At 58.0% G+C, this 57,671-nt stretch carries 45 protein-coding genes (1 of these 45 running past the window's edge); 5 read left to right on the top strand and 40 right to left on the bottom strand.

The window, feature by feature from the left end:
- The 6 genes from ACFO3S_RS18005 to ACFO3S_RS17980 form a co-directional block, all read right to left on the bottom strand.
- Positions 1–64, bottom strand: the start of a protein-coding gene (locus tag ACFO3S_RS18005) for an amino acid deaminase/aldolase (protein ID WP_378099128.1). 1,085 nt of this gene lie to the left of the window's left edge; 64 of the gene's 1,149 nt are visible here — the first part of the coding sequence; the start codon lies at positions 62–64; its stop codon lies beyond the left edge, outside the window.
- Between the two features lie 69 nt (positions 65–133).
- On the bottom strand, positions 134–1,510 hold the full coding sequence (locus ACFO3S_RS18000) for an aldehyde dehydrogenase (RefSeq protein WP_378099127.1): 1,377 nt from the start codon (positions 1,508–1,510) through the stop codon (positions 134–136).
- A gap of 493 nt (positions 1,511–2,003) precedes the next feature.
- On the bottom strand, positions 2,004–3,056 hold the full coding sequence (locus tag ACFO3S_RS17995) for a glycoside hydrolase family 88/105 protein (protein WP_378098986.1): 1,053 nt from the start codon (positions 3,054–3,056) through the stop codon (positions 2,004–2,006).
- A gap of 12 nt (positions 3,057–3,068) precedes the next feature.
- Positions 3,069–3,929 (bottom strand): carbohydrate ABC transporter permease, encoded by an 861-nt coding sequence (locus ACFO3S_RS17990; RefSeq protein ID WP_378098984.1) that lies wholly within the window; start codon positions 3,927–3,929, stop codon positions 3,069–3,071.
- Positions 3,929–4,822, bottom strand: a complete 894-nt coding sequence (locus ACFO3S_RS17985) for a carbohydrate ABC transporter permease (RefSeq protein WP_378098982.1) — start codon at positions 4,820–4,822, stop codon at positions 3,929–3,931. Before ACFO3S_RS17985 ends, ACFO3S_RS17990 begins: the two co-directional genes overlap by 1 nt.
- Before the next feature lie 130 nt (positions 4,823–4,952).
- A complete protein-coding gene (locus ACFO3S_RS17980) occupies positions 4,953–6,314 on the bottom strand; it encodes an ABC transporter substrate-binding protein (protein ID WP_378098980.1) in 1,362 nt (453 codons plus the stop codon).
- A gap of 286 nt (positions 6,315–6,600) precedes the next feature.
- On the opposite strand from ACFO3S_RS17980, the gene ACFO3S_RS17975 reads away from it, so the two are divergent.
- Both ACFO3S_RS17975 and ACFO3S_RS17970 read left to right on the top strand, forming a co-directional pair.
- Positions 6,601–7,377 (top strand): response regulator transcription factor, encoded by a 777-nt coding sequence (locus ACFO3S_RS17975; protein WP_378098978.1) that lies wholly within the window; start codon positions 6,601–6,603, stop codon positions 7,375–7,377.
- Complete coding sequence (locus ACFO3S_RS17970; protein ID WP_378098976.1) at positions 7,298–9,160, top strand: cache domain-containing sensor histidine kinase; 1,863 nt, start codon at positions 7,298–7,300, stop codon at positions 9,158–9,160. The genes ACFO3S_RS17975 and ACFO3S_RS17970 overlap by 80 nt, the downstream gene beginning before the upstream one ends.
- A 52-nt stretch (positions 9,161–9,212) precedes the next feature.
- Here ACFO3S_RS17970 and ACFO3S_RS17965 read toward each other — a convergent pair whose 3' ends face one another.
- The 12 genes from ACFO3S_RS17965 to ACFO3S_RS17910 form a co-directional block, all read right to left on the bottom strand.
- Positions 9,213–10,013, bottom strand: a complete 801-nt coding sequence (locus ACFO3S_RS17965) for an ABC transporter permease (protein WP_378098974.1) — start codon at positions 10,011–10,013, stop codon at positions 9,213–9,215.
- Positions 9,994–10,773: an ABC transporter ATP-binding protein gene (locus ACFO3S_RS17960; RefSeq protein ID WP_378099126.1), complete on the bottom strand. Its 780-nt coding sequence runs from the start codon at positions 10,771–10,773 to the stop codon at positions 9,994–9,996. Before ACFO3S_RS17960 ends, ACFO3S_RS17965 begins: the two co-directional genes overlap by 20 nt.
- 7 nt (positions 10,774–10,780) lie before the next feature.
- Positions 10,781–11,800 (bottom strand): ABC transporter substrate-binding protein, encoded by a 1,020-nt coding sequence (locus tag ACFO3S_RS17955; protein ID WP_378098972.1) that lies wholly within the window; start codon positions 11,798–11,800, stop codon positions 10,781–10,783.
- Between the two features lie 78 nt (positions 11,801–11,878).
- Positions 11,879–12,544 (bottom strand): pentapeptide repeat-containing protein, encoded by a 666-nt coding sequence (locus ACFO3S_RS17950; protein WP_378098970.1) that lies wholly within the window; start codon positions 12,542–12,544, stop codon positions 11,879–11,881.
- Positions 12,544–13,098, bottom strand: a complete 555-nt coding sequence (locus ACFO3S_RS17945) for an RNA polymerase sigma factor (RefSeq protein ID WP_378098968.1) — start codon at positions 13,096–13,098, stop codon at positions 12,544–12,546. The genes ACFO3S_RS17950 and ACFO3S_RS17945 overlap by 1 nt, the downstream gene beginning before the upstream one ends.
- The gene (locus tag ACFO3S_RS17940; protein WP_378098966.1) at positions 13,079–14,014 is read right to left on the bottom strand and encodes an ABC transporter ATP-binding protein; all 936 of its coding nucleotides are present in this window, start codon (positions 14,012–14,014) and stop codon (positions 13,079–13,081) included. The genes ACFO3S_RS17945 and ACFO3S_RS17940 overlap by 20 nt, the downstream gene beginning before the upstream one ends.
- A 25-nt stretch (positions 14,015–14,039) precedes the next feature.
- On the bottom strand, positions 14,040–16,817 hold the full coding sequence (locus ACFO3S_RS17935; protein WP_378098964.1) for an ABC transporter permease: 2,778 nt from the start codon (positions 16,815–16,817) through the stop codon (positions 14,040–14,042).
- Positions 16,817–17,887: an efflux RND transporter periplasmic adaptor subunit gene (locus tag ACFO3S_RS17930; RefSeq protein ID WP_378098963.1), complete on the bottom strand. Its 1,071-nt coding sequence runs from the start codon at positions 17,885–17,887 to the stop codon at positions 16,817–16,819. The genes ACFO3S_RS17935 and ACFO3S_RS17930 overlap by 1 nt, the downstream gene beginning before the upstream one ends.
- The gene (locus ACFO3S_RS17925) at positions 17,844–18,530 is read right to left on the bottom strand and encodes an ABC transporter ATP-binding protein (protein WP_378098961.1); all 687 of its coding nucleotides are present in this window, start codon (positions 18,528–18,530) and stop codon (positions 17,844–17,846) included. The genes ACFO3S_RS17930 and ACFO3S_RS17925 overlap by 44 nt, the downstream gene beginning before the upstream one ends.
- Positions 18,530–20,008: an extracellular solute-binding protein gene (locus ACFO3S_RS17920; protein ID WP_378098959.1), complete on the bottom strand. Its 1,479-nt coding sequence runs from the start codon at positions 20,006–20,008 to the stop codon at positions 18,530–18,532. The genes ACFO3S_RS17925 and ACFO3S_RS17920 overlap by 1 nt, the downstream gene beginning before the upstream one ends.
- Positions 20,009–20,100: 92 nt before the next feature.
- On the bottom strand, positions 20,101–21,390 hold the full coding sequence (locus ACFO3S_RS17915) for a sensor histidine kinase (RefSeq protein ID WP_378098957.1): 1,290 nt from the start codon (positions 21,388–21,390) through the stop codon (positions 20,101–20,103).
- Positions 21,390–22,067 (bottom strand): response regulator transcription factor, encoded by a 678-nt coding sequence (locus tag ACFO3S_RS17910; protein ID WP_378098955.1) that lies wholly within the window; start codon positions 22,065–22,067, stop codon positions 21,390–21,392. The genes ACFO3S_RS17915 and ACFO3S_RS17910 overlap by 1 nt, the downstream gene beginning before the upstream one ends.
- Between ACFO3S_RS17910 and ACFO3S_RS17905 the strand changes: the two genes are divergently transcribed.
- The gene (locus tag ACFO3S_RS17905; protein WP_378098953.1) at positions 21,990–22,574 is read left to right on the top strand and encodes a LuxR C-terminal-related transcriptional regulator; all 585 of its coding nucleotides are present in this window, start codon (positions 21,990–21,992) and stop codon (positions 22,572–22,574) included. The two genes, ACFO3S_RS17910 and ACFO3S_RS17905, sit on opposite strands and share 78 nt — an antisense overlap.
- Here ACFO3S_RS17905 and ACFO3S_RS17900 read toward each other — a convergent pair.
- From ACFO3S_RS17900 to ACFO3S_RS17845, 12 genes are all read right to left on the bottom strand, one after another.
- Positions 22,525–23,682 carry an N-acetylglucosamine-6-phosphate deacetylase gene (locus tag ACFO3S_RS17900; RefSeq protein WP_378098951.1) on the bottom strand — a complete coding sequence of 386 codons (1,158 nt, stop codon included), beginning with the start codon at positions 23,680–23,682 and terminating at the stop codon, positions 22,525–22,527. The two genes, ACFO3S_RS17905 and ACFO3S_RS17900, sit on opposite strands and share 50 nt — an antisense overlap.
- Before the next feature lie 24 nt (positions 23,683–23,706).
- Positions 23,707–24,444, bottom strand: a complete 738-nt coding sequence (locus ACFO3S_RS17895; RefSeq protein ID WP_378098949.1) for a glucosamine-6-phosphate deaminase — start codon at positions 24,442–24,444, stop codon at positions 23,707–23,709.
- A complete protein-coding gene (locus tag ACFO3S_RS17890) occupies positions 24,445–25,716 on the bottom strand; it encodes a Gfo/Idh/MocA family protein (protein WP_378098947.1) in 1,272 nt (423 codons plus the stop codon). It abuts the gene before it with no gap.
- A gap of 16 nt (positions 25,717–25,732) precedes the next feature.
- Positions 25,733–27,712, bottom strand: coding sequence for an alpha/beta hydrolase family protein (locus tag ACFO3S_RS17885; RefSeq protein ID WP_378098946.1), 1,980 nt, complete (start codon positions 27,710–27,712; stop codon positions 25,733–25,735).
- On the bottom strand, positions 27,709–28,932 hold the full coding sequence (locus ACFO3S_RS17880) for a Gfo/Idh/MocA family protein (protein ID WP_378098944.1): 1,224 nt from the start codon (positions 28,930–28,932) through the stop codon (positions 27,709–27,711). Before ACFO3S_RS17880 ends, ACFO3S_RS17885 begins: the two co-directional genes overlap by 4 nt.
- A 12-nt stretch (positions 28,933–28,944) precedes the next feature.
- On the bottom strand, positions 28,945–29,781 hold the full coding sequence (locus ACFO3S_RS17875) for a carbohydrate ABC transporter permease (RefSeq protein ID WP_378098942.1): 837 nt from the start codon (positions 29,779–29,781) through the stop codon (positions 28,945–28,947).
- Positions 29,774–30,655 carry a carbohydrate ABC transporter permease gene (locus ACFO3S_RS17870; RefSeq protein WP_378098940.1) on the bottom strand — a complete coding sequence of 294 codons (882 nt, stop codon included), beginning with the start codon at positions 30,653–30,655 and terminating at the stop codon, positions 29,774–29,776. Before ACFO3S_RS17870 ends, ACFO3S_RS17875 begins: the two co-directional genes overlap by 8 nt.
- Before the next feature lie 79 nt (positions 30,656–30,734).
- The gene (locus tag ACFO3S_RS17865) at positions 30,735–32,093 is read right to left on the bottom strand and encodes an ABC transporter substrate-binding protein (protein ID WP_378098938.1); all 1,359 of its coding nucleotides are present in this window, start codon (positions 32,091–32,093) and stop codon (positions 30,735–30,737) included.
- 210 nt (positions 32,094–32,303) lie between these two features.
- A complete protein-coding gene (locus ACFO3S_RS17860) occupies positions 32,304–33,329 on the bottom strand; it encodes a LacI family DNA-binding transcriptional regulator (protein ID WP_378098936.1) in 1,026 nt (341 codons plus the stop codon).
- Between the two features lie 43 nt (positions 33,330–33,372).
- On the bottom strand, positions 33,373–34,449 hold the full coding sequence (locus tag ACFO3S_RS17855) for a GNAT family N-acetyltransferase (RefSeq protein ID WP_378098934.1): 1,077 nt from the start codon (positions 34,447–34,449) through the stop codon (positions 33,373–33,375).
- 115 nt (positions 34,450–34,564) lie between these two features.
- Complete coding sequence (gene trhA, locus ACFO3S_RS17850; protein ID WP_378098932.1) at positions 34,565–35,203, bottom strand: PAQR family membrane homeostasis protein TrhA; 639 nt, start codon at positions 35,201–35,203, stop codon at positions 34,565–34,567.
- A gap of 17 nt (positions 35,204–35,220) precedes the next feature.
- Positions 35,221–36,807 (bottom strand): bifunctional metallophosphatase/5'-nucleotidase, encoded by a 1,587-nt coding sequence (locus ACFO3S_RS17845; protein WP_378098930.1) that lies wholly within the window; start codon positions 36,805–36,807, stop codon positions 35,221–35,223.
- A gap of 147 nt (positions 36,808–36,954) precedes the next feature.
- Here ACFO3S_RS17845 and ACFO3S_RS17840 point away from each other — a divergent pair, with 147 nt between their 5' ends.
- Positions 36,955–37,965 carry a phosphate/phosphite/phosphonate ABC transporter substrate-binding protein gene (locus ACFO3S_RS17840; RefSeq protein ID WP_378098928.1) on the top strand — a complete coding sequence of 337 codons (1,011 nt, stop codon included), beginning with the start codon at positions 36,955–36,957 and terminating at the stop codon, positions 37,963–37,965.
- A 234-nt stretch (positions 37,966–38,199) separates the two neighbouring features.
- Here ACFO3S_RS17840 and phnE (ACFO3S_RS17835) read toward each other — a convergent pair whose 3' ends face one another.
- From phnE (ACFO3S_RS17835) to ACFO3S_RS17805, 7 genes are all read right to left on the bottom strand, one after another.
- On the bottom strand, positions 38,200–39,027 hold the full coding sequence (gene phnE / locus ACFO3S_RS17835) for a phosphonate ABC transporter, permease protein PhnE (RefSeq protein WP_378098926.1): 828 nt from the start codon (positions 39,025–39,027) through the stop codon (positions 38,200–38,202).
- The gene (phnE, locus tag ACFO3S_RS17830) at positions 39,024–39,821 is read right to left on the bottom strand and encodes a phosphonate ABC transporter, permease protein PhnE (protein ID WP_378098924.1); all 798 of its coding nucleotides are present in this window, start codon (positions 39,819–39,821) and stop codon (positions 39,024–39,026) included. The genes phnE (ACFO3S_RS17835) and phnE (ACFO3S_RS17830) overlap by 4 nt, the downstream gene beginning before the upstream one ends.
- Complete coding sequence (gene phnC, locus ACFO3S_RS17825) at positions 39,808–40,590, bottom strand: phosphonate ABC transporter ATP-binding protein (RefSeq protein WP_378098923.1); 783 nt, start codon at positions 40,588–40,590, stop codon at positions 39,808–39,810. The genes phnE (ACFO3S_RS17830) and phnC overlap by 14 nt, the downstream gene beginning before the upstream one ends.
- Positions 40,591–42,619: 2,029 nt before the next feature.
- Positions 42,620–44,026, bottom strand: a complete 1,407-nt coding sequence (locus tag ACFO3S_RS17820; RefSeq protein ID WP_378098921.1) for a sialate O-acetylesterase — start codon at positions 44,024–44,026, stop codon at positions 42,620–42,622.
- A 2-nt stretch (positions 44,027–44,028) separates the two neighbouring features.
- Positions 44,029–45,186 carry an MFS transporter gene (locus ACFO3S_RS17815; RefSeq protein WP_378098919.1) on the bottom strand — a complete coding sequence of 386 codons (1,158 nt, stop codon included), beginning with the start codon at positions 45,184–45,186 and terminating at the stop codon, positions 44,029–44,031.
- Between the two features lie 2 nt (positions 45,187–45,188).
- Positions 45,189–46,175 carry a Gfo/Idh/MocA family protein gene (locus ACFO3S_RS17810; RefSeq protein WP_378098917.1) on the bottom strand — a complete coding sequence of 329 codons (987 nt, stop codon included), beginning with the start codon at positions 46,173–46,175 and terminating at the stop codon, positions 45,189–45,191.
- 22 nt (positions 46,176–46,197) lie between these two features.
- Complete coding sequence (locus ACFO3S_RS17805; RefSeq protein ID WP_378098915.1) at positions 46,198–47,061, bottom strand: DUF72 domain-containing protein; 864 nt, start codon at positions 47,059–47,061, stop codon at positions 46,198–46,200.
- A 313-nt stretch (positions 47,062–47,374) separates the two neighbouring features.
- Between ACFO3S_RS17805 and ACFO3S_RS17800 the strand changes: the two genes are divergently transcribed.
- On the top strand, positions 47,375–48,301 hold the full coding sequence (locus ACFO3S_RS17800) for a S66 peptidase family protein (protein WP_378098913.1): 927 nt from the start codon (positions 47,375–47,377) through the stop codon (positions 48,299–48,301).
- Between the two features lie 61 nt (positions 48,302–48,362).
- On the opposite strand, the gene ACFO3S_RS17795 is transcribed toward ACFO3S_RS17800, so the two are convergent.
- From ACFO3S_RS17795 to ltrA, 3 genes are all read right to left on the bottom strand, one after another.
- On the bottom strand, positions 48,363–50,174 hold the full coding sequence (locus tag ACFO3S_RS17795; protein WP_378098911.1) for an RHS repeat domain-containing protein: 1,812 nt from the start codon (positions 50,172–50,174) through the stop codon (positions 48,363–48,365).
- Positions 50,171–56,107 carry an S-layer homology domain-containing protein gene (locus ACFO3S_RS17790; RefSeq protein WP_378098909.1) on the bottom strand — a complete coding sequence of 1,979 codons (5,937 nt, stop codon included), beginning with the start codon at positions 56,105–56,107 and terminating at the stop codon, positions 50,171–50,173. The genes ACFO3S_RS17795 and ACFO3S_RS17790 overlap by 4 nt, the downstream gene beginning before the upstream one ends.
- 256 nt (positions 56,108–56,363) lie before the next feature.
- Positions 56,364–57,602: a group II intron reverse transcriptase/maturase gene (gene ltrA, locus ACFO3S_RS17785; protein WP_378098907.1), complete on the bottom strand. Its 1,239-nt coding sequence runs from the start codon at positions 57,600–57,602 to the stop codon at positions 56,364–56,366.
- Positions 57,603–57,671 lie beyond the last annotated feature (69 nt).

Here is a 57,671-nt window from a genome sequence, read left to right as displayed (position 1 = left end):
CCGTCTCCGCGATCAGACGGATATTGAGATCCAGCAGGTCCCGGTCCACATAAGCGAACGGCATCGGAACATTCGCGAACGCTTGCTTGTACAAGGCATAATCGGGCTTCAGAAGGATGCTCCTCTCGTCGTATTATCGAAGCAGCTTCCGAATGACGTTTAATCCGTTCTTCGCTTTGGGATAGCGGAAAGGAATATCGAAGCGGCTCGTCTGCTTCAGCACGCTCTTGTAATGGGAGAACGCCCGGAAACCGTGCTCTCCGTGATAGCTGCCGATTCCGCTCGCGCCCACTCCGCCGAACGGCAAATACGGAGTGCCCAGATGCATGATCGTATCGTTGACGCACCCTCCGCCGAACGGCACCTGCCGGATGATCTCTTCCTGGAACGACGCGCTTTCCGAAAATACGTACAGCGCCAGCGGCTTCGGGTGAGCGCGCACGATGGCGAGCAGCTCCTCCGTCGATTCGTAGATGAGAACGGGCAGAATCGGTCCGAAAATCTCGTCGCGCATGACCGGCGAATCCGCCGGAACGTCCTCCAGCAGCGTCGGGGCGATTCTCAGGCCGGCGTCGTCGGTCTGTCCGCCGTACGCGACGCGGCCGTCCTGCAAATAACCGACCAGCCGGCGGTAATGCCGCTCGTTCACGATTCGGCCGTATTCCGGATCGCGGATCGGATCGCTGCCGTAGAAGGCTTCGACGGCGCCCGCCATTTCCTTCAGCAGCTCCTCCTTCGCTTCCTTGTGCACGAGCAAGTAGTCGGGCGCGACGCACGTCTGCCCGGCGTTCGTCAGCTTGCCGAATACGATCCGTCTGGCCGCCAGCGCAAGGCGGGCGTCCCGATGGACGATGCACGGACTTTTGCCGCCAAGCTCCAGCGTTACGGGAATCAACTGCTTGGCGGCGGCCTCCATCACGATGCGGCCGACCGAAGAGCTCCCGGTAAAAAACAGATGATCGAACGGGCGCTTCAGCAGCTCCGTGCTGACCGAAGCCTCTCCTTCGATCAAGGCGATGTATTCGGGAGGGAACGTCTCGCTGATGAGCGCCGCCAGCGCCCGCGAGGTTGCCGGAGCCATCTCCGAGGGCTTCAGGACGATCGTATTGCCCGCGGCAATCGCGGCAACCGCCGGCACGAGCATCAGGTTCACCGGATAATTCCATGGTCCTATAATCAGCGTAGTCCCATAGGGCTCCGGGATGATTCGGCTGCTCGCTCCGAAGTGGGTCATCGGAGTGCGGACCTTGTTCGGCTTCGACCAGCGGCGAACATGCCGCAAAGCGGTCCGAAGCTCGGCCAGCACCATTCCGATCTCGGTCGTGTACGCCTCCTGCTCGGACTTGTTCAAGTCCTCCTTCAACGCGGCGAGCAGCTCGGGCTCATGCCTTCGCACGGCCTCCCGAAGCTTGGCCAGCTGCTTCTTGCGGAAGGCGACCGATCTCGTCTCTCCCGTCAAGTAATACCGCTTCTGCCGCTGAACGACGTCATCTATTTCATTCGGTTCGATCGGATTCAATGCCTTCTCTCCTTCGTCGGCTCTGCGCCGATCCGGTCTTCAATATGATTATCTAGGTAAATAGACCCTGATGTAAAGAGTTTTCTGACAACTCCTGCCGTATGAAGCCTTCGAGCTTGCTCTATAGTACCGTGTGGCGTGCTTATTCTCCTCTCCCTCCTTCGTGCTCGCTCGATAGAACCGTGTGGCGTGCTTGCCTAGTTGCGGCAGGGGTTTCCGATCCGTTATGATCGTACTATGAACCAACAGGAGGAATGAATCCATGAGCAGGTCGCAGATCAAGAAGCGCAGGCGCGAAGCCGGGCAGGCCGGGCGGATCGATCCCGAGCTTAACCGCATCCGCTGGCACAGAAAGCCTCAAACGCAAGTCGTCATGAACAAGAAAGCAGAACAGCGCCGCACGCAGTGCCGCCGTAAGGGCAGCCGCGAGGGCGCTGATTTTTTTTCCTATCCGATCGGGAGCGGGAGAGCGACCGACGAAGGGTCAATCAGGAGCCGGCTCTTGCGATTCCCGCGGCCTAGCGGTCTTCAGCAGATCCGAAAAAAACACCAGAGCAAGCCCTTGCCCCCAGCCCTGAACCCGTTTGCGCGCCGTTGCCTTGTAGCCGGAAACGTCGTTCATGACCGCGGTGCCGGCAGAGACGTTCATGACGGAACCGTCGGCCAACACTTGCTTTAACAGCTCCGGGATCGCGCGATTAAGCTGTTTATTGTAGAGATCTCCTTTGGACAACAGAGCCGCAGCGATTCCCGCCGAACCCGACGTCTCCACATAAGTATCCGGATCGTCCAGCACCGTATGCCACAAGCCTTCATCCGATTGCAGACGAACCAGAGCGCTCAGCTGGTCTCGCAACGAATCTTCTATCATCATATATGACGGTTCCGAGACATCGACATGCTCCAGCGCCCGGGCCATCGTCAGCGCCGCCCACGCGTTGCCTCTCGCCCAGTAGACAGCGGACATATGATTCTGTCCGATGTCGTCCCAGCCATGGTAATACAGGTGGGTGATGGGATCTTGCAGCAATCGTTCATGGCCGTGAAACTGTCTGAGACCGTCCGCCAGCCAGTCGTCCCGGCCCAGCAGCCTGCCTATTCGCAACAAATACAGGCCGGCCATCATCAACGTATCGACCCAGGCTTGCTTGGGAAATACGTTGGCGGTATCGTGCACCGTATGCTGAAAAATTCCGTCGGCGAAGCGAACCGCTTCATGTTGCAAATACTCCGCAAGCACGATCGCCGTATCCGCATAACGTTGTTCCCCTGTCGCTTCGTACAAGCCGAGCAAACTGTGCCCCAGCGATACTCCGTTTACAGACAAGCGGGGCAGGCCGTCCGCCAGCCGATCGTCCATCCATTGTTGCAGCCATTGCAGATACAAGGGCTCGGCTGTCGCTTCGTAGGCGCAGGATACGCCATAGAAAGCGACTCCAGCCGGCCAATCCCAGGGAAAGTCCATGCGAAAGGTTCTCCGCACGATCCGATCTATCGCATCGCGCACCTGATCCTCGTCAAACCGCAATTGCGGCATTGCTCCTCCTCCTTATCCTTTGATTCCCGTAGTCGCTATACCTTCAACGAAATAGCGCTGTGCCAGGAAGAACACGACAACCATCGGCACAATCGACAGAATCGCCATCGCCAGCAACTGGTTCCACTCCATGCTTCCTCCCGTCGAATCGATCGCCATTCTCAGCGCAAGAGAGATCGGATATTTGCTCACGCTGTTAATGAAGACAAGTTGATTAAAGAAATCGTTCCATGTCCATATGAATTGGAAGAGGGTCGCCGACACGATGGCCGGAACGCAAAGCGGAAGCAAGATCCGAAAGAGAATGACCGGCGGACTGCAACCGTCCATTACCGCGGACTCATCCAATTCTCGGGGAAGCCCTCTCATAAACTGCACCATCATAAAGATGAAGAACGGAAAACAGCCGAAAATCGCCGGAACGATAAAGGGCAAGTAACTGTCGATCCAATCCAGATTGCGAAAAATCAAATACCGCGGGATCAGAATGACCGTCTGCGGCAGCATCAACGTCGAGATCATCAACGCGAACAGCAGCTTCTTCAGCGGAAAATTAAACCTCGCGAAGCCGTAACCGACGGCCACGCTCGACACGACGGTAAACAAAACCGTAGGCAAGACGAGCAGGAAGGTATTGGCGAAAAACGTGGCATACGTGTATTGGCCGGTACTGTGCCACCCTCTGGAATACGAATCCCAGACAAACCGCTCCGGCCACAGGCCGACAGAGCCGAACAAATCGGGATTCGTCTTGAATGTGGCGAGCAGCAGCCAGATTAGCGGATAAACCATGAATAGACCGATTGCGATCAAACCCGCATGGCGAACAACGTTTTGCACGTTCTTCTTCAACGCTATTCCTTGGCCGTTCATCAGGCTTTTCCCCCATCCTCATAGTGCACCCAAGAGCGGGCGGAACGAAACAACAGCAACGTAACGAACATGATGCACGCGAACAGAATCCAGGACAGCGCCGATGCATAGCCGAGCCGCATCTCCTGGAAGGCCTCGTCGTATATTTTCAATCCGATCAAGTAAGTGGCTTTCATGGGTCCGCCGTTCGTAATGATGAACGCGGCGGTGAACTCCTGAAGCGCTCCGATCATCTGCATGACCAGGTTGAAAAAAATAATCGGCGTCAATAGCGGCAGCGTAATCACTCCCAGCATCCGCAGTTTGCCGGCTCCATCCACGGATGCCGCATCGTACAACTCGGCGGGAATCTGCTTCAACCCGGCCAGGAACAGGACCATCGACGTCCCGAATTGCCAGACCACCAGCAAGCTGATTGTATACAGCGCCACGTCCGGATCGCCCAGCCAATTGACCCGGGGAAGACGAACGGCTGCAAGCAGCTGGTTAACGACCCCTTCGCCCATGAACAGAAAGCGCCACAAGATCGAGATCGCGACACTTGCTCCCAGAATGGAAGGCAAGTAATAAATCGTCCTGTATACGTTCATGATCCGGCTGTTCTTGTTCAGAATCAACGCCACCAGCAGGGCAACAGCGAGCTTGGCCGGCACAGCCATAATCGTGTATAGCAGCGTGACTTTCATCGAAGGCCAGAAATCGCGATCGTTCGCAAAAATTTTAATATAGTTATCCAACCCCACAAAGTTGCCTGCCCTCACGAGGCTGGATTGCGTCAAAGAGTAATAGAACGACAACGCCAGCGGATACAGTTGAAAAGCGATAAATCCGATAATCCAAGGCGCGATAAAGACCAAACCCCACATCTCATGCCGCCATCGGTAATGCTTCAAGGGCGCAGTCTCCTTTCCGGGCAATGTCTTCATGATGAACGTTCCGGCGCCGAGCCTCCGGGTTTGCCGCGAATGAAAGAACGGCGCCCTGCACGTGGGCGCCGCCCTCTTGCCGTTCAACGGAAGCGGATTATTGCGCTTCCGCTTTCATTTCGGCCAGCTTCTCGGCCATATTGCGGATAGCCTCGGCGGACGCCTCCTGCGGAGTGGAACGGCCGTAGATCACCTTCTGCACCGATTCCGCGTGAACGACCCGTACATTAGGACTGTCGCTAAGGGGGGTAAGCGGCAGCGATTCGTGTTGGGTCGCCAATTCGATCCCCAGCTTCACTTGCGGGTTCAGCACGCCCGCCTCCGTAATGGCCTGCAAGGCGGACGACGAAGCCGGCGTCCCGCGATGCGTGCCGAGAATGACCGCGGCTTCCGGATCGTTCACCAGCCAATTGATCAGCTTGGCGGCCTCTTCCTTATACTCCGAATCCTTATTGACGGCAAAGCCGTTGGATGTAACGAGCGGATTGGCCGACTGGACCGCATCGGCATGCATCGGGAACGGACCCACGGCAATCGTCGCTTCCGATATGGCGGCCGCATACTTTTCGTAAGCGGCAACATAATCGAACAGCATGCCGATCTCCCCTTTGACCCACTTCGGATTTTGCTCCATCTTGCCGACGAACGCCGTGCTGTCTCCGAACGGTTCGAGTACGCCTCGTTCGTACAATTCCATCAAATAGGTATAAGCTTCCGTCAATTGTTCTTCCGTAACGTTCATCGTATAGTCGTCGTTAACCCACAGCTCGCCCGATTTCTGCGTAATGTAAGGAACCAGAATGAGCTTGTCGATCACGTCGGAATCCGCCGTAATCAAATACGCGCCGGAATTCTGTTCATGCACCTTCGCGCCGATCTCCAGCAGATTGTCCCACGTCCAGACCGTGTCGTGCGGGATGCCGTACTTGTCGAAGAAATCGGCATTGTAGATCGTCGCCGCGGCGATAATCCCGGCGGGAATCAACGTCATCTTATCGCGCCACATCGCCGAATCGCGAATTGTCGATTCCGGGAAGGTCGACAGATCGATCAAATTGCGCACTTCCTGCAAATCGTATACGAAATCTCCCAACTGATCGCTGAAGGCGTTGCCGTACTGGAACACGTCGGGAGCCGCCCTGCCCGCGAACTGTGTCGCCAGCTTCTTCACGTATCCGTCAAAGCCCATATATTCGGCTTCGATCTTCACATGCGGATGCAGTTCCATATATTTGCCCAGAGCCTCCAGAGTCGCTTGATGGCGCGGATCGTTGCCCCACCAAGCGAAGCGCAGCTTCACTTCCGCCGGCGATTCTTCGCTCTGGACGACCGACGAGCCGTTCGACGCCGGTGCGGCCGAAGAGCCGCTGTCCCTTTGGGAAGCGCCGCTGCATGCCGAAGCGATCAAGGCCATCGTTACGAACAGCGTAAGCATCATAACCCAATTCCGTCTGTTCATTCGTTATCCCCCTACGTTTATCAGTCTGTCTTGCTTGGCGCCAACCTCATCGTAACACAACCGTTTCCGTCGGAAGTAGATGCTCCGTTCAGGTATTCGCAGGCATTATTTAAGCGCTTCCAAACAAAAAACGTCGATGTCTTCCGTTTATTCCCTCTATCTTCGGCTGTTTACGCATTCATTCCATTTCGTGCAGAAAAACACTCTTTATTTCAGGTGTGAATGCGTTTTCCCTCTACCGCGACCGGATAAACTTCGGGTAAAATAGGACTACGAGGTGAGCGCCATGTACAAATTGCTAGTCGTTGACGATCATATCGACACGCGCGATACGTTAAGCAGTTGCTTCCCATGGGATCAAGTCTCCTTCGAGATTGTCCATCAATCGGACAACGGATTGGAAGCGCTTCAGTACCTGATGCAGCATCCTGTCGATGTCGTGCTCTGCGATATCAAGATGCCGAAAATGAACGGTATCGAGCTGGCCCGCGAAGTGCATGACCGGCAGATTCCGGCGCGAATGATTCTGTTGAGCGCCTATAGAGACTTCGAATACGCTCGACATGCGATCGCTTACGGCGTTCGCCAATATTTGATCAAGCCGGCCAAATATCACGAGATTATGGATGTATTCAATGAGATGAAAGCGGAATTGGACAAGGGGAAAGGAGATCCGCAGCCGGATAACTCCGCAGCCTTCGGATCCGAAACTGCGGGCGCCGCAGCCATGCTGGAAGGTCAGGACGATCCGATTATCCGGAAGATCGTCGGCTATGTCCGGAAGCACTACCCCTCGGCCAAGCTGGAGCAAGCGGCGCGTCTCGTCCACATGAATCCGACCTATGTCAGTTCCTATTTCAAGAAGCTTACCGGAGTCAACTTCTCCGAATTCGTCTTGACTTGCAAGATGGAGCGGGCGGCCGAGCTATTGACGGAACAGAAATGGAAAACATTTCAGGTCAGCGAAATGGTAGGATACTCCAATGTCAAAAATTTCATCCGGACTTTCAAAGACTACTTCGGGCAAACCCCTGGCCAATATCGACGACAGCAGTCGAATTAAGCAATTTTTCCATCCGCGGCTCAAAAGGCGTTTTTTTCTGGATCACTTTTTCCGGTTTCTCGGCCCGTGCTTAATTCCGATCATTCTGTTGGGCACCTTGTCGATCGTCATTACGAACCGGTACATCGGCAACGTCATGGAATCGAACAACGAGCGGGTGCTGAATCAGCACAAGGAATTCCTGCAACTGATCGTCTCCGAGATGGATTCGCTCAGCTTGACATTCGGAACGGACGCGAAAGTGCGGGTCACGCTGAAACACGTGCTGACTCGCGGCAGCTACGCCTACGAGGACGTTCAAGCCCTGATGTATATCAAAAGCGTTATCGACGTGCCCGCTTATTCCAAACCTTTTATCCATTCCATCTATGTTTACCTGGAGAACGATTACAAGAGATTTCTTTCGTCCAGGGAGAACTTGTCCTACATGGATGCCTTTCACGATCAAATGTGGCTCGAACTGTACCGCCGGCATCCGGACAAACAGTTGAACGAAATCATTACCGTCAAGCGGAGCATCCAAGAGTTCGGCGTGGGAGGCTTCTCCAACGAGATCGTCAGCGTCTACAAACCGTTCGCCCATGACCGGGGATTGATCGTGTTCAACATTCAACCCGAATACTTCGAATCTGCATTCGACAAGATGCAGGAATCGCGAGGTCAGACGACCTTCATCGCCAATGCCAACGGCGAACGGCTCATGCACGCTGGCAAGTCCGCGCTGGTTGACGTGCTCCCTGCCGAGAAAATCGCCGAATCGATTGCGCTGGAACAATCGCAGACTTTCAAGCTGTCCGGGAACCTCGTAAGCGTCAAGCATATTCCAGGACTGAACTGGCTGCTGGTGACGGTGAATCCGATGAAGGATCTGTACGGCACCGAGGGGATATTGACGACCTTAACCATCGCTCTGGCCCTCTGTTCCGTCATGGCAAGCATCGCGCTCGCGTATTGGCTGACCCGCAAAAACTATCGGCAAGTGTATCGAATTATCGACACCCTGAATTCTGCCGATCGCCATGCGGCGCGAGCGTCGGGCAAAGCCGACGATCTGTACGAGGTCATTATCCAGCACATTCTCGAGTCCTTCCTGCAGCAGAAGTATTTGAAAGTGCAGCTGTCGGAGCGGAAATACAAAGAGCAGGCGCTTGAACTCAAATCCTTGCAATTGCAGATCAACCCGCATTTTCTGAACAATACTCTGCATTCGATTTATTGGAAAAGCATTGAATTGACCCGGGCTCCCAACGCCGTGACGCAGATGGTCGCGCACTTGTCCGATCTGCTGGATTACGCCGTCCGCTCCGCGGAAGAACTGGTGATGCTGGAGGAGGAACTTATCTACCTCCGCAGCTATGTTCATATCCAGCAGATGCGTTATCCGAATCGGCTTGATGTCCAATGGGATCCGATCGAAGGGTGGGAAGCATGTCGGGTGTTAAAGCTGGGACTTCAACCACTGATCGAAAACAGCATCCTGCATGGCCTGGAACATCAAGACCGCTTGCGAATCAAGATTAGATTCAGAAAGGACGACCAGAGCCTGAAGGTGACGATTATCGATAACGGCGCGGGCATCTCCCGCGAGCGAATGAGGGAGATCGAGACGAGGTTGGCTTCCGAGGAGGAACAAACCGATCATGTTGGGTTGTTTAACACGTTCAAACGGCTGGGGCTGAAATACGAAAACCGCTCCGCAATCCGCATACTTAGCCGCCCCGGCCAGGGGACGGCTGTTACGGTATGGTTTCCGCAGACGACGGATGCTGAGCCGAATGCATAGACGGGTTGCTGAATTCGGCGGGCAGACCGACTAGGGGAGACAGCCTCGTCAGCTAGCCCTCATGATGGTACCTGCGGCGGGCCAGCCGTTCCAGTAGATTCACCGCGCCGTACAGAAGCGCCGAGAGCAGCGCCAGCATCGCGATGCTGACCATGACGAGAGTCATCTGGAACACCTGTCCGCCATAGATGATCAGATAGCCGAGCCCTGCCTTCGAGGACAGAAATTCGCCCATGACGACGCCGACGAGCGTCAGACCGACGTTGACCTTAAGCGTGGCGATGAAATACGGAATGCTGGCCGGAAGCAGCACCATCCGCAGCATCTGCCCCCGCGTCGCCCCGAACGATTCCATCAGCTTCAGCTTCGTCTTGCTGATCTCCTTAAAACCGCTCTCCACCATAATGATCGTCACGATGATCGAGATCGCCACCGCCATGCCGTAGATCGAATAGCGATCGCCCAGCCAGATGTAGAAAATCGGGCCGAGCGCCACCTTGGGCAGCGCGTTCAGCACGACGACGTAAGGCTCCAGCACCTTGGAGGCGAACGTCGACCACCAGAACCCGACGGCGATGCCCGTTCCGAGCAGCATCGAGACGACGATGCCGACAATCGTTTCCCAGCCGGTGATCCAAGTATGCCTGAGCAGATTGCCCTCGAAAGCCAGCTCGCGAAACGCGGAGGCAAGCAGCGTGGGACGGCTCGTCAGCATCGGATCGATCCAGCCCCAGCGGGCCGCGAATTCCCAGACGCCCAGGAACGCGGCGAGCACCGTCAGGCGGGACAAAAGAATGAGACGCTGTCGGCGCTTCTGGAGCCGCAGATATCGTTCATACAACGGGGACGACATGCTCCTCCAGCTCCTTCCAGATCGCATTAAACATGCCGTTGTACCCGCTCGCCTGCCTCTTCTGCCAAGGCGACAGCCCTTCTCCTTCCTCGAAGCGAATCTCGTGCACCGTCGAGATCGTGCTCGGCCGCTTCGACATGACCATCACCCGGTCGGCCATGCTGATCGCCTCGGACAGATCGTGCGTGACGAGCACCGCCGTCTTGCCCTGCTCTTTAATAATGCGATACACCTCGTCGGACAGCTTCAGCCGGGTCTGATAATCGAGAGCGGAGAACGGCTCGTCAAGCAGCAGAATGTCCGGCTCGGCCACGAGCGTGCGGATGAGCGCCACCCTTTGCCGCATTCCTCCGGACAGCTGGGACGGCCCGTGATCCGCGAACTCGCCCAAGCCGTAACGCTCCAGCAGCTCCAGCGCCCTGCGCTTCGCCCGTTCCCGGTCCATTCGCCGGATTTCCGCGCCGACGAGCAGATTGTTCAGCACGTTCCGCCATTCGAACAGATGGTCGTGCTGAAGCATGTACCCGACCTTGCGCGAAGGTCCGGATACCGGCTCCCCGTCGATGCGGACGCTGCCCTTCGTCGGAGCCAGCATCCCGGAGACGAGAGAGAGCAGCGTGCTCTTGCCGCAGCCGCTCGGCCCAACGACGCTGATAAACTCTCCCCGGTCGATCGACAGGCTCACGTTGCGCAGCGCCTCGGTCTCCTGCTTCGGCGTAAAATAACTCAGCCCGACATCGTTCAGCTCGATGTGCGCCATCGCCACATCATTCCGTTTTCCCGAGATTTTGCACGAAGCTCATATCGACGACGTCGTCCATATTCGCGATTCGCTCCGTTTCCTTCAGCACGCCGTTCTCGACCAGCACGTCCTGCAGCGTGTCGAACTGTTCCTGCGTCAGCTCCGGATGCGTCGGCCACGTCCCTTGATCCTTGTACCGGTTCACCGATTGAATTATCAGCTCGTCGGAGGTTCCTTCGAAGAACGGCGCCAGCGCCTTGGCGATGTCGTCGTCGGAAGCGGCGTTCAGCCATTCCGCGCCTTTGGCGACCGCGTTGACGAAGCTTTGGATGACGTCCGGATGGCTCTGGATATAGTCCGAGGTCGCGACATAGGACGTCTCCGGGAACTCGCCGAACGCTTCTCCGAGCGAAGCGACGTAGTGGGCCTTCCCTTCCTGAACGAGCGTAGAGGCGACCGGCTCGAACAGCTGGATAAAATCGCCCTGTCCGCTCGTGAACGCCCCCGCCAGCGCCGGAGAAGCGATATTGGTGACGACGTCGGCGCCCTCCGCCCCTTCCCTGATCAGCAGGGAGTTCATGACCATCTGAGGCGCGCTGCCCGGTCTCCAGCCCAGAATCGTTTTCCCGCTCAGATCGGTCCATTGGAAGCCGTCCAGCTTCTCCCGAGAGAGCAGGAACGAGCCGTCCTTCGCCGTCAGCTGGTGGAACGCCTTCAGCGTCTTCTCGCCCTTCTGGTTGAAAATGTAGATCGTCGTCTCCGGCCCGACCAGAGAGATGTCCGCGGTGCCCGCGATCAGCGCGGCAGCCCCCTTATCCGAACCCTGCGCCGTATTCATGTCGACGTTAAGCCCTTCGTCCTCGAAGAACCCTTGGGACATGGCCACGTAATGCGGCGCGTAGAATATGGAGCGAATCACCTCGGAAAACTTGACCGTCTTCAGCTCCTCCGATCTGCCGCCGTCCTTGCCGCACGCCGAGACGGTCAGCGCGGCGACCGCGAACGCCAGCAGCAGCGCGGCGATTTTGCCCTTGTTCTTCATCATCGTTCTCTCCCTCGCAAAAAAAAGCTTTGAATAGGTAATATCCTATTCAAAGCCGAGGCCAGGCGTTCATCCGCCGGGTTATTCGTCCTTGAGCACGATGCCCAGCAAATGGGCCACTCCGGGAAGCTGATCCGTTCTCATCGCACAGCCCTGCAAATCCTCCAGCGTCGATCCGAGCGTCCGAAACTCGCAGCTGCTGAGGTCGATGCCCTTCAGCTTCGCCCCGACGAACTGCGCCTGATCGAGCTCGCACCGAGCAAATTCGACCTGATCCAACTTCGCCTCGTAGAAATCCCCTTTGTCGAAATGGCTGTCGCGGAAGGCGACGTGCTTCATGTCCGCGAAACGGAACAACGCATATTGGCCCGCGCACTCCTCGAACTTCACGCTGCGCATCGTCGATGTCGACAGATCCAGGCCGAGCATTTTGCATTGGCGGAATTCGACCCGATGCAGCACCGCATCGCGGAAAACGACGTTGGACAGATCGCAGCGATCGAACACGACGTCGACCAGCTCGGCCCGCTCCAGCGTCACGTTGTCGAACGTCACCCGATCGAACGCGACGCCGTCGAACAACACCTTGTCCGCCGACTGGTTGGCGATCGTCCCCGGGACGAAGCGGCACGACTCGAACGGCGTTCTATCCTCGATCTCATCGTCCGACACCGCCGTGTCGACAAGCGCGGACGGATCGGGCAGCCGCGGCTCCTCCGGTCCTCCCCTGCTCTTTTTCCCCGCCATCAGTCTCTTCCTTTCTTCCGAATCTTGATCTCCCCATTATGGACGAGATCGCCCGGAATGGAAAGGGCCGGATCGGACAGCCATTGGGACAGCTGCCTCTTCCCGCGCCGGATGTCCGACTTGACGGTGTTCTCGGAGCAGCCGAGAACGCGGGCGATTTCCCTGCAGCTGTACTGCTTGTACAAGCGCAGGGTCAGGACGCTGCGCCGGCGAGACTGGAAGCGCGGCAGAAGAAGCCGCATCGCTTCCGCGAGCTCCTGGTCCAGATACGCCTGCTCGGGACTGTGCGGACTGCGCAGCTCCAGGCGGTCCAGAGGCTGCCAGCGGATCCTCCGGCTGCGGCGCCACCGGTCGACGAACAGACGATAGCCGGTCGACGCCATCCATTCCTTGGCCCGCTCCGGCAGACGCTCCTGCTGGCACAGCCTCAGGAAGACCTCCTGCACGAGATCGGCGGCCTCCTCCCGATTGCGCGTCAGATAGAGCATGTACCGGTTCAGATCGCTCCGGTACGCCGCATACAGCTCGCCGACTTCAGCCGTCGTCCGCTTCATCGCGCGCGCCTCCTCCCTGCTCCTCCGCATCGGGCGCGGCATCCGGAGGAGCGATCGTGACCTTCTTTCCGTCGAACTGCAGAATCGCCCGGTCCGCGACGTTCATCGCCTCGAGATAGGCTTTCGGAATTTGCAGCCGGCCGACGCGGTCGAGCACGACGAATTCCTCGTGACGCTCTCCGAACCGGGCGCCTGCGCCCGCTTCTGCTCCTTCCGCGTGCCCGGAGACTCCCGCCTCCTGCCGCTTCAGCCATTCCGTGCTCGTCATGCCGTCGCGGATGGCGACGACGCGGTCGACCTTGTCCGCGACGGAGAGATCGTGAGTGACGATGACGATCGTCACCCCCATCTCCCGGTTCAGCCGGCGGAAAATCGCGAGAATCCGCTCTCCGGTCGCGGTATCCACCGAGCCGGTCGGCTCGTCGGCGAGCACGAGCTGAGGGCGATTGGCCAGCGCGATCGCGATCGCCACTCTCTGCTGCTCGCCCCCGCTCAGCTGCGTCAGCCGGCTGCCCATCCGATGCTCGAGTCCGACGGCGGCCAGCAGCCTCTTGGCGTAAGCCCGGTCCGCCTTGCCCCCGATCCGCATCGGCAGCTCGACATTCTGAAGCGCGGTTAAGTAGGGAACGAGGTTTCTCGCGTTGTTCTGCCAGATGAATCCGACCGTTTTCCGCTTATATTCGATGAGCTGCTCCTTCGTCATTTTCAGCAGGTTCCACGGTCCGACGACGGCCCGTCCCGCAGAGGGCCGGTCCAGCCCGCCCAGAATGTTGAGCAGCGTCGACTTGCCGCTGCCGCTGCTGCCGATAATCGCCAACATCTCGCCCTGCTCGACCGTCAAGTTCAGTCCCTGCAGCGCGACGACTTCTACGTCGTCGGTTTTGAATATTTTGACCAAATCCTCGCAACGGATCATCGATCGCTGCCCTCCTTGCCCGAAGTCAACGCTCTTCGCCCAGCTTGACGGCCTGGGCGATGCGCAGCCTTCTCAATTGGAGAATGAACAGGCAGGCGCCGGCCGCGAGCATCATCCCGACTGCGGCGGCCAGCTTGGCCGTGTCCCCGGACTCGAATACGATTCTCAGCGGAGGAACCTCCCGGGCTCCCGCCGCCGCCCCGCCTTGCAGAAACGGCAGGAACAATCGGCCCGCCAGCATGCCGAGACCTCCTCCGGCCAGAACGGACAGCCCTGTCGTCAGCAGCTGCTCCAGAAGAAGCATGCGGGCCAGCTGTCCGCGCGACAGCCCCATCGCTCGAAGAACCCCGAGCTGAACGACGCGGCGAGACAGCGTAAAAAACCAAAAAATGACGAATCCCAGAAAAGACACGAGCAGCGAGATCAGAAAGCCGAGACTCAGAATGCCGAAGACGCCGCCCTGCGCCGGATGTTGGCGCCGCTCCGCCAGCTCTCCCCGAACGTCCTCCGCCCTAACGAGCGCGATGTCCCGCTGCGTCAACGTCTCCAGCACCGGCGCGAGCTTGGCCCCGCTCTCCATCTTCAGCCATACCTCGTACGGAATTTTATCGACTTGCATATAGACGTATTCCAGATTGGCCACGATGAAGGGCGATTCGTCCGGATACAGGCTGGGCCAATACGGCACGATCCCGACGACGACCAGATCGACGGGCTCGCTGCCGTACCCGACCGATACCGTCAGCGGATCGCCTTCCTTCACGCCGTAGCGTTCGGCGAAGCCGGCGGACACGAGGGCCGCCTGCTCGGCCTGGCCGAGCGCGTCCAGGTAATGATAGGGGTGGATCGGATACAGATCCTCGCGAAAGCGGGCCGTCTCGGCAAAGTCGGCGTTGTCGATGCCGACGAGCTGAGCCGTTCCGGCCGCTTTCCCGCCGATCGACGCTTTGCCGGTCGTGCGCATGACCCGAGCGTAAGCCTCTACGCCGTCCAGATTCAGGTAGGCTTCGTACGACGGTTCGTTGTAATAGATTCTGTTCGCGTCGTTCTCGTCCTGGACGCCTTCCCAGGCTGCCGTCAGCACCACGTCGCTTCCGTATTGATAGTGCGCGCGATCCGTCGCGTTAACGTCCATCGTGCGGGCGGCCGAAGCGTTGTAGACGCCGAGGCCGATCGTTAAAATCAGCAGAATCATGATCGGATGAAACCCTTCCGCGGATCTCGACAGCTGCGTCATCGTCAGATGAATCGTAACCGGCATCCGGCGTCCGGTCAGCGTATTCCAGAGCCGCAGCAGGAGCGGAAACAGCCGCAATATCAGCAGTCCCGATGCGAATAGAAACAGAGTCGGCAGAACGAAAATCGCCGGTTCGATCCCTTCCCCGTCCGCGCCTCCGGTCGATATTCGCCCGGACGCCATCAAGTACCAGCCCGCCGCGGCCGCGGCCAGCAGGGCGACGTCGGCGTAAACCCGCTGCCACAGCGGCTTGCCCCCCTTCCCGCGGAGGGCATGCTTGACGACGGAGGCCTCGGCGTAAGCGCGTACCGGCGCGGCGGTGGCGACGATCGCCGCCGCCGTCGCCAGACAGCCGAACAGCCATACAACGCCGTTCCGCCCGACCGGTATCGACTTGCGGCCGACGAATTCGAGGAAGCCGTTGGAAGCGCCGATCGTCTTGGCCATGAACCAGGCCAGGCCGATGCCGAGCAGCAGCGCCGCGGCTCCCAGCAAAACGGCTTCGATGAAATACAGCGTCACGATCTGACGCGGACTGGCCCCCCGGCTGTGCAGCACCGCGATGTCGGCCCGCTGCCGGTCGAGCGCCTGCTTGGCGTTCATCGCGACGAAATAAAGCACCATCGCGAGCACCGGAGCCGCCAGCGCGAACAGCATCGCCTGCAGCAGCAGGCTCTGGCGGTTAAAATCGTGCAGCATGTCGACGAACGACAGATTCACCTTCGTGTGCTCCAGCATCCGGCTCAACTGGATGTCCAGCCGCTGAAGCTCTCCGATCAGGGAGGGAAGGTCGCCGATGCGAATATCGCTCAAGTCGAACGCGTAGTACCAGCCCGCCGAATCGAGAGCGAGACGGCTCTCCCCGAGCAGATGCTCCGTCATCGTCTTCCGGCTGACGAGCAGGCTGTCCGCCAGCTTATCCTTGCCGTCGATCGCCCAGCTCGCATCCGCTTCATCCTTCAGCCGGTACGTTCCGGCGAGGAGAACGATCAGCCGGCTCTTCTTCCCGTCGGCATCGACCGCGTCGTAGATCAGTCTGTCCCCGATCGCCCAGCCATGGCGTCTTAACGTCTCGTCCAGCACCAGCGCCTCGACCGCCCCGTCCTGCAGGCCATCCCGGGGCGGCTTCCCCTGCACGACGTCGAGCCGATCGAAATCCCCGCTCTGGGCGGCAAGCTCCATGCGAACGATCCGGGAGGCGCTTCCCGTCCCCGGCTCAGCCGTCCGCACCGTGGAAGCCGGCAGATTCATCCGGCCGGAATAAGCGTCCGCGGGAAACCCGATCCGTCCGGGAAGCTCCCCGGCCATCCAGTCGTCGAGTTCGCCGAGACTCTCGAGGTCCGTGTCCTTCGCGGCTCCCGGCTGATATTTAACGTAGAGGGAAGCGGCGGGCAGCCCCTTCGTCTGTCCCTCAAGCGACTTGGCGACCAGCCGCTTCAGCGTCCCGTCCGCATACATCGGAACGCTCATCGCGAACGCCGCGGCCACGGTCAAGCCGAGCAAGGTGCTGAGCGTATAGGCCCGGTTCTGCCACATTTTCAGGATGAGGTAGCCCAGAATCCGCATTATTTGCCCACAACCTTCTGGCCTTCCTCCAGCCCCTTGATGATTTCCACTTCGGTCGCCGTCTGTATGCCGATCTCCACGTCCGCCTCGCCCTTGCTCCCGTCGGGATGCGAGACGATGACATAATGACGGCTGTTCTGCTTGCGGAGCGCCGCTGCGGGAATGTACAGCGTCCCCTCCCGCTTCTCGACGACGACGGAGGCGTTCAGAGGGGTGCCGTGTCCGACCCCGTCCGGCAGCTTCGGCAGATCGATCAGGGCGTAGGCGTCCAGCGAGTCCCCGCCGGCGTCGCCCGAGCCGACCGGCAGCCGCCGCACCGTTCCCCGATGCTCTCCGGCCGTGTTGATGCCGACGATCGCTTCCATGCCCGGTGCGACGTGCGCGAGATCGCTCGAGCCGAATTTGACCGCGACGACAAGCGCGCTCATATCGGCAATCTGGCCGATTTTCTCGTAGGCTCTCGCCAGATCCCCTTTTTTCGCCGTGAAGCTGACGATCGTGCCGCTATAGGGGGCCACCAGCTGCGAGCCTTCGAGCCGGCGCCGCAATTCGTCCAACTCCTTCTTGAGCAGCTCGTAGTCGAGCTGCCGCTTGCGGAGCGCGACTCCGTCTTCGTCCGAATCTTCGCGCATCGCCTGCTTCAGATCGAGCTCCGCCTTCTCCAATTCGATTTCCTTCCGCATCAACTGGCTTTCCGTGTCGCCCGTATCGAGTTCGGCGAGCACCTGCCCCTTCTTCACCTCATCGCCGGCCTTCACGCGCACGTCGACGATGCGCCGGTTGTCCTCCGTGAAGAAGAGGTTTTCCTCCTTCTCCGACATCAGCTTTCCGGCCGCGCCGACCTTCGTCTCCAGCGTTCCCCGCTTCACCTCGTATTCCGGCTTCTGCGAGATTTTCGGCGTGCGGATTTCAGGCAGCCGCTCCGGCTCCTCCTCGCTGGGGAGCAAAGAACATCCCGTTACGGCCAGGAGCAGCGTCATCGCCAGCATGGCCGCGGTCAGAGGCCGAACCGCAGGACGCTTCCTCCTATCGTATGACGAGCTGTCCGTCGGCCATTTCATATACAACATCCGCCGCCCCCCATAAAGCAGAATCATGCGTCGTCATGCAGATCGCCGTTCCTTCCGTTGCCGCGATATCCCGGAAGACGCCGATCATCCTCGCCGCCATCGCCGAATCCAGCTCTGCGGTCGGCTCGTCCGCGAGCAGCAGATTCGGCTTGTGGGCGATCGCCTTGGCGATCGCCACCCGCTGCTGCTCCCCGCCCGACAGCTCGTTCGGACGGTGGTCATGGCGCTTGGACAAGCCGACCGCTTCCAGACAATACGCCGTCCGGCCGTGCCATTCGGAACGCGGGACGCCCGCCATCCGCAGGCACAGCTCCACGTTCTCCCGCACGCTCAGCAGCGGGAGCAGCGCAGACGACTGGAAGACGAATCCGATCTCCTTCCGTCTCATGACGGCCAGCTGCTTGTCGCTCCATCGTCCGAGAGAGCGGCCGCGAAGCCGCACCTCTCCTTCGGTAGGCCGGTCAAGCCCTCCGAGGACGTTCAGAAGCGTCGTCTTGCCCGATCCGGATCGTCCGCGAAGCATCGTCAGACGGCCGGAGGCCAGCGTCATCTCGATTCCTTTCAGCACGTCGACCCGCTGCCCTCCGGACGGGTAGCTCTTGCGTATGCCGCAAGCCTCCAGCACGTGCAGTTCCTTCTCCATTACGGCTGTCCCTCATCCGCCAGCGCCTCGGTGAGCAGCTGCTGGCCTTGCGTCTGGATCGCTTGAATGGCTTCGTCCAAATCGGCCGTCCCTTCGGCCGCTTGGACGACATGCTCGGAGGCCAGCTTGCCGAACGACTCCTCGAAGCCTTGGGGCAGATTTTGCAGCATCGGCTGAACGTTCGCTTCCAGCGCGTAGAAAGCGTCGATGTTTTTGCCGTCCTCCTGCTTCTTGAACGCCGTTCTGGAGGACAGGGCGGTGGCCGACATCGCGTTCGTCCTGGCCAGTTGCTCCCCGTTCGCGTACTTCAGAAATTCCCAGGCGGCGGACGTGTTCTCGGAAGACGCCCGGATCGCGAAGATGTTCTCCAGAAGCATCCCGCCGGCCACGTCCGGCTGCGACGGATCGACGGGCAGCGTCACGACGTCCCAATCGATGTCCTTAAACGGCCGCACCTCCCCTTTCCCGCCTTCGGCGTCGGCCGGCGCGGCCGCGCTTACCGACACGCTCGCTCCTCCCGTCTGCCTGCCGATGCCCAGCAGGCTCATCAGCATCGAATCGTCGATCGCCATCGCAGCTTGGCCGGACATGAAGCGCATCGAATCTCCTCCGATTCGGAACGTCCTGCCGCCTCCGGCGCCCATCAGCGCAACCCTGCCTCCCGTCCCTCCGTCCTGCGAGGGCATCGAGATGCTGCCCGATTGGTAGCCGTCGACGACCGCCTCGAAGATTCCTTTCCACTCCGGAGTGTCGATCGTCACCGTTCCGGCCTCCGCATCCGCATAGCTAAGCCCTTTGGCCTCGCCGATCGTGCGGATCAGCTCGAACGCGTTCGTCGTCTGCGAAGGCTGGAACAATCCGTACAGGGCGTCTTCTCCGTCCTTCTTGACGGGGAAGCGGGCTGCCAGCTGCATCGCTTCCTCCCAGCTCATGCCGTCCGTCGGATACGGAATGCCGTGCTGGTCGAACAAGTCCTTGTTGTAGTAGAGCGCCCGACTGCTGAAGCTCGGGCTCAGCCCGTACAGCTTGCCGCCTCCTTCCGCTTTCAGCAGCTCGATGACGGACGGCACGAAAGCTTCAAGATCGAACTCGTCCTGCTTGATCGCAGCGTCCAGATCGTAGAGCAGCCCCTTCTTCGCCAGCTCCGCGTACTGCTCCTGCGTCAGCAGCAGCGCGTCGGGCTGCTGCTCCTCGAGCAGCTTCTCCATCCCCGCTACCGGGTCTTCGTTGCTAAACACCGATTCGGTCGATACGACCTCGAGCTGTACGTTCGGGAACATCGCCTGAAAGGCGTTGCCGTATTGCAGAAAAAACGCCTGCTCGTTAAAATAAGCCACCTTGAGCGAGCCCTGGGCATCCTTGTCCAGCCCTCCGGGCGACGACTTCTTATCCCCGCCCGGCAGACATCCCGTCAGCGTCAACGCCGCGGCCAGGACAAGCGCCCCCGCCTTCGCTTTCTTGCTTTGACTGTTCAACATCCTATCGATCTCCCTTCGATTCATCATCCACTGCCAGTATGGCGAGGGATTCTTAAAAATCGGTTAGAGAGCCGACAGGACGGCCGAAGCCGCTATAACGGCAGCGTGACGTAGACGTGAGTGCCGGTCGAGAGCTTGCTTTCGATCCGAATTTTGCCGCCGTGGCGTTCCACAATCCAGCGGGCGATCGCCAATCCCAGCCCCGTTCCGCCTTCCCGTCTGCCGCGAGCCTTGTCGCCGCGATAAAAGCGGTCGAACACGCGGGGCAGGTCCTCTGGCGAGATGCCGACGCCCGTGTCCTCGACTTCAAGCTGCGCGGTATGCGCCAGCTTGCGGCAGACGACGCGAACGACGCCCCCTTCCGGCGTATACTTGATGGCGTTGTCCAGCAAAATCGTCAGCAGCTGGTGGAGGCGTTCTTCGTCCGCATCCATCGGAATCGGTTCGTCAATCTCGGCGTTCAAAATAATGTCCTTCACTTCCGCGAGCATCTTCATCTTGTTCACGCTCTCCTGAACGACGAGGTTCAGCCGGATCGGCTTGCGATCCAGCTCCAGCTGATCGGAGTCCGAACGGGCCAGCGTCAGCAAGCCTCCGACGAGCTTGCTCATCCGCCGCGACTCCTGCAGCACGGTGGACACATGCTTGCTGTCCTGCTCGATCGTATGGTCGGGATGGCGCAGCAGCAGCTCCGCATGCGCCTGAATGACGGACAGCGGCGTTCTCAGCTCGTGCGAGGCGTCCGAGACGAACTGCTGCTGCCTCTCCAGCGACAGCCGAATCGGAATCAGCGCGCGGTTGGCCAGATAGAACCCCGCCCCGATCGCCACCATCAGCCCGGCGCCGCCCCCGAGCAGCAAAATAAGACGCAGCCTCTCCAGCATCCCGATCTCGGCGGACACATTGCTGAGATATTGCTGCGTCTTGATCGTGTAGGTCGTTCCGTCGATGCCGCTGGCGACCGACAAGCCGATATCGCCGACGTTCAGCACCCGAAAATACTGATCTCCCGCCTTCACCGTGTAGGGCTCGTCAAGCTTCGTCGGCTTGAACCGTTCCAGCTGCTCTTTGGTAAATCCGGTGGTGCTCGGCAGCGGCAGCGGCTCGTTCTCGTCCGTCCACAGCAGCTGGATGACAGGCCTGTCCATCTGTCCGATCCTGAACGTCACGGCTCTCTCCAGCGGCATCGTCTTCATGGTGGCAATCTGCGGCGACACCGCCGCCACCGCTGTCGTGGCGTTGACGTTGCCGATCGCCCGGTCGACCTGAGCGAACAGCATCTGCTCCATCAGCAGGTAGACGGTCAAATTCAAACCGATCAAAATGACGGAAAGCACGGCAGCGTTCCGAATCGTCAGCTGCGTGCGGGTACGATGGATCATCATTTCTTCTCCTTCATCAGATAGCCGACTCCGCGCACGGTCTGAATATAATGATCGAGTCCGGACGGCGCAAGCTTCTTCCGCAAATAGTGAACGTATACGTCGACGACGCCCAGCCCCGCGTCCGAGTCGATGCCCCACACCCGGTCGAGCAGCTGCTCCTTCGTCAAAATCTGCTCTCTGCTGAGCATGAAATATTCCAGCAGCTCGTACTCTTTCAGCGTCAGCTTCAGAGGCGTTCCCTGCGCAAAGGCCTCCTTGGCCTGGCATCTTAGCGTCAGCCGTCCGTATTGCAGCTCGCCGTTCGGCGCCCCCTTCGACAGCTGCCGCAGCAGCGCCCGGATGCGCGCGAGCAGCTCGGGCGTGGCAAAGGGCTTGACCAGATAGTCGTCGGCTCCGGAATCCAGCCCCTTGACCCGGTCGGATACGGCGTCCCGCGCCGTCAGCAGCAGCACAGGCGTCGCGACTCCCTGCGCCCTTAGCTCGGAGAGAACCGCCAAGCCGTCCATGCCGGGAATCATAATGTCAAGCACCACCAGATCGTGGATCCCCGTCTGCGCCAAATACAAGCCGTCCGCGCCGTTGTCCGCCTCTTCCACTTGATAAGCCTCTTCCTTGAGCACCGTCGCCACCGCCTCGCGCAGCGGACGATCGTCCTCCACCACCAAAATTCTCATCGGGCTCGCCCCTTCGCTTCTATCAGCCCATTTTATAGGAGAAACCTTAATGAATGCTTAGAAAAGGGAGCAAGCGGAGGTCGATCTTCGGCTGTTCGTCGGCGAGCTCGAGCGGCACGGCTGGGGCGATTCCCTGATCAGCCTCTACTTTCTGCAAGCTCTGGCGATCGGGGTACTGCGGAACTTTCCTGGAGGGGGGCGAGCGGACGGAGAAGCTGCTGCGGAAATATTCGGTCTTCCTCAGCGGAGAGGAGGGGGATCGAGGGGCTGTCGGCGGAGTACGCGACCGGACTTCTCGCCCGGTATCAGGACAGTGTACGGGAGGAGATCGACGACGCAGCGCAGCCCGGTCTCGTCGAGCCGCTAACGAGCGCGGAGCTCCGCCTGCTGGACTTGTTTCGCCAAGGCGAGTCCAACAAGCGGATCGCGGACAAGTTGTCCCTGTCGGAAGGCTCCGTCAAAGTGTCCGACTATATACGGATTGCCCGGCGACAACCGTCTCTCTGACTGCTATCGCACCGCTCTGTTCGTCATAATCGAACAAGGTTAAATCCGCCGGACTGCCGATCTGCACCCGCCCCGCCTTGTCATCCTGCATGACCTTGGCCACTCTTAGCGTCACAGCTTCGACGGCTTCCATTAAATTCATATCGGTGTAGCGGAGCGCATTCTCGATCCCTATGTCGAGCGAAGCGGCTGATCCTGCGAGAATGCTCGGATTGTCCGCCGTATGCAGGCGCCCGTTCTCATGCAGCACGACTTTGCCGCCGATCAGGCTGCTATACTGTCCGGGAGGCATGCCCCCGAACTGCGTCGTATCGCTAACCAGTATGCTTTTGTCGCGTTTGACTCTAAGCATGGCCTTCAGTACCGGCGGAGTCAGATGATGACCGTCCGGGATAAACGTCGCCCACAGACGATCGTCCGCCAACTGATGCCAGATGTAATTGGGATGACGCGGCAGCATCGGATGCGAGCCATTGCCCAGATGTGTGCATAACGCTGCTCCGGCATGAACCGCGTCATCCAATTGCTGAGCGGTTGCCATCGTATGTCCGATAGCAACCACTACGCCCGACTTGGCCAAACGTTCGATGAAAGCCAAGGCTCCCTCTCGTTCCGGAGCGAGGGTGACCATGACAATCCGTCCTTCCGCCGCATCCTGCAAACGCATGAATTCGTCCCAATCCGGATTTCTCGTATACGCTCGCGGATGCGCCCCACGGCTTCCATCCTCGCTGGACAAAAATGGCCCTTCCATATGAATGCCTTTAATTGAAGCGTTAGCATACCGATTCGTTCGGCAATATTCGGCAATGGCCGCCATCGCTTGACGCATTCGTTCAAAGCTTCCCGTAATGACGGTAGGCAAGTAAGTCGCGACTCCTTTGGCATGAAGCGCTCTGGTTACGCCCTCAATGTCCTTCGTCGTCGTTTGCTCTGCGTTCAAGTCGTATCCGCCAAATCCATTCACCTGCAAGTCCGCCCACCCCGCCGAGACCCAGGGCAAATGGCTGTCGGTCTGCGACAATCGGGTAATTTGCGTAATCGCTCCGTTTGCCGTCTCAATCTGTACCGCTTCTCCTGTCGTTACCAGCTTCCCCCGCCGTTTCACCTTCATCGCCTCCATCTGCAGCAGTCAGCACCACTCGTAGACAAGCGAGGCGGATTGTTTATCCAAATATAGACTCCAATTGGCGTGCGACTTCATAATGGTGGCCGGAATGTTAGCGTCAATGCCATTCTTCAACGTCTCCATAATCGCGCGGGCTTTCGCTTGACGAGGCACAACCGATATAATATTGCGGCTTTTCAATATTTGCCGCACGGACATCGAGATGGCTTGCTTCGGTACGTCTTCTATCGCGGCAAACCATCCTTCTCCAACTTGTTGCATTTTACAAGTATCCGACAAATCCACAATTTTGAAAGGTCGCTCATCGTTAAAATCCGCAGGCGGATCATTGAAGGCAATATGCGCATTCTCTCCTATCCCGATTAACGCCACGTCAATCGGAGCCATGCTAATTTCTTCGTTAAGCCGTTCCAGCACTTCATTCAAATTGCCTTCGCCATCTATCAGCCAGTACTTCCTTACCTCTACATACTGCAAAAAGCGTTCCTTGAGATACTTGCGGAAACTGGCGGGATGCGCCTCCGGCAAACCGACGTACTCATCCAGATGGAACATTTCCACCTTGTCCCACGCGATATCCATTTTGACGAAATGGTGCAAAAATTCAAATTGCGAAGCCCCCGTCGAAAGTACGATTCTGGCTGTCCCATTAACAGCTATCGCTTCATTGATCAATCTTGCGCTCTCTCTGGCCGCCTCTCGTCCGGATTGATCCGCCGATTCAAGGATGTGAATTTTCATCTAATTGTCCTCCTGATAAAATTCTCCGAGTTGTACCATTCTTCTCTCTACTCGGGAACGTTCGGCCGCAAAAGCCATCAGATGACTTTGTACCGATTCCTTGGCTGATGTGCGGCTCGTATTCGTACCCTGCCCGAGCTCCATCGCGCGGACCGTTCGCGCAAAGTCCTGCACGAGACGTCCGTCGCCGCCGCCATGGCCGACATGCCCTTCCGCCGGCTGCAGCTTGATTAATTCAGTCCGTCCCGCACCGAAAGGACGGATTTCAATTTCATCGCTTTCCATCGTCGCTCGAATCTCGCCGGTCGTTCCCATCAGCTTAAGCGTTCGATTGCACTTCTCCGTAAACGCGCTCATCGTAAAGGTTGCCGTAACTTCATTATCGAAATCCATTGCGACGACTTGGTGATCGACTACATCATTATCGCTTTGGAACACACAGCGCCCGAACGGCCCTTCCTTCATCGCCTTGTATCTCGCTTCGAAGCTTGGGTCCGCGCTTGCCGCCTCTGCCTTCCAACCGCCGTTCTCGATCATATACGTATCCGGCGCATAATATAGGCAAGAATCGGCGACCGGGCAGCCGTCAATACAGTATTTTGGCGCTCCCTCCGGCGCATTGTTTTTATTGAAAAAAGACAAGTGTCCATAAGATGAGACACTCTCGCAGTTGCCTCCGGCAAACCATTGGATAATATCCATGTCATGACACGATTTGGCCAGAATCATCGGACTGGACTTCTCTGCGCTGTTGAAGTAGCCGCGCACGTAGCTGTGCGCCTGATGCCAATAGCCGACATTCTCATTGTGTTGAATAGACATTAACCTGCCGATTCGTCCTTCATCCAACAGCCGCTTGATCGTCTGGAAGAAAGGAGCGTAACGCAGCACATGGCAAATCGTAAGAATACGGTTGTGTTTTTCCGCGACCCTCTCAAGCTCGATACATTCCTCCCAGCTTGGCGACATCGGTTTTTCGAGCATGACATGATAGCCGGCTTCCAGCGCCTTGATAGCCGGCTCATAATGATCCCGATCCCGTGTACAAATAAACACCGCATCGGATTGCTTGCCCGCAGCTAACAGTTCATCCCAGCCTTTGAAACACTTTTCTTCCGGGATGTTGAAAGCTTCTTTGGCTCGATTGCGCTTGAAATCATCCGGCTCCGCGACAGCAGCAACCTTCATTTCTTGCGGGTGCGTGTGTGCATATTCACCATATCGGATTCCCCGGAGACCTGCGCCGATTATTGTAATTGTCGTTGGTTTCATACAAGCTCCATCCGTTCTATTGATAGTGGTCTATCTGTAGATCATAGTAACGCAAGATGCCAGGTATAATGACACTCATCACATCGCGCTCATCTGCAATGCCTTGCGCCAGCCACTCCGACAGGGTGATGGATTCGCGAGCATCAGACAACCGCTTGACTCGAAGGCTCGTATCCAATTGACCCGCCAGCTCCGTATAGATTCGGAACAAACCTGCGCCATACAACTCGATTCGGCAATCGCCCGGTTCAGATAATGTCGCTGCGAAACTTGCGGCGCGAAGCACATCATAGACCCGTAATGCAGCCAAGCTGTCCCCAAGCCAGATCAATTCGTCTGCGAGCTTATGCGTCATCCCGAAAAAACGATCGTTCGGTCTGCCATAGAGCAGATTCGGTTCATGCGGCCCATCCCCGGAAACATTCAACACAAGCACTTTGCGACCCGAGGCGCACATGGATCGAATCCAGTTCCACCGCTTCGTCAACTGCGTCGTACCGCCCGGCCACAACGCCATCGCGATCGTTGACCCGCAATCTCCGCCTGGCGAACTGCCCGCACCTTCATTTGCATGAAAACAATACCCGCTGTTCATCAGCCCCGGCTGCGACCACCATAACGCATACCGGATACTCAGTCCATCAAGCGATCCCGATTGGACGAAGCGAGGATTCAACTCGCACCGTTCACGATCCGTCAACACGATGCGCTTTAACCATTCCCTCGCAGCATCAGACTGCTCATTCACAGCAACGCGAGCCTGCGCAAGCTCGGCAGCCTGGATCGCGAACGTATCGCTCGGCGTTCTGGCATCGGCATATTCACGCTTGACCTGTCCGCCGGAGGTGCATCTCAATTGCTCGGGCCTGAGCGGCGCGAGCTTGCTTCGCCTCGCCTTGTCCCGATACGTTTCCCGCTCCGTTTCATTGCAGCCTAGCAAATGCTTGGCGAAGAAATCGGCCGCCGCAATGGCCAGATCATCGGTATAGCGATGGACCGATTGGTCCTCTACCAGGCGCAAACCCGTTTCCGCTCCAAGCATTTCCCAGAACCGTCGACAACGCTGAACCGTACGTCGCGTAGCCTCAATCGGGAAGAAGTCATACGTCGCAGCACAGACAAGCAACGGCTTCGGCGCAAAAGCCAACAGCACATCCTCGTGATCAAAGCCAAGACCGCTTAATCCCTGCCAGACCTGCTCCGCATCCTGCACACCGCCGGCATACATATATTGCTGTCTGTTCATAATGAAGGTTGCGGGCGCAGCCGCCGCGATCCGCTCATCGCATACCATCATCATCGCCGTCTGCAGCCCGCCCCCGGAATTGCCGGTTGCGCCTATCCGGGTGCTATCCACCTCCGGACGCGACGCCAAATAATCCACCGCACGAATCGCATCGTGGACAAAATATCGCGCCACCCCTTGCCCAAGCGCATAGCACTGAACGCCCAGACGCTGGTGCTCCCCTGTTCCCCCTACTTCTTGCCCTTCCGCATTGCGCAGCAGCGATAATCGTTCACCCTGCCCAATCGGGTCGATAGAGAACACAATCAGCCCCGCCTGCACCAGACGCAAACAGACTTCATGATAATACAGGCAGTGCTTGCCTTCCGCTTCATGACCGTTTAGAAACAAGACAGCGGGGGTCGCTAACGCCCGCTCCTGGGGCAAGTACAGATTCCCCGTCACATATTCGTGCGGTCTGGCTTCGAAGACGATATTCTCTACCGAATAACCTTGGCCGACGACTACATTCGTAATGGAAGCATTCAACGGCGCGTCGCTTGCCGGCAAGCCGCCCATCGACTTCAGCAATGCCTTCTTCATCGCTTGACGGCGCGCCGCCAATTGCTTCGGGCTATCGATACGGTCCCGAGCCGCATCGCCGGCTTCGAAGGCTCGGTCAGCGCGTTGATAGATGTGCCGACTGAGCTGATCCTTCGTCTCATACAGCGAGCATACGTAACGTTCAAGCTCATGAATACGTTCGATCATCGCAAATTAGCCACCTGCAGTAATTTTCCTTCCGCAATCGAACGATTGGCGGTAGCGCCAATCAAACAAGAGTCTGCCCCTGCCAAGCTATCTGCCTGTTGGCCGAGCGGGTCTTCGACGCCGCCTATGAATATCGCTTTGCGCAGCTTCTCATCGCCGCCGCCGTGACCGGCAAGCTGCGTTGCGACCTGAATATGCTCGGTAGTGCCGTCCAGCTTGCGGTGCGTAATGACGCTCGCATTCACTGAACTCATATCCGCATTGCGATAGGTGTCGCCGACCTCCAATCTCCCCTTGCTCCCGTTGATCGTCGCTTTCCAGCCTTCATACGGACTGTAAGCGACCAAGGTATACGTCAGAATCGCTCCGCTCTCGTATTCCAGATTGACGCTCATCGTGTCGTATATATCGATGCGCTCATCGAATACGCACCGATCTCTCCAGTAGCCGTCTTCATGCTCAGCGCCGGCATAGTATTGGTTCATGAACGAATCGGCCGTAATATCTTTATAGAATTCGCAGGTTGTTTGGTAGTCGCAAGTCATGCAGCGTTCACCCTTAGGGCCTCCCTGACCTTGATCGCCATATATGCGCCGAGCGCCAAATGCCTGAAGCTGTTTCGGCCTGCTATCCACCCACCAGTTGATAATATCAAAGTGATGCGTAGACTTATGCACGAGCAAGCCGCCGCTGTTCTTCATCTCGGCATGCCATCTTCTGAAATAATCGGCGCCATGATCGCGGTCAAGGAACCACTCCAACTGGACGTGACAGACATCGCCAATCGTTCCAGCCATAATTAACTCTTTGATCTTGGCGAAATAAGGGGCGAACCGCAGATTAAACGTTACCGTGACTTTCTTGCCGCTTCTCCGCTCTGCTGCAATGATGGCCCGCGTCTTCTCTTCGTCAATCGTCATCGGTTTCTCGGATACGACATCGCAGCCCGCTTCAAGCGACTCGATAATATAGGTATGATGCGTATAGTCGGTGCTCGCGACGACGACAACATCCGGCTCGGCCTCGCTAAGCATGCGATGAAAATCGGTGTATACCGGCACCTGCCCGCATTCTTCACTGAGCAGCCGCGCTCGCACCCGATTCGTATCAAACACGCCGCAGAAGTCCACAACCTCTTGAAGCTCCGTCGCCATCGGCTTAGCGAACATATACAATGCTCTTCCGCCAGCCCCGACAAGCACAACCTTTTTCTTCGTCACCATTGCTCTCTCCTATCCTTTCATTCCAGTTGAGGCGATGCCTTGCACAAACTGCTTCTGAGCAACCAGATATACAGCGACTACCGGCAGCGTCGTAATGACCGCCCCCGCCATAATGACCGCCTGACTTACACTTCCCGTCTGGTTTTTCAAATACAGCATGCCAAGCGGCAGCGTGTATAAATCCTTCGTCTGCAAATAAATGAGCGGCCCCAGCGTATTATTCCAGGCGCCCATAAAGGTGAAAACGCCGAGCGCGGCGAGCGCAGGCTTGCACAGCGGCAAATAAATTCTGACAAAGATGCCCGGGGGACTGCACCCGTCGATAACAGCCGATTCATAAAGCTCCTTCGGCAACGATTTGATATATTGGTGCAGCAGGAAGATTCCGAACGCGCCGGCCAGAAAGCTTGGAATAATAAGCGGATAATACGTGTTCAGCATGCCGAATTGCTTCCAGATGAAATAGGTCGGGATCATCGTCACTTGACCGGGGATCATCAAGGTCGCCAACATCGTAACGAAGATCAGAGCGCGCCCCTTGAACTCGAACATCGCCAGTCCGAAAGCGACGACCGCACAGCTCAGCAGCGAACCGATCATGTCAAAGATGACGATTATAAAGCTGTTCAACGTATAACGTTCAAAATTAACTTTATTCCAAACCTCGGTATAATTCCCGAAATCGGCGGGGTCGGGAATGAGCTGCGGCGGCATCGCAGCCAATGCCCCGGTTGTCTTCAGCGATGTAGAAACCATCCAGACAAAGGGGAAAAACATAACGATTGCGCCGGCGATCAGAAACAGATAAACGATCATTTTGATGGGGAGCGGAGTCGATCTAGTCATAATGCACCCACTTCTTCTCAAAGTACCGTTGGAACAGCGTCACAGCCAGAATAATGAAGAATAATACCCAAGCCATCGCGGATGCAGGCCCCATTTTAAACAAGATAAACGAATCGCGGTATACAACAAGATTGGGGATCATAATCTCTCGTGAAATGCCCGCTTCAATACCGCCGAAAATGCCCAGAAATACATCAAACGCTTGAAATGCGGATATCGTAGATAGAATGACAACGAGATAAACCATCGGCGTTACAATCGGGAACACAATGTGCGTAAGCTGCTTCCAGCCGGAGGCGCCGTCGATCTGGCCCGCCTCCAGCACTTCCTTAGGCACGTTCTGCATGCCGGCAAGCAATATGATCATCGATTGCCCTACGCCCTTCCATACATTCACAAGCGCAACGCTGCCAATGACGACAATCCACGATTTATTGTCTATCCAACGAATAGGATCGATATGCAACAGACCGAGAAACCAGTTGATTACCCCGTACTGGTAATTAAACATCCAAGTCCAAACGACGCCGCCCGCAAGCCACGGCGTCACAACGGGCATAAAATAGAACAAGCGGAACATGGATTTGGCACGAATCGCCTGATTCAACAGAAATGCGATCAAAAAAGCAAATAACGTTTGCAAAGGTACGAAAATAAGCGCAAATGCAAACACATTTCGCATCGAAATCCAGAATTCATCCTTATGAAACATCGTCGTCCAGTTGGTTAACCCCACCCACTTGGGAGCGTTAAACAAATCATACTGCGTAAACGAAATATAGGCGGAGAAAGCGACAGGAAATATTAGAAATACAACAACATTAATGACAAACGGGAGTGTAAATATATACCCCCAGTATTGTTGTCTGCGCATTAAATACCTGCCTTTCTATACGTTGAAAGGCGCTTGCCCCAACAAAGCAGCACCTTTCAACGATATGCAAAACGATGGATTATTGATTTTCGTCCAGCACTTGCTGCACGCTCTTATGAGCGGCCGCCAAAGCGTCTTCTATACTCTTCGCTCCTTGTATAACGGCGTCATTCACTTCCTGCTGGACAAGCAGTCTCCATTCCGCCCAGCTCGCGTTCTCATCCGTCGTTACGCCGCCCTCGGCTACGCCTTCGATAAAGCCATTTTTGTTCAACGGCTTAGTTGTGCTGGTCGCGTACACTTCGTAGGCAGATTTTTTGACCGGGATCGATGCGCCGCTTTCCGCAACCATCTTCTGCGCTTCATCGCCCAGGTAGAACCTCAAGAATTGCCATGCCGCTTCCTTGCTATCCTCCGATGCTCTGGACGAGATCAACCAGGAATTTGTAACCATCGGTACATAGCGGTTGCCGTCTACCGCTTTCGGCACTTTCACGACATCCCAATCCGCATCCGGAAAACTCGCATTCATTCCGACCTGCTGGCTGTATTGCATCAAATACATAGCCGCTTTACCGGTTGCGAACACATCCATCTCGGTGCCGTTCGCTTTTATGAAGTCGTTATTGGTAAAGTAGCCTTCTTCAATGCCTTGACGCAATTGCCTTAATCCTTCAAGCGTTTTCGAATCGTCAAGCATCGATTTCGTTTTGGTATCATCGAGAACGAATCCGCCTGCTTGTTTGATCCACGGGAACCATCCCGTTGCAATGGACGTATTTCCGACAAACCCGAATTGCTTCGTATCTTTGCCTTCTTTGATCGTCAGCTTCTTCGCCGCTTCGATCAAATCCGCAAACGTCCAATCGTCTGTCGGCAGATCTACGTTAGCCGCCGCGAAAGCGCTCTTATTGTAAGCCAACGCTACCGCATTAGTGCCGTGAGGAACTCCCCATACCTGACCTTCAGGCGTCCTGGCCGAGAATAGCGCATCGATATAATCCGAAGCGTTCAGATCTCGCTCAATGTAAGGCCCCAGGTCTTCGGCAACGCCGCGTTTGCCATACCCCAGAATGGTGGCGTTCTCTTGGAACCACACATCAGGCGTCGAGTTGCCGGCAATTTGCGTGGCGATCTTGGATACGAAATCGCCCCAAGGCGCCTCTTCAACCTTTACTGTAATGTGCGGATGCGTTGCGATGAACTGATCGATAATCTCTTTCTTCGTAACGTCATAAGAGCCCGGCAAACCGATCGTCAGCGATAATTGTTTTGCAGGCTCGCTTGATGGCGGCGCAGACGACTCGCTCGCTTGCGAAGATGCGTTCGGTGGCGACGCTGCCGGCGAATTCGCAGAACCGCCGCCGTTAGACGAACACGCTGTGAACACAAGAGACATCGCCAACATCGTTGTCCATAAACCGTATTTCTTTTTCAAAACCTACCAGCTCCCTTTTCGTTTTATCATTTTGCGTCCAACCACAATTAAAGTAATCGATTTCTATTTGGATTATAGCATGCAAACCCTTACAAATCAATGTTTCTATCATAAAGTCTAAGTAAAATTGCTCTAATATTCCTTTTTGAACGTTCGTTTTAGTAATCGAGTTCTTTTTTGGCGCGTAGCTATCGCATGCAATAGCTATGTTTAACGCTGCTCAACAGAGCCTCTTTCCAGCAGTTCGGGCTGGAGAATAATATCGTAGGCGGGAACGTCCGCTCCATTCATCTTATCCAGCAGCATTTTGCAAGCGAGCTTGCCCATCTCATAATCCGGCTGTTTAATTGTCGTTAGCTGCGGATTGATCATCTGACCCAGGTCTATGCCGTCAAAGCCGATCACCGATATGTCTTGCGGCACGCGAATATTTCGTTCCGACAATTCACGAATGACACCGAACGCCATCATATCGTTACAAGCAAATATAGCGGTCGGCGGTACAGGCTTACTGAGCAGCCTCGCCGTCAGCATCTTGCCTGTATCGAATTCCGATAACGCATCGTCAACGAAGTCCGCTTTCGATTCTTCCACGAGCGGTTCAAGTCCCTCCAGCTTCATCGCTTCCATGTAACCGGACAGGATGCTTTTGCGGCTTGGCCGATCGACTTTCGAAGTTACATAGCCGATCCGCGTATGCCCTTTGGATTGAAGATACTTCGTCGCCAAGTGTCCCCCCTTCTGATAATCGAATTCGATCTGGCTGATGTGATCCTCTTCAATCTTCTGGTCAATGGCGATCACATGCACGCCTGCTTTGATCATACTCTTAAATTGGGACTTGTCGCTGGAGATCGAGGAGATCACAACGCCTTTAATTTGTTTCTCCAGAAGCGTCCGAATATACTCGTCTTCCAACGACGGATCATGAAGCGAATTGCAAGCAATGACGGTAAAATTGTTCTGCCGGGCAATCTCTTCAATCCCGAACAAGACGGAGGAATAGAACGGGTTCATGATCGAAGGGACAATGACCCCGATGGTTGTGCTCTTGCTTCCCTTCAGTTGCCGACCGAGCAGATTGGGAACATAATTCATCTCCTCGGCAAGCGACAGTATGCGCTCGCGCTTTGCCTTGCTGACCGGATAGCTGCTATTGCTGAGCACGCGCGACACTGTCGCCGATGAAACATTGGCCGCTCTGGCTATATCGTGTATCGTGGTTGGCTTATTCATCAATATCCCTCGCTCGTGATTAACTGCGTCCTACACTACAGTGCTACACATAATTTAATCCCACCGTATACGGAAACGGCAACGGCAATCCGTCCGTTCCCGGATGGCCGGAGGAAGGCGGATCGAATAAAGCCCGAATACGCCGCTCATCGTCGAGAGGTTCCAACTGTCTCTCCAGTTCTGACGCCGATCGGTTTCTTTCAATTAAATACGGCTCCAATTGAACGCATAGCTGCCGCAGATCGACCAAACGGATCAAGCCCGAATTCGCTAAAGTCTCGCTCGGAATTGACTTGAAATACTCATGCAGCTGCTGCTCGTACCAATTGACTTGAATCTGAAGCCGATCCCACACCCCCGTGCCAAGGGTATGGGCATAGATCTCATATAGCGCCTCGCTATCGCCGGCCCACTCCACTACGAATGGAGAACGTGCGGATGCGGACTCCGACGCCCCGGCCTCCTCGGGAGCCGCAATAACCGCAAACGCCTTAACTTGCCCGCCCTGTTCAGCGACCCACACTTGGTGGTGAAACATCACATTGCTGGCGTAAGCTTCGCTAAAGATCAATGCAGCCAGATCTGTCAAGCTTTGCTCATAACAACTGAATCTTGCCTTGGCCAATTCGGTCAGTCGGAACAAATCCGTTGGCAGCCGTTTCCTCACCTCAATTCCGGAAGCTGCTTCCTGAACATTCGCAGCAGTCAAATGATAGCGCTTCGTGCTGCCGAACGGATAGCAGCCGGCTCGCTCGTAGAGAGCGCGATGTCCGGATACCAGAATCAATGAGGCTTCCGATGCGCGAGCATGCGCAATAACCGCAGACATTAAACGGCTTGCGTACCCTTTCCCTCTCGCCTCTGCATGCGTACACACTGCCCCAATGGAATAGATGTGCAATCTCGCTTTCCCGATCTGTACAATCGCAGGAACAAAGCCCATGAAAGCAACCAGCCTGTCTTTTTCAAACACCCCGAACGATTGTCCCAGACTTAATGAGAATACGTTGGGATAGGCTGTCCCCATGGATATCTGCCGCTCATTGCGGAACACGCTGTCCGCCAATCGTATTGCCGCTTCCCTCTCATCTGCCGTTTGCAGCAAGCGAATGTTTGCCATATTGTTTTCTCCCGATCCGTGCAAGTGTAGCATCTGTAAGTTTACTTGATTATAGCAATAGAAAGAACGTGAAAGCAATCGGTTTCTATGAGATAGGGAGATCCATAAGGACCCGCTACAGCACATACAGCAGAATCGCGAAGAAATGGAACACGGAGCCGGCGACGACGAACAGATGCCATACGGCGTGATGGTAAGGAAATCCGCGCCACACATAAAAAAGGGTGCCGATCGTATAGAGCAGCCCGCCGATGACCAGAAGCCGGAGACCTTCGGGAACGAGCAGCGCGTTCAGCGGCTCCCAAGCGAAGACGATCAGCCAGCCCATCAGGACGTAAAACAGCGTGGACAGCACTAAATATTTTTTCGTGAAAAAGGCTTTGAACACGACCCCGGCAATCGCCATCCCCCAGACGACTCCGAACAGGGACCAGCCGAACGGACTGCGCAGGGTGACGAGCAAAATCGGGGTATACGTTCCCGCGATAAACAGGTAGATGCACGAGTGATCGAATGTTTCGAACAGATCCTTGGCCTTGCCCGGAGGAAAAGCGTGCACCAGCGTCGACGCCGTATAGAGCAGCAGCATCGTCACGCCGTAAATGGTAAAGCTGACGACGTGCCACGCCGTTCCCTCCCGGCTTGCGAACACGATCAGCAGCACGAGGCCGGCAATGCTGAGCAGAGTTCCCAGGCCGTGCGTGATGGCGTTCGCGATTTCCTCTTTTTTCGTATAGACGTGAGTATCCGCCATCGGCGGCACCGCCCTTCTTAAGAATAGACCTTCCAGTTGCCGTTCGCGCTGGCGCGGACGACGACCGCTTTCGATAAGTATTCGGCAATGATCTCCGTCATGTCAACGGTCACCTCCCGGACGACCGGCTTCCCCCGAAACATCCGGTAATCGCCGCCTCCGGACGCCCGGTAGTGGTTCATCACGACGTCGTACTGCCCTTCGGGATCCAGCGGACGCCCGTCCCGGGTCAGCGTCCGAATCCGGCTGCCGATGGGAAGGGAGACGTCGATCTCGTATTCGATGCCTTCCCACATATCGTAATTGTAATGCTGCGGCTTCGGATAGACAAATGAAGGCGAGACCGCAATCTCTCCGTTCCCGTCGAGCGTGAAGTACGCCGCCGTCCGCTCCAGCGCGGCCCGAATGTCGGCCCCGTTCAAGCGCAGCACCCTCAGCGTGTTCGGGAACGGGTAGTTCGCCGTCACCTCCCGCATCGATACGCGCGGCCCGAAGCCCGGAGACCGATTGTCGAACAGGGACGTGCAGGAGATGTCCGCCCCGGACGCCTCCATCTGAATCCGGTTCACGAGCTCGATTAGCGGATGCTCCCGCAGCCTGGCCTCCATCGGGTCGAAAATCCGCATCTCTCCCTGCACCTCGCACAACGGCCGATCCAGCCAGCCTTGCACCCTTTCCTCGTTTTCGCGCATACGCTCCGCCAGCTCCCGATCGGACTCGGCTTCGCCCGCTTCCCGCAAGGAGGATTCGACCGAGACCAGACTCCACCGCCCTGCATCGTCCCGCGCCAGGCCAAGCTCGATTTGCGCCAGACAGCTTCCCTGATAGCCCGGCTGCACGACGTGCGTGCCTGCGATCTTGGCGCCCTCGATCCTCCGATGCTGATGCCCGGTCAGCAGCACGTCGATCCCTTCGACCTCGCGGCACAACCGCCAGCCTTCGTTCTCCCCTGTCTGTTCCTCGGTTTCCTCTCCCGTGTCCAAATCCCGCTCGAAGCCTCCGTGATAGGAGACGACCACGACGTCCGCGCGCTCCCGCTTCTTAAGATGGGCGACCCAGCGCCGCGCCGCGTCGACCGCCGGCTCGAACGCCAGTCCTTCGATATTCGCCGGCTGCTCCCAGTTCGGAATATACGGCGTCGTCAAGCCGACAAGCCCGATTCTCGCCCCGCACTCCAATTCGAAGACGAGATAAGGACGGCCGAAATAGGGCTCCCCGGTTCCGGCTCGCAGAAGGTTCGCCGACAGCCACGGGAATTCGGATTGAGCTCTGGCGCGTTCGACGAACGGCAAACCGTAGTTGAATTCGTGATTGCCGGGGACGAAGGCGTCCAATTCCAGCGCGTTCATGGCGGCCACGATCGGATGCGGGGACTCGCGATCCAGGCAGGCGTGATAATAGGCGAACGGCGTGCCTTGGAGCAGATCGCCGTTGTCGATGAAGAGGACGTTGCTCCGCTCGCTGCGGATTTTCTTGACGAGGGAAGCCAGCTTAAGCAGCCCGTACTCCTCCGGCGAGTTGTCCGCATAGCGGATCGGCAGCATATGACCGTGGACGTCGCTCGTAAACAGTAAGGTCGCTTGATAAGGGATCGGGATGTTCATCGGTGATCTCTCCTGTTCGTTAATCAAAAATTTACAATTGTATGCGCCAAGTTTACCTTTTGCGGCATTAGAGTGAATAAATGGATGATAGATTTAGGCTTGTATTCCCCATTATTTCCAAAGTAGATTGAGGAGGACAAAGAAATCATGCTTAACCGTTTGTCGAAAGTGCGTTTCCTGATTGCCGTTTCTGTACTTCTGCTCGTAATCGCAGGATGCGGCAGCAGCAACAACACGGGGTCCAATGCTTCTCCATCCCCCGGGGCCGCGAGCTCGTCGCCGGCCAGCGAGCCGTCGTCGTCGAGTTCGGAACCAAGCCCGAGCCCGGAAGATACGGGATACGTTCCGAGCGAGCTGACGGTTCAATTCGTCCCGTCCCAGAACGCGGAAACGCTGGAAGCCAAAGCGAAGCCGCTGGAGAAGCTGCTGGGCGACGCGCTTGGCATCCCCGTGAAAGTCAGCGTATCGACGGACTACAACACGATTATCGAAGCGATGCAGTCCAAGAAAGTCGACGTCGGCTTCCTGCCTCCTAACACTTATGTACAGGCGAAGGAAATGGGCGCCGCCGAGGTCATTCTTCAGGCGCAGCGCTTCGGGGTGAACGACGAAGACGGATCGCCGACGACCGAGCTGGCCGACAGCTACAAGTCGATGTTTATCGTCAAAGCCGATTCGGACATCAAGACGCTCGCCGATCTGAAAGGCAAGACGATCGCCTGGCAGAGCGTCACCTCCTCGGCCGGCTACGTCTATCCGGCCGTCGAGCTGAAAAAGGCCGGCGTCGACCCGAACACGGACGTGAAGAGCATCGAAGTCAAGGGCCACGACAAAGGCGTGCTGGCCGTGCTGAACGGAGACGCGGACGCGGCGGCGATCTTCCAGGACGCCCGCAACGTGGTGAAAGGCGACGTTCCGGATATTTTCGAGAAAACTTCCGCGCTGCACTTCACGATCCCGATTCCGAACGATACGATCTCGGTTCGTCCCGACATGAGCAAGGAGTGGATCGAGAAGATCCAGGACGCTTTCATCGGTCTCGGCCAGAATGAAGAGAGCCGGAAGATCATCTTCGAAATCTACTCGCACCAAGGCTATGCCAAGAGCGACGACAGCCGGTTCGATTCCGTCCGCGAATACGCGCAGGCGCTGCAATAAGACGAAGGGCCCGGTCGGCCCGAAGCTCCGCGAGGGCTTCGGACTGTCCGGGCCTTTCTCCGTGATTCAGAAAGGATAGCATCCGCTATCCTGATCCGAACCCCCTCCGACATCAACGTGAGCCCGCCGATCCCAGAGACGGCGGTAAGCCGTTTATGCTTGGTCTGCCGCACAACCGGACTCGCCCCTCCATCGGCAGCAGGCTCCTCCCGTGAGGGAGCGCCTTCCGGCCTCTTACCCCCGGCCTTCCACCAGTCTCTTCCGCAGCTTGCCCGAAATCCAATCGATCGCGGTGACGAGCACGATAATGCCTAGCAAAATGATGCCGACGCGGCTCCAGGTCCGGCCCTCCAAGGCGAAAATGAGCGGCGTTCCGATCCCGCCCGCCCCGACCGCCCCCAGAATGGCGGCCGACCGGACGTTAATTTCCAGACGAAAGAGCGCGAAAGACAGGTAGAACGGAATCGCCTGAGGCACGATCGCGTGCCAGATCGTCTGCAGCCGGGACGCGCCGCAGGCCTTCAGCGCTTCGGACGGCCCCATATCCAGCTCCTCCAGCGCTTCCGCGTTCAGCTTGCCCAGCATGCCGACGGAATTGAGCCCGATCGTAAGCACGCCGGCGAAAGCGCCGGGACCGACCGCTTTAATGAAGATGATCGCCATAATAATGTCGGGGAACGTGCGGATCAGGCTGAGCGTAAAGGCGGACGCGCCGGACAGCAGCCGCAGCTTGACCAGATTGCGCGCCGCCCACAGAGCGAACGGAATCGTAATGACGACCGAGATCGCCGTCCCGAGCAGGGCGATCGCCAGCGTCTCGCCCAAGCCCCGAATCAGGTCTTCCCCTTCCGCCAAATACACGTAGTTCCAGTCCGGATTGAACAGGCCCGCGACGATCGCCTTCGTGATCTGCCAAGCGGTCTCTTTGATTCCGTTAAAAGGAATGCCGCTGAACGCCCAGCTGTACACCGCGACGGCCGCCGCCAGCCAGATCCATGTGCGGGGACGGGCGTAAAACGGTCTGGGCGGTTTGGGCGCGGCCGGTGAATGAGGATGGTTCATGCGAGTTTCCCCCTGATTCTGGAGCTAGCCATATCGATCGCAATGACGATCGCGAGCGTGAATAAAATGATGAGCAGCGTCTGGTCGTAACGGAACATTCCTAGCGTCCGGTTCAAATAGATGCCGATGCCTCCGGCTCCGACGAAGCCGAGAATCGCCGCGGCGCGGATGTTGATCTCGAACATGTACAGAACAAAGCCGATAAACTGGCCCACGACCTGGGAGACGACGCCGAAATGAATCCACTGCAGCTTGTTCGCCCCGACGGCGGTCATCGCCTCCATCGGCCCGCCGTCTACAGTCTCGATCGCCTCGTAGGCCCATTTGGACAGAACGCCGAACGAGAAAAAGGTCAGCGCCAGCGTCCCCGCAAGCGGACCGTAGCCGAACACGGTCGCGAACAGGGCGGCGAACAGAAGGTCGGGAATGGTGCGCGACAGATTGAGCACGAACCTGGCCGGAGCGCGCAGGAAGATCAGCTTCGTCACATTGCTTGCGGCCAGGAAGGAGATCGGCAGCGCCAGCAGCGCTCCGAACGTCGTACCGAGAATCGCCATCTGCACGGTCTCGATCATCGGCTTAAGCACGACGCGGAAGTAAGCCCAGTCCGGCGGAACCATTTTGGCGAAAAACTTGCCCATCTCCGGAATGCCGCGCACAAGCTCGCTTAAGGAGGCTTCCGTCTGCCGGGCGCACAGCCACAGAATGACCAGCAGCAGCGCCGCCGTCAGCCACGACTTCAAGCCCGTCCGCGGCTTCGGAGGCAGGCTCTGTAGACGACTAGACGGCTTCAACGGCTCTGCCCCCCAACCGTTCCTCTTCCGACACCGGACGGCCGTAGATCGCGGAGAACGCTTCGTCCGTCGCTTCGGCCGGGGCTCCGTCGAACACGATCTCCCCCGCGCGAACGCCGATAATTCTCGACGCATACTCCCGGGCCAAGTCGACGTAGTGCAGGTTGACGACCGTCGTAATGCCCGTCTCCCGGTTAATGCGGCGCAAATCGTCCATGACCTGGCGAGTCGTCAGCGGGTCGAGCGACGCCACCGGCTCGTCGGCGAGGATGATTTTCGGCTGCTGGGCCAGCGCCCTGGCGATCGATACGCGCTGCTGCTGGCCTCCGGACAGCTGGTCGGCGCGCTGATACGCTTTGTCGAGCATGTTGACCCGGGTCAGCGCGTCGAACGCCAGCTCCATGTCCTCCTTCGGGAACAGCCCCAGCATCGTTCGCAGCGTCGAGTGATAGCCGACCCGTCCGGCCAGCACGTTGCGCAGCACCGTCGACCGCTTGACGAGGTTAAAGCTCTGGAAGATCATGCCGATGCCCCGCCTCATCATTCTCAGCTGCTTGCCTTTCGCAGCGGTGATCGACCTTCCGTCTATGAAAATTTCTCCCGACGTAATTTCATGCAGCCGGTTGATCGAGCGCAGCAGCGTCGACTTGCCTGCGCCGGACAAGCCGACGATGACGACGAACTCGCCCTCTGCGATCGTCAGGTCGATTTTGCTCAACCCTACCGTGCCTCCGGGATACACCTTGCTTACCCGTTTGAATTCAATCATCTGTCCGAACGACCTCCGCATTCCGAATGTCGAAGCAGCATGTCGATTTATGCGCGCTTCTTCCTTGTGTAGTTCGGCGCGATCGGAAGCATTCCTACAACTCTAGAAAAATTTAACATAGAGATAATCATTTAACATTGATTTAACCTTGGTTTAACACGACGCGCAGCTTTATCGCGAACGAGGTTAACAATCGGGGATCTCCCCACCCAGCACGAACGATCCCTCGACGAGCTTCAACGCCATATCGTTCCCGCCGTCACGTCAACGTCGATTCGCTGCCGTCTTCGGCCGCTTTCACCGACGGCGTGGCGGCGTCGACGATGATTCGCTCCGTCTTCGCCGCTTCCCCCGGCGGCATGGTGGCGTCGACGAAGATTCGCTCCGTCTTCGGCCGCCTTCACCGACGGTGTGGTGGCGTTGACGAAGATTCGCTCCGTCTTCGCCGCTTCCCCCGGCGGCATGGTGGCGTCGACGACGATTCGCTCCGTCTTCGGCCGCCTTCACCGACGGCGTGGTGGCGTTGACGAAGATTCGCCCCGTCTTCGCCGCTTCCCCCGGCGGCATGGTGGCGTCGACGACTTCGAACCGCTGAACCGCTCCTTCAAACGCGACCAGACCAGGGCCAACAAATTCATTAAGACCGAGTGGCGGGGGCTATAGGCGCCATCGGCGGAGTCCTGACGGTCATCGCGAACAAGGGCCGACTCGCGCCAACATGCCGACCTGCTCCAACCTACGAACCCACGACAGCCCACGCTAGCCCACCAACTTACGCTTGCTCACCAGCTAGCCCACCAACTTACGCTTGCTCACCAGCTAGCCCATCAACTTACGCTTGCCCACCAGCCCGCGCCTACGCAACCACCAACCTACGAACCCGCGACAGCCCACGCTAGCCCACCATCCTACGCTTGCCCACCAGCTAGCCCACCAACCTACGCTGCCCACCAGCCCGCGCCTACGCAACCACCAACCTACGAACCCGCGACAGCCCACGCTAGCCCACCATCCTACGCTTGCCCACCAGCTAGCCCACCAACTTACGCTGCCCACCAGCCCGCGCCTACGCAACCACCAACCTACGAACCCGCGACAGCCCACGCTAGCCCACCATCCTACGCTTGCCCACCAGCTAGCCCACCAACCTACGCTGCCCACCAGCCCGCGCCTACGCAACCACCAACCTACGCCAACCCACAAACGTAACGGTTGCCAGCGCCGCTAATCGTGCCGTTTTCGCAATATGGAGATTGTAACGGTTGCAGCAGCGGCTATTTCAGCTGAAAACGCGCCATTTCGCTCGATACCCCCATAATAAGCGCGGTGGCAACCGTTAGCTTTTCGTTTTTCGGGAAAACGATCGATTAAGCGCCACTGTAACCGTTAGAAGTTGAAGTCAGGCTGCAAGCCACCGATCGCATACGACAACGGCTTAACCTGACAACAGCGCTAGGTTCTCCGTCCATTCTCCGCAAGCCGTCCGTTACTTGCCCCCGCAGCGCTCTCTGCGCGCCCGCGAACAACTGCCGGCGGTGCCGAAGGTCCGATGAACGGCGAAGGGGCTGTTGCTCCATAAACAGGGATAAGGTTTTACGGTCCGGCAGATCGTTCCTCGCCCATTTTGGGCGAAGCTCCTCGGCGTATCGGTCTGGCAGTGCCCATAATCTGCTTAAGCATAAACGGCTTAAGCCGGTTTCCATGAAATCGGCGGGATCACGTTATGTCAGAGGCGATTCAGACCAGGATAGCGTATTTTCTACTCCTAAATCACCAAAAAAGCAGCAATAGACCAAAAACGCCAAACGGGACGAGCAGGAAATTTCTCCGCTTCGTTCCGTTCGGCTATTTCGGCTTCATTTCTGCCTTCTGCTTTAACTCAGATGGGCATGGGATACTCCCGCTTCATTTACAGTCGTGTACGTCCCTACTGAGGGGACAGCTTCTAGAGAACTGCCTCTAGAGAACAGCTTCTAGAGAACAGCTCTTAAATACTGAGAGGACAGCCTCTCAAAAACGAGATCGCAGCTTAATGCTCCGCTGATCGAATCGGATATTGGTAAAACGACAGCGGAGGCATGTACGTCAAGCTGTCGAGCGGAAAATACGGGGCCGGATTTCTCTCGAAGCCGCCGTGGACGAACGCCTGGCCCCGGAGAGGACGTGCCAGCCTGATCCGAATGCCGCTTCTGCCGGAGATCGACCACTCCTCGATCGGCGCCCGGCCATCCTCGTCCTCAACCGTAAAGACCGGATGATTCGGTCCGATCGAGACCAGGTAGCCCCCGACGTGATCGTACTTCAGCTCGACGGCGGGCCCTCCGGCATCCGCTGCGACATAGCTGGCTCCGGCGATTTCCGGAGCGCGGAAATGAACGTCCCGGCCGTAGACGGAAGCCAGCGCCGCTCGAGCCGTCCGTTCGCCGATTATCAGATTGCCGGCCGGGCTGTTATGGATCTCGTCGGACAGCGGACTGTCGATCGCCGGGACGACGGTCACGTTCGGGATGTCTCGGGCGGCAACGCGCTGCTGCTCGCGAACGAGCCCCCATGCCCGATCGTCCTCCTCCGTTCCGCCGCCTTTGGTATAACGGTTCAACTGCACGGTGACGAACGGAAGCGCCGGCTCTCCCAGATCGGCCCGCCACTGCTCGACCATCTGACGGAATCGGGCGGCGTACGTCTCGCAATCGCCCGGATAGCAGTCGCTGCAGCCCTGGTACCAGACGACGCCTTTCGCGGAGCCCCCGGCGTCCCGAACGACGCTTAGCATATTGCGATAGAGCGTTCCGTCCTCCAGCGGATTCCACGCCTTCAGCGGCGAGCCGCCAAGCGCCGTCTGCACGAGGCCGATCGGATAGCCGAGCTCCCTTTTCAGCAGCTTCGCGAAGGCGAGAAAAGGCGAATGGCCCGGATTGGCCGTCTCCCGATTCTCGATATGCAGCGTGTTCGTCGACTCGTTAAACGGATGCGAGGCCAGATCCCACCTGCCGCTGTTGCGCAGCAGATGGACGCCCAGCTCCGGCGGATCGTTGACCGGTCCTTTGCCGTAGCCTGCGGCGTTGCTCTGTCCGGCGATCAACCACAGATCGCCGACTCCGACGTGATGAATCATATCGCCGCGAATGGCCCATTCCATGGCAGGATTGCCGTCGACCTGCAGGCAGGTCTCGATCCGGTACAGGCCGCCCGCCTTCACGCCGTTCAGCCGAACGCTCCAGCTGCGGTTCTCCGCCATCTCCGCCTTCGTCCAGCCGACGACCGTCTCCGCGCTGTCTTCGCGCACGACTCGGGCATACGCCTGAGCCTCCCGAACGGGCTCGTCCATATGCCACCTGCCTGCCAGAACGATATCGGCCGTTCCGTTCCTCTGCTGAACGATCGCCCAATCCTGAGGGCCCTTGTTCACGATGGCCCCAATCTGTTTCTTGTCCATGTTCATTCGCCTCGCTGCTTCATATTGTGGGCCGGCCTCTGAATCATGAAGACGCCAATCGCCGCCCCCAAGACCGCCAAGCCCGCCATTCCGCGATACAAAACGGCGCCGCCGAGCTCGTCCATCGCCCAGCCTCCAGCGGCGGACCCGATAATGCCCGATACGCCAAAAAAAGTAACCGTCATGGCCGTCTGTCCGGTCGCCTTCCACTGATCCGGCACGACCCGATACAGATACTGCAGAGCGCCGACATAGAAAATAACGAAGGTGAAGCCTTGAAAAACCTGCAAGGCGACCAGCCCGGAGGCGCTGCCGACAAGAGAGCTCAACGCGAATCGCACGGCGTACAGCGCCGCCGCTACGGTCATCCAGACCTGCTCCGTTCCGGGCTTGACGATCCGGGAGACGAACGCAAACATCGCCGTCTCCGCGATCGTCATGACGAACCACGACATCCCCGTCAGCCGCACGTCTCCGCCCAGCTGCTCGATGTAGAGACCGATGAACGTATCGTTCATTTTATGTGGGACCGCCACGATCAGCACAGTCAGGAAAAACATCAGCGTCTCCCGCCGGGAGAAAAACTGCCTCAGCCGGCGATAGGACGGACGAGCCGCCGTGGCCTGAACGTCCGCCAGCCCGAGCGCCAGCAGCAGCGCCGCGCCTCCGACGCCCAGGAAGATCCAGCTCAAACTTTCCATGCCCCACAGCTTCAGAGCATACCCCGCCGACAGGGAGACACAGGCATAGCCCAGCGCACCGAACATTCGAATGCCGCCGTAGCCGACCCTCTCTCTCGCTGCGGTCTGAAAGTTCAAGCTTTCGACAAGCGGATCCGTCGGCAGGAAGAACGCGTTCATGAGCGCGACCAGCACGAGCAGACTCCATGCGCGATCCGCCTGGAACAGCAGCGTGCCGCACAGAATGGAGGCCAACAGAAGGAGCAGCAGCAGCTTCTTGATCGTCCTCGTCCGGTCGCTGACCATGCCCCACAGCGGCTGGGACACGATGCTGATCAAGCTGCCCGCGCCGAGTATCAGTCCGAGGTGCGTGCCGGGTATGCCGACGTTCGAGCCATAGACGGGAAGAAAAGACAGGAACAGCGCGAACATGGAAAAGTAAGAAAAATTAAACGCCCGCAGCCGGTTAACGACGGACACCGCTATCCCCGGTCCGCTGGATAGACGAGCCCCGTCTGCCTGCGGGCTTCGTCCATGATCTCGATCACCTTAAGCGAGCGGTCATAAGAGTTGACGTCCGATTCGAGCTTTCCTTCCGCGATCAGATCGGCGAACGCCCTCACCTCGTAATACATCGCGTTGTCCTCTTGCGGCCGGGTGAGCGTCTCGACCGAACCGTCCCGATAGCGAATGTGCGCGCTGTCCGGCCGGCTGATTTTATCGAACACGATCGTCCCGTTCTCCCCCTGGATCTCGGCGCTGGAGTAGGAGTCGACGATCTTCGAGTAGTGGACGACGGCGTCCATCCCTTCGTAGTCGAGCAGCAGACTGCCGGCTCCGTCCGCTCCGGATTCCAGCTTGAAGGCGCTGGCTTGAATCCGCCGGGGCGCACCGAACAGCACGACAAGCGGATAGAGGCAGTAGACGCCCAGATCCATCAGCGAACCGTTCGACAGAGCCGGGTTAAACGCGTTCGGCAGCTCCCCCTTCTTGTACAGATCGTAGCGGGAGGAGTACTGGCAGTAGCTGCCGAAATACCGGCGCACCGCTCCGATCTTGTGCAGGCTGTCGCGCACCGCGCGGAACGTCGGCGTGAACGTCGACTTCATCGCCTCCATCAGCAGAACGCCGTTCGCCCGCGCCGCCTCGATCATCCGGCTTACCTCCCGCGCGTTGGAGGCCAGCGGCTTCTCGCACAGCACGTGCTTGCCCTTGCCCATGCACAGAATCGCTTGGTCGGCATGGGCTGCGTTCGGGCTGGCGATATAGACGGCGTCGAACGCCCCTTCCGACGCGAACCGCTCCAGATTCGTATAGACGCTCGGGATGCCGTGCTTGTCCGCAAACGCTCGTCCTTTCTCCTCCGTTCGGGAATATACGGCGGTTAGTTCGATATCGTCGTTTCTTTTGGCCGCGTCAATGAAATCGTCCGTAATCCAGTTCGTTCCGATAATGCCGAATTTAAGCATGTTCGCCATTCCTTTCGTGTCCCTATAAGTTGAACAGATCAAGCTGCTCCGGCTCGCTCGCGACCGGCAGCTCGTATACGGGCTGTCCGAGCATCCGCATGTATTGCTTGGCGTTGCCGGCCGCATGCCCCCCGGAGTTGTTGTTGAAAATAACGCCGACCTCACGGCAGCTCTGCGCCAGCCTGCAGACGATCTCCGTCCATTCGTTCAATTCACTCTCGCTGTAGTCGTACAGATACCGGACCTCCCGCCAGTCCGCGCCGCCGCTCTGATTCCATCCTGCTGCGTTCCTGCCGTGCAGGCGGACGAGCGTAAAGTCCGGGTGCGTCGTCTCCGGAACGGCCGGGATCGAGCCGGCGCCGGCTTGCGGCTCGTCGCATACGCTGTGAATCCACCCTTCGTCTCTCATGTAGGCCAGCGTTCGCTCCCTCATCTCCGGCACGAACCAGCTCTGATGGCGAAACTCCAGCGCGCACGGGAAATCGTTCATTCTTTTTTTCGTCTCGCGCAGCAAGCGGACGTTGTCCCTCGTGCAGTCGAACCAGGGCGGATACTGAAACAGAGCGGCCTTCAGCTTGCCGGCCGCCCGTACCGGCTCCAGACTGTCCCGGAACGCCGAATACATCTCCTCGTCATCGCGGTAGTAGGGCTTGCCTCTCAGATGGCCCGTCATGCCTTGATACGCTTTAACGACAAAGCCGAAGCCGTCCGGGGTCTCCTCCGCATAGCGAGCCATTCTGTCCGGCGGCTGTACTGCATAGAAGGCACTGTCCAGCTCGACGATGGAGAAATGCCGCGAATACGTCTGCAGCTTGTTCCTCGCCGCCGTTCCGGGCGCGTACAGCGTATCGTGATCCCCCCAACCGGCCAAACCGACGACAATCATGGCGGACGCCCCTTCCGTCAATCTCTGTACTACGCCTACTCCGAGTCTAAAGCTTTGCCCGGTTCACATCAAGAGGGAGGCAAGATCGCGATAGCCAAATAATCGATATCGTCCTCGATCAGGCGCCGGCTCTCCGGCTCTCCCTTCCGGGCCGTGCGGAAAATCTCCTCGGCCGTATGGTCGGCTTTTACAAATCAGACAGCCCCGTCTCCATCGAACGCTCTGTCCCGAGCAAAAGTTTGCTCCCGGCATGATAAACCCAAGCTCGTCGCTCATATCATAGCAATAGCGTTAACGGGGGACGGTGATCGGCATGAGCATCAAACCGAGGGCGTTGCAAAGTGGAGATACGGTAGGAATCGTTACGCTGGGAAGCCCGCTTGCGGCGGAGACGATCGATGCGCGGATCGCCTACCTTCGTTCTCTTGGGCTGAACGTCGTAACGGGCCGCAACGTCTATGCGGCGGACGGATTTTTGGCGGGCAGCGCCCGGGATCGCGCCGAGGATCTGATGACGATGTTCGCGGATCCGAACGTGCGCTTGATTTTGCCGTCGCGCGGCGGCGTGGGCGTAGAGGGGATACTGCCTTACCTCGATTACCGGTTTATCCGCTCGAATCCTAAGATCGTCAGCGGCTACAGCGACATCACCGTATTGCTGAACACGCTGGCGCAGCTGTCGGATATCGTGACGCTGCACAGTCTGCTGCTGATCGACTTCAAGCCGGATACCCCTCCGTACAACTTCGAGCAGTTTTTTACGGCGACCTCCTCCACCGCGGCGCCCCGGGCAATCGTTAATCCGCCGGGCATGCCGCTGATCCCCAAAGTTCCCGGAAGCGCGACCGGACCGATCGCCGGCGGCAACCTGACTTCGCTCGTCGGCACGCTGGGGACGCCTTACGAGGTTGATACGAGGGGCAGAATCCTTCTGCTCGAAGACGTCCATGAGCCGGTCAACACTGTCTACCGGTATATGGAGCATCTGGCGCTGGCCGGCAAATTCCGGGATTGCGCGGGGCTTCTCCTCGGCGGCTGCGACAGTTGTCCCGACGCCTACGGGAAATCGTACGAGGACTTGATCGACGAATTTCTCGTGCCGATCGGCAAGCCGCTGATCGCGAACCTGGCTTCCGGGCACGGCACGTACAAGGCGGCGATCCCGATCGGAGCTTTCGCCAATCTGAACGCGAACGAGGGGACGATCACGCTGCTGGAGCCGGCGGTAACGTATCGTTAGCGGAACGGGAAACGGCGATGCAGGGATTGCTCCCCTGCATCGCCGTTTCAGCCTCTCCAGCCTACCAGCGGAGATTGCGGCACAGCTTCGCCTTCAAGGCCGCTTCCGCCTTGAAACCGCCGCTCTTGAACATGTCTTTGAACTGGGGCTTGAAGCCCTCTGCTTGCGCGTTGAACGTCGAGTTGCGCGGATCCAGAATATCAGCGCTGAAAGGCCCGACATCCCCCTTCAGGATGGCGCCGGACGTCCGGCAGTCCGTGTCGAATTGATGCGCCGCCTTGTATCCGGTAGTTACGCTGGCGATACCGAGCGTCGCCTTGGCGGTTGCTTCCAGGACGAGCTCGTTATTGGCCAGTCCCTCCGCCGGCGATACCTCCAGTCCTCCGCCGGCGCCGAAGCCGCCTTCGACGCAGGAGGAGAAGCCCTCCTTGGTGAGGCACACCTTCGCCCCCGCTCCGACGCCCGCATAGGCGCTTCCGCCTACGCAGAACTGACCGCACGGATCTCTCATCATAACCGGATTGTTGTTGACATATGCGTATAGATTCGCCTGACCGCTCTCGAGCAGGATCGGATCCCGCGCCGTCCATCTTCCCGATGCGGCGTCGTAATCGCGGTAGCCGAATCGGACCAGCCCCGTGCCGCGATCCTCGATCCCGCCGGCATAGCCGATCTCAAGCCGGAACCCGGGGTTCGAATCGGACAGCAGCCGGCCGTAGCTGTCGTAGCGCAGCGACTTGACGATTCCGCCGCTGCCGTCGAGCACCCGCTTCGGCGTGCCGACCATGTCCGTGATTACGTAATACCGGCTGCCGCCCCGCTCCAGTGCGATGAGCAGTCCCGCCTCATTATAGAAGTACGTCGTCATCTCTCCGTCCGGATCGATCGAAGCGGTCAGCAGATGCAGCGCATCCGGACTGCCGTACACATATTGCGTCGATCTGCCGTCGGCATCGTCCCTGGCCACGCGTCTGCCGAGTCCGTCGTACGTATACGTGTAAGTGGCTCCCGTCACCGTCGCCTCCAGCAGCTCTCCCCGAACGCCGTACTTGAAGGCGTCCTGCCCCCGGCTCGTCAAGTAGCCGTCCGCATCGAAAACGTACGCCTGATCGCCCGCCTGCTGAAGCACGTCATGCCGCCCGTAGGCGCTGATTACCGTCTCGCTTCCGTTCACGGTGCCGGACGTCCGGTTTTTATTGCTGTCGTACGTATATGCTTCCGTCGTCAGCTGCCCGTCCGGTCCCCGTCGGGTAACCCCCGTCAGTTGGCCGTCGGCGTCGTAGTCGTAATGAATCGTCTCCGTTCCTTCTAACGACTCGATCGTCGCAGCCGTAACGAACCCTCTCAGGTCATACGCGTAGCTCTCCCAGTAGACTTCTTGTCCGGCGAGCACATAGGCGACCGCCGCGATTTGCCCGTACTCGTCGTACTCGATCCGAACGTCCATCGCTCCGTCGCTCATGGAATCGACAGCCTGGAGCGGACCGCCGCGGTTGAAACGGAACGGTCCGTATCGGGTCAGATTGTCGTCCCGATCGTACTCGATGGCGATATCGGACACCGATCCGCCTGCCGTCGTCCGGATATTCGTCACATGGAAGAAATCGTCGTATTCATACGTCAACGAAGCATTCACTTTGCCGCTTAGCAGCATCGAGGAGACATTTTCGCCTGCATAGCCGTATTCGATCGACTGGCTTCTCGCCGGATCGCCCGGCATCCGGCTGACGATCGAAGCCGCCAGCGGCGAGCTGCCCGCATACGCATACGCGCGCTCGATATCGGCATCGTTCACCGCAACGGGCCTCCTGCTGCCGTCCGCCTCCAGCCAATAGTCCACCGTGCGCCCGCTTGCGAGCCGCGACTGCCTCAAGGCTCCGCCCTCGGCATAATCCGATCGATACCAGCTGCCGTCGCCGGCGGGACCGAACGACCGAATTGCCCGAGCGCATTATAGGACTGGCGATAGACGGTTCCGTCCGGCATCGCGACGCCCGCCCATTGGCCCAGGTCGTCGTACGATTTGCCGTACGTCTTGTTCCCCGGCGTCGTCACCGACGCGAGGCGGCCGGCTTCGTCGTACGAATAGCTCTTGACGCTCCCGGACGCATCGCTTTCCGTCGCGACCTGGTTGCGCTCGTTGTACGAGATCTGCACGAATTTGTCGCCTTGCGCGATTCGGGATAGACGTCCCTGCTCATCATAGCTGTACGCGAGGGGATGCAGCCCCGAATCGGGCCAGACGACCCGGTCGACGCGATCCTTCTCGTTCAAGTAGGTCTCGGTGACGAGACCTTCCGCAGTCCTATGCGTAAACCTCTTGCTTGCCGTCTCGTACGCAAGCGTTGACACGTCGCCGTTCAGCGTATGCGTGACCTTATAGACCGACAATCGGCCTTCGGCGTCGAAGTCGACTTCGCGCCGCTCGCGGAACGAGGCGACTGTGCCGTCTGGAGACGTATAGGTCATCTCGGAGACGAACGGCGTGTTCCTGCCCCAACGGGGATCGGTTCCGAACGTCTTGCGCACGACCGTGCCGTCCGGCAGCGTCGACGTTTCGCTGACGCCGGGAACGGATTCGCTCACGATGCGGTAGCCGTTCGGATCCGTGGTCGCACGGATCTTCTTCCCGTCCGCTTCGGACACCTCGTACAGCGTCGTCAGGCCGCCCGGATCGGTGAACGCGACCGAATACCCGTCGCCGTTTGCCGTCCTGTGCAGCGTCTTGACGCCGCCTTGCGGGTCGACCGCCCGAACGAGCAGACCTTGCCCGTTGTACTGATACCGGCTGACGCCCTGAGCCGGATTCGTCACTTCCGTCAGCAAGCCGTTCTCGTACTTCATCCGATACGTTTCGCCCGCCGGATTCAACAGCTCGGCGAGCTCGCCGTCGCCGTCCAGCGCCAGCGTCGTTCGCTGACCGCCCGGCGCGATCAGCGCCACGGGCCTTCCTGCTCCGTCCCGCTCGATCGCCGTTAGGTTGCCGTCGCGATCGGCGACGGAGAGCAGCCGGCCCGCGGAATCGTAGTCGAAGCGGTATTCGATTACGTCCGTCAGCGCGCTTCTCGTCAGCAGATGCCGGCCCGCATGGTCGAATTCGAAGAGCTGCAAGCCGTCGGCCGAAGGAATACGGTAAAAGGCGCTATTTTCTACCCTATCGCTAAGACGGTATACGAACCTTTGGGATGTCCCCGATTTCTTATGAATCGCCAGGATATACAACTCGTCCCGCGGACCGATGTCCAGCAGCTCGATGTTGACCTGTTCGTCCGGCTCGCCCAGCTCGGAAATCAGCTTATCCTTGATCACTTCAATCGGTTGAAAATACGGCTCTTCTACTTTGCCGTCCGGCGCAACCTGGAACAGCCGGTACTGGCTGGCGTCGACAAAATAAACGGAACCGTCCCCGCCGAGTTCAATATCGCTGATTCTCGTCGGGCTGCCGCCGTCGAAGATCGGCGTAATGACGCCTTCGGGCGAAATATAACGAATTCGGTTCCCGTGGCAGACGGTCGGATCATACGGACAATTCGCGCCTACCCGATCGACGACATAGAGGCCTCCGTTATCGGCGATCGAGAAATTGGCGATATTCCCGATGTTCCTCTTGCTTGCGGGCCCGCGATCGACGCCAACCGTGTTCCTCTCTCCCAGAGCCGACAGCAGTCCGTCCGGATCGAGCTTGTACAAGGAGTAATATTCCCGGAAGTAGATGCTGCCGTCAGGGCCTTTCTGCGGATTGTGCACCCGATAAAGCTCGACGTCCAGCGCCCGCTTGCCATCGTAATCGAGATTCGGAATCCCTTGAGTCCGATTCAGCCCGGCAAGCTTCTTCCCGGTCGTTGCCCCTGCTTGATATTCGTATAGGGCCCTTGCAGAAGAACTCCTCGCATAGATCTTCCCGGCGGCATCTACGTCGAATTCGTAGGCGTACGGCCTCGGTTCTACGGGAATCATCTGCAGCTCGCCGTCCTTCGTCAGCCGATAGAAGTCCGTGTTGCCAACTCTCGCGGCGCTCAGAATCAAGTTGCCGTCGTGTTCGGCCTGCAAATCCCAGACGTAGTAAATGTCCGTCAGGACGACTTCCTCGGAGGGATCGGGCCCCGGTCTGATCTTCAGCTCGAATGCGTTAAGCGACTTGAGGTCGGGCAGCGTCCGCCCCATGCGGTCGGGCAGCACCCGGGAAGTGCCGTTGCCCATCGCGAGCTGATTCGTTGCGGGATCGTACCGGTGCCAATGGTTCAGGCTCCACCCGCCGATTCCTGCTTCCTTATAAGGGTGTACCGGACTGGTCAGGGCGCCTTCCCACTGCCTGGTCGTCGCAACCGTCTGCGCACTCCTGCTGCCGATGACCGAGCCCGCCACGCCCAAGCGGGAGAAGCTCGCTTCATATTCGGAACGCGAAGCGTAATATTGCATCCGCCAGTTGTAGTCTATTTTCACGGTGTACGGATGGCTTCCAAGGAGCGTCCTGCCGTAGGCGTCTTTGCCATCCCAATAGAACGTATAGCTCAGGCCGGAGGAAGGCGCGAAATTCCGCTTGAACGTTCGTCCAGCGATATGGATCGTCACCGAGATGCTTTGCAGCGAATCCGGAAGCTCGCCAACCTCGCTCAGCGGAATTCTCATCGCAGATTTGTCCGTATAGCCCTCCGTCCGCTTGCTCTGATAATGCAAGTTGTACGGCGTGCCCGCAACCGGAATGGACTCGCCGAGAGACTGATCCTGACATCCGATAATCGACCCGCTTTCGTGGCACGGGTCCTCCATCCTATCCCGCATGTGTTCGGGCCGCTTATTCGGCGGATAAACGATGCCCTCGGGCGGTCCGTACGGCCAGTTGAAATCCCATGGCGTAAAATGCTCAATCGGCACGCGCCACAAGCTCTTGCCCGGCTCGTACAGCTGGGAGAGTTCCATTCGTTCTGCCGCAGTCAGCCCGATCGCGGCCAACTGCGGCTCGCCGTCCGCAACCCCGTCGCCGTCGATATCGACGGCTGCCATGCCTCCGTCCACGTTAACGATGCCAATAATCCGGCCATTGGCCGACGGCACCCAATTGGCCGCTTGCCGGTCGTAATAGCCGCTCGGCACCGTCTCGCCGACGGGAAACTCCAGAAAGTTGTCCACATAGTAATATAACGTCTGATCGAACCGAACCTCCGCCGCGCCGGCGGCGACCGCTTCGTCGGCCGACAGCTCGACGGCGTACGTATAGCCTACGAATGTCGGCAGCTCTCCCGGCATCGCGGACGGCCCGTTCTCGCCGACGGTATATTCGGTCGCCCGGAAGCTCATCTTCGAGAGCGGCTGCGTCGAGCCGTCCGGCATCACGAGCGTGCCGGCCGTATGGGGCGGGACGATCAGCGTGCCTTGCCGCGTCCCCTCTTCATCCGTTACCGGGCTGCCTTGTCCGACCTGATAATCGTCGCTGTCGAATGCGATCTCCGTCGCCTTGCTGTCATGAGCCAGCAGCGTCACGTCCGGCAGGTCGGCAAATTGCTCCCAATCGGTGCCGATCTTGCGCTGCGCAGGCATGAAGCCTTCCCGCTCATAGTTAACCACCACTTCCCCGCCGCCGTTCACGGCCATATCGAACATGCCGTCGGATCTCGTGAACGTATGCCCGAACTGCTCATGGCCGAGCACCGTCACCTTGACGCCCGCCAGCGGCTCGTTATGGGCGTCGACGACATTGCCTCTCAGCACCGCGACTCGTTCCGGCGTGATCGCGTCCTCCTCCACGCCGACTTGAATGGGCTGGTCGCCCTTGTACAGGAAATCCACGATCGTATGGAAGGCGGACGCTTCGACGAGCGGCACCGGATTGGCGACATGGATCGGATCCGGCGGAAGCTGAACGGCTCCGGCCGTTGGAGTCGCCTGGACGGTTGTCGATCGGGGCGATTCCGCGCCTGCCGCATGATAAGCGGTGACCGCAAAATGATAGCTCGATCCGTTCATCAGCCCCGTTGCGGTATAGCTGGTCGCCGCGCCGACATCGGTTCCGGCGCTCCAGGTTGCGCCGCCGTCGCCGGACGCGTAAACTTTGTAGCCCGCCACATTCGGCTCGGCATTGGCGAGCCAGCGCAAGGCAGCCGATGCCGAGAAGGATTCTGCCGCCAGGCCCGTCGGCGCCAACGGAACTTCTCCCTCCCCTCCTCTCGGAATGGCGGACGCGATCCCCGATTTTTCCGATTCGTTGCCGCTCCGATCGTAGGAGGTTACGGCAAAGTGGTATTCCACGCCGTTCACCAGACCGCTGACGCTATAGCTTGTCGCGATCCCGGCGTCCAGACCCGGCTGCCAGGTCTGTCCCCCGTCCTCGCTCACGTAAACGTTATACCCGGCCAGATCGCTTTCCGTATTGGCCGTCCAGATGACCGTAATTTCGCCGTCTCCGGGTACGGCGGCCACGACAATAGGCGCGGTCGGCGGCTCCGTGTCCGGCGGCGGCGTAGGGGATGGTGATGGCGATGGTGATGGTGACGGCGATGGTGACGGCGTTGGAGGCGGATTGCCGCCGCCTTGGGACGGATACCCGCCTCCGGGGGCAGGCGCACTCCCTCCCGGCACTGCCGTATCCGTAAACGCGATCGTCCCGATGTTCAGCGTCTTGCCGGCTTCGGGCGATTTCAGCGTGCCTTGAAGCTCGTTGTACCGGCAATCGCATGCCTCCTGCTCCGTCTCCGAACCGTCGAGCAGCCGCAGGCTGTCCGGCACCGTGGAGCGGCCGAGAACGGACTGGGCGTTTCGCGTTTCCTCGACCCTTGCGCGCAACACTTCATCTTCCACTAAAGCCACTTTATACGTCTGGCTTGGAACGACATACGCTTTAAAAGTCCCGTCCGGACCGGCTACGCCGAAAAACGTCGGATTCGTCGTCAAGGCGATGGCGTTTCCGACGGCGGCGGTCCCGTCCTTCCCGGTCAGCTTCCCTTCGATCGTCGCGGCCGTTTCCGCCCGCAGCTTGCTTAACCCCGTATCGCTGCCGAGCTTAACCTGCCCGCTGGCCAGCAGCATCGCTTTCCAGGCGTTGATGTCATACGTTCCGTATTCGGCCAGCTGCCAATACAATCCGTTGCCGTCGGTTCGGCCCCATTGGCTGACGGCTCTTGCGCCTTTTCGGTGCACCGTAACCGTCGCGTCATTCAGTGGCTTGCCGTCTTTGTCCGCGACAAGCACCGCCAACAGATGAAGCTCTTCGTCCTTCAACCATTCCCGGATCCGATGGATGATGACGGCGGCCTGCGCGCGCGTAAGCGTCGCTTCTCCGCGGAACGTGTTGTCCACGTACCCCTGCATCCACCCGTACGAGCTGACCATCGACACGGCGGATTCCGCCCAGTCCGGAACGCGGTCCGCATCGCGGAACGATCGGGGCTGCCCCGCTTGCAGCTGAAGCAGCTCGCCGATCCAATAGGCCGTCTCCTGTCTGGTCGCGGGCTGCTTGCCTTCATAGACGCCGAACGGCACCGTGTCCGTCAGACTGCGCTTCAGCTCGCCCTCCAGTTCAACCGATGGGCGATTGCCCAGGCTAGCGTTCAGGCGCAGCAGCAGCGTCACAAATTCATCCCGGGATACGGAACGATCCGGACGATAATAACCGTCGGGATACCCCTTAATGATGCCTTCCTTGCCCAGCTCCCTGATTTCCTTCGCCGCCCAGGACGGCAAAGCCTCGTCTTGGGGCGGCTCCCAGACCGGCGTCTCCGCCGACGCGCCGAATATCGGCATGAACGCTTCCAGCAGCAGCAGCATGCACAGCAATCGCAGCAACGCTTGCGAAGCTTTGTTCTTCCTCATAATCCAACCTCCACTTCACGCTAAAATTTCTATTAAATTGTAAAATGCGGACATGAAGTTAAGTAGTTACAGGCTGTCACTTGTTTTGTCATGTCCGCCGATTTGCGGGCCTTCCGGAAGCAGGCAGCCGATCGAGTAAAAGGGGGCGGCTAGCCCCCGTCTTCTCAGTCGAGTAGCCCGAAGGAGTTTCACCTTCAGGCTCTCACAGAACCGTACGTGAACCTCTCGATTCATACGGCTCTTATCATTCGGCCAGTTACGGTACCATTCCAAGAACCCAGTGTGGAAACATATTGGGTTCTCTTTTTGCAAGTTCTTTCAGCCATTTTTCTGCTCGACTGCGATGTCCCCTAAACCTCTTGTATTTGCACATTGCCCATTTGACCAATCTTCGATTCAGACAGTCTATGGTGTACTTTACTGCTGATGGATTGAATTTTGTGAAATAGTTAAGCCAGCCTCTGACCATTGGAGATAGCATTTCAGCGATCATTTCGATTTTACTACCAGTATAACTATGAATTCGCATCGATTTTATTTTGTCTCTGAATGCTTTAGCCGATTTAACACTCACTGACGGCAGGAAGTTGAACTGCAATCTCCCTAGTCTGTCTTTGATGAACACCCTTCGGAAGGTATATCCCAGGAATTCAAACTCAGTGACTGGATACTCCTTTACTCTATCCTTATCCTTGCAGTATACAATCTTGGTTTTCGTTGGATGTAATTCGAGCTTGCACTCCTCTAGTCGTTCCTTGAGTTCTCCAAGAATCTTCTCAGCTTCCGCTTGCGTGCTGCAGTGGATAATGGCATCATCTGCATATCTTTCAAACGGTGAGTTTGGATTTGTCCGTTTCATCCACAAGTCAAAAGCGTAATGCATAAATAGATTCGCAAGTACAGGGCTGATGACGCCCCCCTGAGGGGTTCCGCTTTTGCGTTCGATCCATTGACCTTCTGCATTTATGAACGGTGCTTTGAGCCATCTTTCTATATACATCATTATCCATGACTCTCTGATGTGCTTTCGCATTGCATGCATTAATAACTCGTGATCGATGTTGTCAAATAGACCTTTGATGTCAAATTCTAAGACATAGTCATTTTTCCAGCACCTTTTCCTCGCTTGTCTTATTGCATCGATCGCTGACTTGTTGGGACGATACCCATAGGAATCTGTATGGAAGATGGCCTCTACTCGCGGCTCTATATACATTTTCACTACCATTTGAGCCACTCTGTCTCCGACTGTCGGAATGCCGAGCCCTCGTGTTCCGCCTGATTTCTTTGGAATTTCGACCAATTTAACCGGTGGAGGGAAGTAACTTCCGGAACTCATTCTGTTCCAGATCTTATACAGGTTTCCTTTGAGGTCTTTTTCAAAGCCCTTGATGTCCAGACCGTCGATCCCTGCACTTCCTTTATTCGCTTTGACTCTCTTAAATGCTGTTATAACTACCTGCTTTGGAATGTTAAATGGCTTGCTCTCTTTCATCGAATCCTCCTGTTAACCAGTTGTTCTCTGCTTCGAGCTGAATGATGACGCCCCTTCGCTCCATTGCCA

Source organism: Cohnella hongkongensis (assembly GCF_042654645.1).
GTDB classification, from domain to species: domain Bacteria; phylum Bacillota; class Bacilli; order Paenibacillales; family Paenibacillaceae; genus Cohnella; species Cohnella hongkongensis.
This window is presented reverse-complemented; position numbering and strand designations above follow the sequence as displayed.

Bases quoted from the DNA above. Each gene is read 5' to 3' on its own strand.
- ACFO3S_RS17940 (WP_378098966.1), bottom strand. From the start codon at position 14,014: ATGATCCGTTGCGAGGATTTGGTCAAAATATTCAAAACCGACGACGTA.
- ACFO3S_RS17870 (WP_378098940.1), bottom strand. From the start codon at position 30,655: ATGCGCAGACAACAATACTGGGGGTATATATTTACACTCCCGTTTGTC.
- ACFO3S_RS17965 (WP_378098974.1), bottom strand. From the start codon at position 10,013: ATGTCGTCCCCGTTGTATGAACGATATCTGCGGCTCCAGAAGCGCCGA.
- ACFO3S_RS17995 (WP_378098986.1), bottom strand. From the start codon at position 3,056: ATGCCGCAATTGCGGTTTGACGAGGATCAGGTGCGCGATGCGATAGAT.
- ACFO3S_RS17845 (WP_378098930.1), bottom strand. From the start codon at position 36,807: ATGAACATCCCGATCCCTTATCAAGCGACCTTACTGTTTACGAGCGAC.
- ACFO3S_RS17980 (WP_378098980.1), bottom strand. From the start codon at position 6,314: ATGAACAGACGGAATTGGGTTATGATGCTTACGCTGTTCGTAACGATG.
- ACFO3S_RS17800 (WP_378098913.1), top strand. From the start codon at position 47,375: ATGAGCATCAAACCGAGGGCGTTGCAAAGTGGAGATACGGTAGGAATC.
- ACFO3S_RS17960 (WP_378099126.1), bottom strand. From the start codon at position 10,773: ATGGCGCACATCGAGCTGAACGATGTCGGGCTGAGTTATTTTACGCCG.
- ACFO3S_RS17875 (WP_378098942.1), bottom strand. From the start codon at position 29,781: ATGACTAGATCGACTCCGCTCCCCATCAAAATGATCGTTTATCTGTTT.
- ACFO3S_RS17920 (WP_378098959.1), bottom strand. From the start codon at position 20,008: ATGTTGAACAGTCAAAGCAAGAAAGCGAAGGCGGGGGCGCTTGTCCTG.
- phnC (WP_378098923.1), bottom strand. From the start codon at position 40,590: ATGATTGAATTCAAACGGGTAAGCAAGGTGTATCCCGGAGGCACGGTA.
- ACFO3S_RS17910 (WP_378098955.1), bottom strand. From the start codon at position 22,067: ATGAGAATTTTGGTGGTGGAGGACGATCGTCCGCTGCGCGAGGCGGTG.
- trhA (WP_378098932.1), bottom strand. From the start codon at position 35,203: ATGGCGGATACTCACGTCTATACGAAAAAAGAGGAAATCGCGAACGCC.
- ACFO3S_RS17810 (WP_378098917.1), bottom strand. From the start codon at position 46,175: ATGCTTAAATTCGGCATTATCGGAACGAACTGGATTACGGACGATTTC.
- ACFO3S_RS17855 (WP_378098934.1), bottom strand. From the start codon at position 34,449: ATGGCAAACATTCGCTTGCTGCAAACGGCAGATGAGAGGGAAGCGGCA.
- ACFO3S_RS17860 (WP_378098936.1), bottom strand. From the start codon at position 33,329: ATGAATAAGCCAACCACGATACACGATATAGCCAGAGCGGCCAATGTT.
- ACFO3S_RS17970 (WP_378098976.1), top strand. From the start codon at position 7,298: ATGTCAAAAATTTCATCCGGACTTTCAAAGACTACTTCGGGCAAACCC.
- ACFO3S_RS17955 (WP_378098972.1), bottom strand. From the start codon at position 11,800: ATGATGAAGAACAAGGGCAAAATCGCCGCGCTGCTGCTGGCGTTCGCG.
- ACFO3S_RS17790 (WP_378098909.1), bottom strand. From the start codon at position 56,107: ATGAGGAAGAACAAAGCTTCGCAAGCGTTGCTGCGATTGCTGTGCATG.
- ACFO3S_RS17840 (WP_378098928.1), top strand. From the start codon at position 36,955: ATGCTTAACCGTTTGTCGAAAGTGCGTTTCCTGATTGCCGTTTCTGTA.
- ltrA (WP_378098907.1), bottom strand. From the start codon at position 57,602: ATGAAAGAGAGCAAGCCATTTAACATTCCAAAGCAGGTAGTTATAACA.
- ACFO3S_RS17935 (WP_378098964.1), bottom strand. From the start codon at position 16,817: ATGCGGATTCTGGGCTACCTCATCCTGAAAATGTGGCAGAACCGGGCC.
- ACFO3S_RS17975 (WP_378098978.1), top strand. From the start codon at position 6,601: ATGTACAAATTGCTAGTCGTTGACGATCATATCGACACGCGCGATACG.
- ACFO3S_RS17895 (WP_378098949.1), bottom strand. From the start codon at position 24,444: ATGAAAATTCACATCCTTGAATCGGCGGATCAATCCGGACGAGAGGCG.
- ACFO3S_RS17950 (WP_378098970.1), bottom strand. From the start codon at position 12,544: ATGGCGGGGAAAAAGAGCAGGGGAGGACCGGAGGAGCCGCGGCTGCCC.
- ACFO3S_RS17885 (WP_378098946.1), bottom strand. From the start codon at position 27,712: ATGATCGAACGTATTCATGAGCTTGAACGTTACGTATGCTCGCTGTAT.
- ACFO3S_RS17890 (WP_378098947.1), bottom strand. From the start codon at position 25,716: ATGAAACCAACGACAATTACAATAATCGGCGCAGGTCTCCGGGGAATC.
- ACFO3S_RS17925 (WP_378098961.1), bottom strand. From the start codon at position 18,530: ATGGAGAAGGAACTGCACGTGCTGGAGGCTTGCGGCATACGCAAGAGC.
- ACFO3S_RS17945 (WP_378098968.1), bottom strand. From the start codon at position 13,098: ATGAAGCGGACGACGGCTGAAGTCGGCGAGCTGTATGCGGCGTACCGG.
- ACFO3S_RS17915 (WP_378098957.1), bottom strand. From the start codon at position 21,390: ATGATCCATCGTACCCGCACGCAGCTGACGATTCGGAACGCTGCCGTG.
- phnE (WP_378098926.1), bottom strand. From the start codon at position 39,027: ATGAACCATCCTCATTCACCGGCCGCGCCCAAACCGCCCAGACCGTTT.
- ACFO3S_RS17805 (WP_378098915.1), bottom strand. From the start codon at position 47,061: ATGATTGTCGTCGGTTTGGCCGGTTGGGGGGATCACGATACGCTGTAC.
- ACFO3S_RS17930 (WP_378098963.1), bottom strand. From the start codon at position 17,887: ATGTTGTATATGAAATGGCCGACGGACAGCTCGTCATACGATAGGAGG.
- ACFO3S_RS17990 (WP_378098984.1), bottom strand. From the start codon at position 3,929: ATGAACGGCCAAGGAATAGCGTTGAAGAAGAACGTGCAAAACGTTGTT.
- ACFO3S_RS17820 (WP_378098921.1), bottom strand. From the start codon at position 44,026: ATGGACAAGAAACAGATTGGGGCCATCGTGAACAAGGGCCCTCAGGAT.